The organism is Brevundimonas mediterranea (assembly GCF_014196125.1).
Classification (GTDB): Bacteria; Pseudomonadota; Alphaproteobacteria; order Caulobacterales; family Caulobacteraceae; genus Brevundimonas; species Brevundimonas mediterranea.
The window spans coordinates 939745-992856 of record NZ_JACIDA010000002.1; the positions used below are offsets into that span (position 1 = coordinate 939745).

At 65.9% G+C, this 53112-nt stretch carries 63 protein-coding genes (2 of these 63 cut by a window edge); 40 read left to right on the forward strand and 23 right to left on the reverse strand.

All coding sequences use genetic code 11. The features are described from left to right. The 3 genes in view from GGR11_RS13320 to GGR11_RS13330 are tightly spaced (at most 13 nt apart) and all read left to right on the forward strand, a layout consistent with a single transcriptional unit that may run on beyond the window. Positions 1-248 carry the 3' portion of an efflux RND transporter permease subunit gene (locus GGR11_RS13320; RefSeq protein WP_035308111.1) on the forward strand. The gene continues 2941 nt to the left of window position 1, outside the view, so the window shows 248 of its 3189 coding nt (coding positions 2942-3189); its start codon lies off the left edge, out of view; its stop codon occupies positions 246-248. Beyond that, the gene (locus GGR11_RS13325; protein ID WP_035308114.1) at positions 245-973 is read left to right on the forward strand and encodes a HupE/UreJ family protein; all 729 of its coding nucleotides are present in this window, start codon (positions 245-247) and stop codon (positions 971-973) included. Before GGR11_RS13320 ends, GGR11_RS13325 begins: the two co-directional genes overlap by 4 nt. Before the next feature lie 13 nt (positions 974-986). Beyond that, a complete protein-coding gene (locus GGR11_RS13330; protein WP_035308115.1) occupies positions 987-1703 on the forward strand; it encodes a hypothetical protein in 717 nt (238 codons plus the stop codon). 31 nt (positions 1704-1734) lie between these two features. Here GGR11_RS13330 and GGR11_RS13335 read toward each other — a convergent pair whose 3' ends face one another. Then, positions 1735-3054 (reverse strand): MFS transporter, encoded by a 1320-nt coding sequence (locus GGR11_RS13335; protein WP_088582497.1) that lies wholly within the window; start codon positions 3052-3054, stop codon positions 1735-1737. Positions 3055-3121: 67 nt separating this feature from the next. Between GGR11_RS13335 and GGR11_RS13340 the strand changes: the two genes are divergently transcribed. From GGR11_RS13340 to GGR11_RS13360, 5 genes are all read left to right on the forward strand, one after another. Then, positions 3122-3397, forward strand: a complete 276-nt coding sequence (locus GGR11_RS13340) for a metal-sensing transcriptional repressor (RefSeq protein ID WP_088582496.1) — start codon at positions 3122-3124, stop codon at positions 3395-3397. Between the two features lie 7 nt (positions 3398-3404). Further along, positions 3405-4517: a nickel/cobalt efflux transporter gene (locus tag GGR11_RS13345; protein ID WP_183197654.1), complete on the forward strand. Its 1113-nt coding sequence runs from the start codon at positions 3405-3407 to the stop codon at positions 4515-4517. A 7-nt stretch (positions 4518-4524) separates the two neighbouring features. After that, on the forward strand, positions 4525-4719 hold the full coding sequence (locus tag GGR11_RS13350; protein ID WP_135194134.1) for a DUF1289 domain-containing protein: 195 nt from the start codon (positions 4525-4527) through the stop codon (positions 4717-4719). A gap of 308 nt (positions 4720-5027) precedes the next feature. Continuing rightward, the gene (locus GGR11_RS13355) at positions 5028-6080 is read left to right on the forward strand and encodes a type III polyketide synthase (RefSeq protein WP_183197656.1); all 1053 of its coding nucleotides are present in this window, start codon (positions 5028-5030) and stop codon (positions 6078-6080) included. Then, positions 6080-6586 (forward strand): isoprenylcysteine carboxyl methyltransferase family protein, encoded by a 507-nt coding sequence (locus GGR11_RS13360; protein WP_221205266.1) that lies wholly within the window; start codon positions 6080-6082, stop codon positions 6584-6586. The genes GGR11_RS13355 and GGR11_RS13360 overlap by 1 nt, the downstream gene beginning before the upstream one ends. Positions 6587-6726: 140 nt before the next feature. On the opposite strand, the gene GGR11_RS13365 is transcribed toward GGR11_RS13360, so the two are convergent. Together GGR11_RS13365 and GGR11_RS13370 are read right to left on the reverse strand one after the other, a co-directional pair. Beyond that, the gene (locus GGR11_RS13365; RefSeq protein ID WP_183197660.1) at positions 6727-7350 is read right to left on the reverse strand and encodes a methyltransferase family protein; all 624 of its coding nucleotides are present in this window, start codon (positions 7348-7350) and stop codon (positions 6727-6729) included. Positions 7351-7697: 347 nt separating this feature from the next. Next, on the reverse strand, positions 7698-8318 hold the full coding sequence (locus tag GGR11_RS13370) for a DedA family protein (protein ID WP_183197662.1): 621 nt from the start codon (positions 8316-8318) through the stop codon (positions 7698-7700). Positions 8319-8665: 347 nt separating this feature from the next. On the opposite strand from GGR11_RS13370, the gene GGR11_RS13375 reads away from it, so the two are divergent. Further along, entirely contained in the window at positions 8666-9343 is a 678-nt protein-coding gene (locus tag GGR11_RS13375; RefSeq protein WP_183197663.1) for a winged helix-turn-helix domain-containing protein, read from the forward strand. Beyond that, entirely contained in the window at positions 9321-10712 is a 1392-nt protein-coding gene (locus GGR11_RS13380; RefSeq protein WP_183197665.1) for a sensor histidine kinase, read from the forward strand. The genes GGR11_RS13375 and GGR11_RS13380 overlap by 23 nt, the downstream gene beginning before the upstream one ends. 136 nt (positions 10713-10848) lie before the next feature. On the opposite strand, the gene GGR11_RS13385 is transcribed toward GGR11_RS13380, so the two are convergent. From GGR11_RS13385 to GGR11_RS13400, 4 genes are all read right to left on the reverse strand, one after another. Continuing rightward, entirely contained in the window at positions 10849-11637 is a 789-nt protein-coding gene (locus GGR11_RS13385; RefSeq protein WP_183197667.1) for a COG4705 family protein, read from the reverse strand. 264 nt (positions 11638-11901) lie between these two features. Further along, positions 11902-12270 carry a PepSY domain-containing protein gene (locus GGR11_RS13390; RefSeq protein ID WP_183197669.1) on the reverse strand — a complete coding sequence of 123 codons (369 nt, stop codon included), beginning with the start codon at positions 12268-12270 and terminating at the stop codon, positions 11902-11904. A gap of 384 nt (positions 12271-12654) precedes the next feature. Next, positions 12655-13674 (reverse strand): SMEK domain-containing protein, encoded by a 1020-nt coding sequence (locus GGR11_RS13395; RefSeq protein ID WP_183197671.1) that lies wholly within the window; start codon positions 13672-13674, stop codon positions 12655-12657. Positions 13675-14065: 391 nt separating this feature from the next. Then, complete coding sequence (locus GGR11_RS13400; protein WP_246331806.1) at positions 14066-14488, reverse strand: nuclease; 423 nt, start codon at positions 14486-14488, stop codon at positions 14066-14068. 107 nt (positions 14489-14595) lie between these two features. Between GGR11_RS13400 and radC the strand changes: the two genes are divergently transcribed. The 5 genes from radC (at position 14596) to GGR11_RS13425 (ending at position 23078) form a co-directional block, all read left to right on the forward strand. Then, the gene (gene radC / locus GGR11_RS13405) at positions 14596-15285 is read left to right on the forward strand and encodes a RadC family protein (protein ID WP_183197673.1); all 690 of its coding nucleotides are present in this window, start codon (positions 14596-14598) and stop codon (positions 15283-15285) included. Positions 15286-15292: 7 nt separating this feature from the next. Next, complete coding sequence (locus GGR11_RS13410) at positions 15293-16198, forward strand: toprim domain-containing protein (protein ID WP_183197674.1); 906 nt, start codon at positions 15293-15295, stop codon at positions 16196-16198. Between the two features lie 51 nt (positions 16199-16249). Continuing rightward, positions 16250-18355: a ParB/RepB/Spo0J family partition protein gene (locus GGR11_RS13415; protein ID WP_183197676.1), complete on the forward strand. Its 2106-nt coding sequence runs from the start codon at positions 16250-16252 to the stop codon at positions 18353-18355. Positions 18356-18522: 167 nt separating this feature from the next. Then, complete coding sequence (locus GGR11_RS13420; protein ID WP_183197677.1) at positions 18523-22785, forward strand: bifunctional class I SAM-dependent methyltransferase/DEAD/DEAH box helicase; 4263 nt, start codon at positions 18523-18525, stop codon at positions 22783-22785. 68 nt (positions 22786-22853) lie between these two features. Beyond that, positions 22854-23078 (forward strand): hypothetical protein, encoded by a 225-nt coding sequence (locus GGR11_RS13425; protein WP_183197679.1) that lies wholly within the window; start codon positions 22854-22856, stop codon positions 23076-23078. 7 nt (positions 23079-23085) lie between these two features. Here the strand turns inward: GGR11_RS13425 and GGR11_RS13430 are convergent, their stop codons facing one another. Further along, the gene (locus GGR11_RS13430; RefSeq protein WP_183197681.1) at positions 23086-23466 is read right to left on the reverse strand and encodes a hypothetical protein; all 381 of its coding nucleotides are present in this window, start codon (positions 23464-23466) and stop codon (positions 23086-23088) included. Between the two features lie 201 nt (positions 23467-23667). Here GGR11_RS13430 and GGR11_RS13435 point away from each other — a divergent pair, with 201 nt between their 5' ends. From GGR11_RS13435 to GGR11_RS13450, 4 genes are all read left to right on the forward strand, one after another. Next, on the forward strand, positions 23668-24024 hold the full coding sequence (locus GGR11_RS13435) for a single-stranded DNA-binding protein (RefSeq protein WP_183197683.1): 357 nt from the start codon (positions 23668-23670) through the stop codon (positions 24022-24024). A gap of 33 nt (positions 24025-24057) precedes the next feature. Then, positions 24058-24486 carry a single-stranded DNA-binding protein gene (locus tag GGR11_RS13440; RefSeq protein ID WP_183197685.1) on the forward strand — a complete coding sequence of 143 codons (429 nt, stop codon included), beginning with the start codon at positions 24058-24060 and terminating at the stop codon, positions 24484-24486. 119 nt (positions 24487-24605) lie between these two features. Beyond that, the gene (locus GGR11_RS13445) at positions 24606-25070 is read left to right on the forward strand and encodes a GcrA family cell cycle regulator (protein ID WP_183197687.1); all 465 of its coding nucleotides are present in this window, start codon (positions 24606-24608) and stop codon (positions 25068-25070) included. A gap of 198 nt (positions 25071-25268) precedes the next feature. Next, a complete protein-coding gene (locus tag GGR11_RS13450) occupies positions 25269-25412 on the forward strand; it encodes a hypothetical protein (protein ID WP_183197688.1) in 144 nt (47 codons plus the stop codon). A gap of 174 nt (positions 25413-25586) precedes the next feature. Here the strand turns inward: GGR11_RS13450 and GGR11_RS13455 are convergent, their stop codons facing one another. Further along, positions 25587-25961 carry a YkvA family protein gene (locus tag GGR11_RS13455; protein WP_183197690.1) on the reverse strand — a complete coding sequence of 125 codons (375 nt, stop codon included), beginning with the start codon at positions 25959-25961 and terminating at the stop codon, positions 25587-25589. A 500-nt stretch (positions 25962-26461) separates the two neighbouring features. Between GGR11_RS13455 and GGR11_RS13460 the strand changes: the two genes are divergently transcribed. The 4 genes from GGR11_RS13460 to GGR11_RS13475 all read left to right on the forward strand — a co-directional run bounded on the left by GGR11_RS13460 (position 26462) and on the right by GGR11_RS13475 (position 29303). Continuing rightward, complete coding sequence (locus GGR11_RS13460) at positions 26462-27202, forward strand: type IV secretory system conjugative DNA transfer family protein (RefSeq protein ID WP_246331808.1); 741 nt, start codon at positions 26462-26464, stop codon at positions 27200-27202. Next, positions 27195-27632 carry a hypothetical protein gene (locus GGR11_RS13465; protein WP_183197694.1) on the forward strand — a complete coding sequence of 146 codons (438 nt, stop codon included), beginning with the start codon at positions 27195-27197 and terminating at the stop codon, positions 27630-27632. The genes GGR11_RS13460 and GGR11_RS13465 overlap by 8 nt, the downstream gene beginning before the upstream one ends. Next, a complete protein-coding gene (gene trbB / locus GGR11_RS13470) occupies positions 27632-28588 on the forward strand; it encodes a P-type conjugative transfer ATPase TrbB (protein WP_183197696.1) in 957 nt (318 codons plus the stop codon). Before GGR11_RS13465 ends, trbB begins: the two co-directional genes overlap by 1 nt. Before the next feature lie 139 nt (positions 28589-28727). Continuing rightward, positions 28728-29303 carry a hypothetical protein gene (locus GGR11_RS13475; RefSeq protein ID WP_183197698.1) on the forward strand — a complete coding sequence of 192 codons (576 nt, stop codon included), beginning with the start codon at positions 28728-28730 and terminating at the stop codon, positions 29301-29303. A 2-nt stretch (positions 29304-29305) separates the two neighbouring features. Here the strand turns inward: GGR11_RS13475 and GGR11_RS13480 are convergent, their stop codons facing one another. From GGR11_RS13480 to GGR11_RS13540, 13 genes are all read right to left on the reverse strand, one after another. Beyond that, positions 29306-29740, reverse strand: a complete 435-nt coding sequence (locus GGR11_RS13480) for a hypothetical protein (RefSeq protein ID WP_183197699.1) — start codon at positions 29738-29740, stop codon at positions 29306-29308. Further along, a complete protein-coding gene (locus tag GGR11_RS13485; protein WP_183197700.1) occupies positions 29737-30135 on the reverse strand; it encodes a hypothetical protein in 399 nt (132 codons plus the stop codon). Before GGR11_RS13485 ends, GGR11_RS13480 begins: the two co-directional genes overlap by 4 nt. Next, the gene (locus tag GGR11_RS13490; RefSeq protein WP_183197701.1) at positions 30132-31028 is read right to left on the reverse strand and encodes a hypothetical protein; all 897 of its coding nucleotides are present in this window, start codon (positions 31026-31028) and stop codon (positions 30132-30134) included. The genes GGR11_RS13485 and GGR11_RS13490 overlap by 4 nt, the downstream gene beginning before the upstream one ends. Continuing rightward, positions 31028-31384: a hypothetical protein gene (locus tag GGR11_RS13495; protein WP_183197702.1), complete on the reverse strand. Its 357-nt coding sequence runs from the start codon at positions 31382-31384 to the stop codon at positions 31028-31030. Before GGR11_RS13495 ends, GGR11_RS13490 begins: the two co-directional genes overlap by 1 nt. A 382-nt stretch (positions 31385-31766) precedes the next feature. Then, positions 31767-32180, reverse strand: coding sequence for an OsmC family protein (locus GGR11_RS13500; protein ID WP_077354154.1), 414 nt, complete (start codon positions 32178-32180; stop codon positions 31767-31769). A 58-nt stretch (positions 32181-32238) separates the two neighbouring features. Then, positions 32239-33225, reverse strand: a complete 987-nt coding sequence (locus GGR11_RS13505; RefSeq protein ID WP_183197703.1) for a malate dehydrogenase — start codon at positions 33223-33225, stop codon at positions 32239-32241. An 8-nt stretch (positions 33226-33233) separates the two neighbouring features. Continuing rightward, the gene (locus GGR11_RS13510; protein WP_183197704.1) at positions 33234-33857 is read right to left on the reverse strand and encodes a DsbA family protein; all 624 of its coding nucleotides are present in this window, start codon (positions 33855-33857) and stop codon (positions 33234-33236) included. A 31-nt stretch (positions 33858-33888) separates the two neighbouring features. After that, a complete protein-coding gene (locus GGR11_RS13515) occupies positions 33889-35070 on the reverse strand; it encodes a TDT family transporter (RefSeq protein WP_183197705.1) in 1182 nt (393 codons plus the stop codon). A gap of 31 nt (positions 35071-35101) precedes the next feature. Next, entirely contained in the window at positions 35102-35644 is a 543-nt protein-coding gene (locus GGR11_RS13520; RefSeq protein WP_183197706.1) for a hypothetical protein, read from the reverse strand. Positions 35645-35776: 132 nt separating this feature from the next. Then, the gene (locus GGR11_RS13525) at positions 35777-36274 is read right to left on the reverse strand and encodes a c-type cytochrome (protein WP_183197708.1); all 498 of its coding nucleotides are present in this window, start codon (positions 36272-36274) and stop codon (positions 35777-35779) included. Next, the gene (locus tag GGR11_RS13530; protein ID WP_221205267.1) at positions 36271-37440 is read right to left on the reverse strand and encodes a molybdopterin-dependent oxidoreductase; all 1170 of its coding nucleotides are present in this window, start codon (positions 37438-37440) and stop codon (positions 36271-36273) included. The genes GGR11_RS13525 and GGR11_RS13530 overlap by 4 nt, the downstream gene beginning before the upstream one ends. A gap of 467 nt (positions 37441-37907) precedes the next feature. Beyond that, positions 37908-38336: a nuclear transport factor 2 family protein gene (locus tag GGR11_RS13535; protein ID WP_183197711.1), complete on the reverse strand. Its 429-nt coding sequence runs from the start codon at positions 38334-38336 to the stop codon at positions 37908-37910. 148 nt (positions 38337-38484) lie between these two features. Further along, complete coding sequence (locus GGR11_RS13540; protein ID WP_183197712.1) at positions 38485-39375, reverse strand: LysR family transcriptional regulator; 891 nt, start codon at positions 39373-39375, stop codon at positions 38485-38487. 130 nt (positions 39376-39505) lie between these two features. Between GGR11_RS13540 and copM the strand changes: the two genes are divergently transcribed. From copM to GGR11_RS13620, 16 genes are all read left to right on the forward strand, one after another. Next, positions 39506-39892: a CopM family metallochaperone gene (gene copM, locus GGR11_RS13545; protein ID WP_153921748.1), complete on the forward strand. Its 387-nt coding sequence runs from the start codon at positions 39506-39508 to the stop codon at positions 39890-39892. 3 nt (positions 39893-39895) lie between these two features. After that, entirely contained in the window at positions 39896-41335 is a 1440-nt protein-coding gene (locus GGR11_RS13550) for a YncE family protein (protein ID WP_183197713.1), read from the forward strand. 11 nt (positions 41336-41346) lie between these two features. Further along, positions 41347-42015, forward strand: a complete 669-nt coding sequence (locus GGR11_RS13555) for an MBL fold metallo-hydrolase (protein ID WP_153921737.1) — start codon at positions 41347-41349, stop codon at positions 42013-42015. Positions 42016-42636: 621 nt separating this feature from the next. After that, the gene (locus GGR11_RS13560) at positions 42637-42957 is read left to right on the forward strand and encodes a TrbC/VirB2 family type IV secretion system protein (RefSeq protein ID WP_164952685.1); all 321 of its coding nucleotides are present in this window, start codon (positions 42637-42639) and stop codon (positions 42955-42957) included. Further along, positions 42954-43235 (forward strand): VirB3 family type IV secretion system protein, encoded by a 282-nt coding sequence (locus tag GGR11_RS13565; RefSeq protein WP_373258761.1) that lies wholly within the window; start codon positions 42954-42956, stop codon positions 43233-43235. Before GGR11_RS13560 ends, GGR11_RS13565 begins: the two co-directional genes overlap by 4 nt. 7 nt (positions 43236-43242) lie before the next feature. Next, the gene (gene trbE / locus GGR11_RS13570) at positions 43243-45666 is read left to right on the forward strand and encodes a conjugal transfer protein TrbE (protein ID WP_183197714.1); all 2424 of its coding nucleotides are present in this window, start codon (positions 43243-43245) and stop codon (positions 45664-45666) included. After that, positions 45617-46366, forward strand: coding sequence for a TrbJ/VirB5 family protein (locus GGR11_RS13575; protein ID WP_183197715.1), 750 nt, complete (start codon positions 45617-45619; stop codon positions 46364-46366). Before trbE ends, GGR11_RS13575 begins: the two co-directional genes overlap by 50 nt. An 11-nt stretch (positions 46367-46377) precedes the next feature. Continuing rightward, complete coding sequence (gene trbL, locus GGR11_RS13580; protein WP_183197716.1) at positions 46378-47787, forward strand: P-type conjugative transfer protein TrbL; 1410 nt, start codon at positions 46378-46380, stop codon at positions 47785-47787. 2 nt (positions 47788-47789) lie between these two features. Further along, the gene (gene trbF, locus GGR11_RS13585) at positions 47790-48473 is read left to right on the forward strand and encodes a conjugal transfer protein TrbF (protein WP_183197717.1); all 684 of its coding nucleotides are present in this window, start codon (positions 47790-47792) and stop codon (positions 48471-48473) included. After that, complete coding sequence (locus GGR11_RS13590) at positions 48452-49480, forward strand: TrbG/VirB9 family P-type conjugative transfer protein (RefSeq protein WP_246331810.1); 1029 nt, start codon at positions 48452-48454, stop codon at positions 49478-49480. The genes trbF and GGR11_RS13590 overlap by 22 nt, the downstream gene beginning before the upstream one ends. Further along, positions 49477-50694 carry a TraB/TrbI/VirB10 family type IV secretion system protein gene (locus GGR11_RS13595; RefSeq protein ID WP_183197718.1) on the forward strand — a complete coding sequence of 406 codons (1218 nt, stop codon included), beginning with the start codon at positions 49477-49479 and terminating at the stop codon, positions 50692-50694. Before GGR11_RS13590 ends, GGR11_RS13595 begins: the two co-directional genes overlap by 4 nt. After that, positions 50691-51206: a S26 family signal peptidase gene (locus GGR11_RS13600; protein ID WP_183197720.1), complete on the forward strand. Its 516-nt coding sequence runs from the start codon at positions 50691-50693 to the stop codon at positions 51204-51206. Before GGR11_RS13595 ends, GGR11_RS13600 begins: the two co-directional genes overlap by 4 nt. Beyond that, the gene (locus GGR11_RS13605) at positions 51200-51805 is read left to right on the forward strand and encodes a lytic transglycosylase domain-containing protein (RefSeq protein ID WP_183197722.1); all 606 of its coding nucleotides are present in this window, start codon (positions 51200-51202) and stop codon (positions 51803-51805) included. Before GGR11_RS13600 ends, GGR11_RS13605 begins: the two co-directional genes overlap by 7 nt. Then, positions 51802-52083: a hypothetical protein gene (locus tag GGR11_RS13610; protein ID WP_183197724.1), complete on the forward strand. Its 282-nt coding sequence runs from the start codon at positions 51802-51804 to the stop codon at positions 52081-52083. The genes GGR11_RS13605 and GGR11_RS13610 overlap by 4 nt, the downstream gene beginning before the upstream one ends. Beyond that, on the forward strand, positions 52076-52282 hold the full coding sequence (locus GGR11_RS13615; RefSeq protein ID WP_106489357.1) for a hypothetical protein: 207 nt from the start codon (positions 52076-52078) through the stop codon (positions 52280-52282). Before GGR11_RS13610 ends, GGR11_RS13615 begins: the two co-directional genes overlap by 8 nt. Beyond that, positions 52270-52674: a helix-turn-helix transcriptional regulator gene (locus GGR11_RS13620; protein ID WP_183197726.1), complete on the forward strand. Its 405-nt coding sequence runs from the start codon at positions 52270-52272 to the stop codon at positions 52672-52674. Before GGR11_RS13615 ends, GGR11_RS13620 begins: the two co-directional genes overlap by 13 nt. On the opposite strand, the gene GGR11_RS13625 is transcribed toward GGR11_RS13620, so the two are convergent. After that, on the reverse strand, positions 52671-52937 hold the full coding sequence (locus tag GGR11_RS13625; RefSeq protein WP_183197728.1) for a DUF7662 domain-containing protein: 267 nt from the start codon (positions 52935-52937) through the stop codon (positions 52671-52673). The two genes, GGR11_RS13620 and GGR11_RS13625, sit on opposite strands and share 4 nt — an antisense overlap. Positions 52938-52985: 48 nt before the next feature. On the opposite strand from GGR11_RS13625, the gene GGR11_RS13630 reads away from it, so the two are divergent. Beyond that, positions 52986-53112 carry the beginning of a hypothetical protein gene (locus GGR11_RS13630; RefSeq protein ID WP_183197729.1) on the forward strand. Its footprint extends 254 nt past the window's final position, so only the first 127 of its 381 coding nucleotides appear in the window; it begins with the start codon at positions 52986-52988; its stop codon lies beyond the right edge, outside the window.

Genomic DNA, 53112 nt, shown 5'->3' on the forward strand with positions numbered 1-53112 from the left:
TGCTGATGACGGCGCTCGTCGCCAGCCTCGGCTTCGTGCCCATGGCCTTGAACGTCGGAGCCGGCGCCGAGGTCCAGCGCCCGCTGGCCACGGTCGTCATCGGCGGGATCATCTCCTCGACCCTGCTGACCCTGCTCGTGCTCCCCGCCCTCTACAGCCTCGTCCACGGCCGCCCGTCTTCGCCGAACGGCGTCAGACGGTCGTGGCGTGAGCGGCTTCCCTTCGCATACTCCCGGAGGACTTCATGAACCCGCGTCTCCAGCGCGCGACCGCCTGGTTGCGAACGCCCATCGGCCTGCTGAGCGCAGGCCTGTTGGTGCTCTTCCTCAACGGCCTGTTCACCGCCACCCTGGCGCACGGGGTGGCGGCAGGGGACAAGGGCTACATCCAGGAGACGTCCGGCATCGTCTTCTGGCCCTTCGTCTATCTGGGGGCCAAGCACATGGTCACCGGTTACGACCATCTGCTGTTCCTGTTCGGGGTGATCTTCTACCTCTACCGCCTCAAGGATATCAGCCTCTACGTCACCATGTTCGCCGTCGGGCATTCGACGACCCTGCTGCTGGGCGTGATGCTGAACGTCAACGTCTCCAGTTATCTGATCGACGCCATCATCGGCCTGTCCGTCGTCTACAAGGCGCTCGACAACATGGGGGCCTACCGACGCTGGTTCGGTGTCCAGCCGGACGCCAGGGCCGCGACCCTGGCGTTCGGTCTGTTCCACGGCCTGGGTCTGGCGACCAAACTGCAGGACTTCCAGCTGTCTTCAGACGGCCTCTTGGTCAACCTGATCGCCTTCAACATCGGCGTGGAGATCGGCCAGCTTCTGGCGCTCGGAGCCATCCTGATCGCCATGGGATTCTGGCGCCGGACCGCCAGCTTCGGGCGCCACGCCTATCTGGCCAACGTCATCCTCATGATCCTCGGTTTCATCCTGACGGGCTATCAGCTCGTCGGCTTCTTCGTCGCCTGACGGGAGACCTTCCATGCAAAATCTCAATCAACCCGATCCCGCCGAACTGCCGTCGACGGCCAAGCTGCTCAAGTCTACCGGCGTCGCCGTCGTCATCGCCTCGGCCCTGCTGGTCACCGTGGTCCTTCCAGCCGAGTACGGCGTCGATCCTACCCGCATCGGCTCGGTCTTCGGGCTGACCGAGATGGGCCGGATCAAGCGCCAACTCGCCGTTGAAGCTGCGGCTGAAGCGGCCTCAACGGCGGCGGTCATTACATCCACGAGGACCGCGCCTGCCTTGCCGGCAGCCGCACCAGTGGGCTCACCAGACACCGCAACTCAGGAGCCGGCCAGGTCTGCCAAGACCGAAGCCGTCCCGCCAGCGGTCACGACCCAGACGGCAGCCGCAGCTACGACAACCAATGGCGCATCGGCGGGTCGCAGCCATCGCACGTCCCTGACCCTTGAGCCTGACGAGGGGGCCGAGATCAAAATGGCCATGGGGGACGGCGCGAAGGCGAACTTCACCTGGTCCACCAGTGGCCCGGCGGTGAACTATGACACCCATGGTGACGGCCAAGGGATCACCTATCACGGCTATAGCAAGGGAACCTCCGCCCGCGAGACGGGGGTGCTAACGGCCGCTTTCGCGGGTCATCACGGCTGGTTCTGGCGTAACCGCAGCGGCGAGCGTGTCACCATCACGCTTCAAACCTCGGGCGACTACGAGAGCGTCGATTTCGTCGACTGAGGCTTACGGTCGGATGTCTCCCGCCTTGGGCTCACTCCTTCGTCGTCGGCCATCGCGGGTGGCGCTCGTCGATGACGAAGGGATGGCTGTGCAACGCCTCTCCGGATTGACCGTCCAGATGCGGATCGTCTTCGGCCGGTGCGTCATGCCGATGCGGCAGGTCCGTCGGGTCGTTCGCAGGCCAGACTACAAATCCTAGGACCGTTCCGAACGCGCACAGGGCGGCCAGCACCAGAAAGGCCGCGCTGGGGTCCGCAGCCGCGCTGACCAGACCGGCGACCGGATAGGCGATCAGCCAGGCGGCGTGGGACAGGGCGAACTGCGCCGCGAACAGGGCCGGACGATCCTGTGCGTTGGAAGACCGACGCAAGGCGCGACCCGCCGGTGTGAGGGTCAGCGAATAGCCGACGCCCATGACGGCCCAGAGGATGAGCAGGGCGACATAGGTGGTCGCCAGCACCGATCCCCCAAGCAGCACCAGGGTCATGATCGCGGCGCCCCACAACATGGCGGTCCGGTCTGCGACCCGGTCCAGCAGGCGAGGCAGGGCGATCGCCGCCGCCATCGACCCCGCCCCGAAAGCCGCTAGCGCCCAGGCGGCGGCTTGGCCGGACATGGCGAAGCGGGACTGCACCAGGACGACCGTGTTGACGAACACCATGGCCCCGCCGGCGGCCTCGGCGATGCTGATGGCGATCAGACCGCGCAGACGTGGCGTCAAAGCGAACAGGCGAACCCCGCCCGTGAGCCGCTGGATGAAGGGTTTCTGAGCCGTCTGCGTCAGTACCGGCAGTGCAGCCGTGACGACGAAAAGGGCCGAGATAACGAAGCCGAGGGACGTCCCGGCGAACAGATTGTTGTAGCTCATGAAGGCGAGGAGCACGGCCGCCAGCACGGGACTGGCCACGCTCTCGAGATCGGCCGCGAGGCGCGAGAGCGACAGGGCCTTGGTGTATTCCGCCTCGTCAGGCAGCAGGTCGGGGATCATCGCCTGGAACGCCGGGGTGAAGGCCGCCGAGGCGACGTACAGCACCGTCATCAGGGCATAGACCTCCCAGGCCTCGCCAACGAACGGCAAGGCGCCGGCGACACAGGCCCGGACGACATCCAGCGAGACCAGCAGGGCCTTGCGGGGAAGCCTGGCCGCCAGGGCGCTCGCGAAGGGCGCGACGCCGATATAGGCGATCATCTTGATGGCCAGGGCCATCCCCAAGACTTCGCCGGCATTGGCCCCGGCCAGATCATGCGCCAGCAGACCCAGCGCCACCGTCGCCATGCCCGTGCCGAGCAGGGCCGCGACCTGAGCCGTAAACAGGTGCCGATAACCGGCATGTCGGAGCGGGGAAAACATCGAAGATCATCCTGCGGGTCGAGCCAGGGGGCTAGCCTTATCCCCTCCGGGGGGATAGCATCTTGCTATGGCCCACGTCGTCCATAAATCCCATCCCGAGATCGTCAATCGGCTCAAACGCGCCGAGGGACATCTGCGGAAAACCATCGCCATGATCGAGGGCGGCCGCACCTGCCTCGACCTCGCCCAGCAGCTTCACGCAATCGAGAAGGCCGTGGCGGCGGCCAAGAAGGCCCTGATCCACGATCACATCGACCATTGCCTCGCCCATGCGGCGGAGGGCGATCCGGCTGAGGCGCGGCAGGCCATGGCCGAGTTCAAAGACATCACCAAATACCTGTGAGACGCCGATGACTCCGTTTGCGGACCTGCTCGCGCAGGGCTCGGCCCATGCCTGGCTGTTCATTCCCTCGGCCCTCCTTCTCGGGGCGCTTCACGGTCTTGAGCCGGGGCATTCCAAGACCATGATGGCGGCCTTCATCGTCGCCGTGCGCGGGACGGTCTGGCAGGCGGTATTGCTCGGGCTTTCGGCGACCTTGTCGCACACGGCCATCGTCTGGGCGATCGCCCTGACCGGTCTTTACTTCGGTCAGTTCTTCGACATCGAAGCCTCGGAGGGCTGGTTCCAACTGGCCTCGGCCGTGATCATCCTCGGTGTCGCCGCATGGATGCTGTTGGCCACATGGCGCGAGCAGAACGCCGTCCATAACGAGCATGATCATGACCACACCCACGACGAGACGCGCTGGATCGACACGGGCCATGGCGTCGTCAGCCTGAGTATCTTCGAGGACGGTATTCCGCCGCGCTTCCGGTTTGCCCCCGATCACGGTCCTGTCCCGAGGGCCGGCGACATCAAGGTCGCCACCACGCGCGCGGACGGCTCCGTCCAGACATTCCACTTCGAGACACGCGACGGCTATCTCGAATCGGCTGACGTCATTCCCGAACCCCACGCCTTCACGGCGCGGCTGGTTCTGGGCCACGGCGATCACACCCATGACTTCGACGTCGAGTTCGCCGAACACGATCACGAGCATGGTCATGACCACGGCGGCCTGGATGTCTCAAACCCCGGCCACCAGGACGCCCATGAACGCGCCCACGCCAACGACATCAAGAAACGGTTCGCCAACCGCAAGGTGACCACCTGGCAGATCATGCTCTTCGGCCTGACAGGCGGCCTGATCCCGTGCCCGGCCTCGATCACCGTCCTGCTGCTCTGCCTGCAGCTGAAGCAGGTGGCCTTGGGTGCGACCCTCGTCCTGTGCTTTTCGATCGGATTGGCGGCGACCATGGTCACCGTCGGTGTCGCAGCGGCGATCGGGATGCGGCATGCGGAGAAGCGCTGGTCGGGAGGTTTCGCGGCTTTTGCGCGGAAAGCGCCCTATTTTTCAGGCGGGCTGATCGCCATCGTCGGCCTGGTTCTCACCTGGCAGGCCGTCGTGGCCCTGGCCGGGTAGTTCCTTCATGACCGGCACGCCCTGTATCGATATCTGCACCTTCGACGGCCGCTCGGGTCAGTGCGAAGGATGTGGTCGGACGCGGCCGGAGATAGCGGGCTGGCGCAAGCTTAGTCCCTATCAGAAGAGAACCATCGAACGGGATCTGCCACGTCGTCTCGCCAGGCTTTCAGCCAACCTCACACCGAAACCGACGGTGTGAAAAGAGACGTGAGGCCGTGGCCATCGCTCCGGTCCACCTTGCGGGTTACGGCGTTTGAGACCCGACGACGTCTCATTCTGACCGGCGCTGGCGAGATAGCGGTCGAGAATGAACCGGTCGAGAGGCAGGCCAACCGCCCATCTTGGGGGCTGTTTCGTGCCTCATCCTCGAAGGATATGCTTCCGCTTCTGGCTGGGCTGCGAGTGATACCGGTTCTTATCTAGCTGTTTTATAAGCCTTTTCGGAACTATAGAGCGTTCGCGCGATTAGGGTTCGGGTCGCAGCCGATGCCGACCGGAGCGAACCTGATGCCTGCTTCCGCCAAAATTCTCTCCATCGCGACCGCAGACGCGCCGAATGTCATGACCCAGACGGACGTCGTCCGGGTCGCTCAGGCGCTGTTTAGAGACCGGTTTCCCGGAATCGACCGGATGCTGCCCGTGTTCGACACGGCGGGGATCAGGACGCGCCAATCGGCCATGCCCCTGGATTGGTATCTCACTCCACGGGGTTGGCCGGAACGGACCCAGGCCTATCTCGACATCGCGGTCGGCATGTTCGCCCGCGCCGCCGAAGCGGCTCTCGATCAAGCAGGCCTGAAGGGGTGCGATGTTGACGTGATCATCACGGTCTCGTCGACGGGCATCGCCACGCCCAGCCTTGAGGCCCGCGCCATGGCCCGGATGGGATTTCGCTCCGATGCAGCGCGGGTCCCGGTCTTCGGCCTCGGCTGCGCCGGCGGAGCGACGGGCCTCGCCCTTGCGGGAAGGCTGGCCCAGGCCTCGCCGGGGGCCGTGATCCTTGTGGTCGTGGTCGAGCTCTGCACCCTTTCATTCCGGATGGAGGATCTGACCAAGGCGGACATCGTTGCGACGGCGCTGTTCGGCGACGGGTCGGCCGCTTGTGTGGTTCGCTGCGGCGAGGCGGGCTTCGCCTCGATCGAGGCGGCGGGCGAACACACCTGGCCTGGAAGTCTGGACGTCATGGGCTGGCGCGTCGGCCCGACCGGTCTGGGCGTGATCTTCGACCGCGCCATTCCTCCGTTCGCCCGCGAAAACCTTCGACCGGCGATGGTCGGGATGCTCGAACGCCAGGGCCTGGAGCTTGAGGATGTTGATCGTTTCATCTGTCACCCGGGCGGAATGAAGGTCATCGACGCCCTGGAGAGATCCCTGTCCCTCGATCAGGGCAGTCTGGATCACGAACGGGAGGTTTTGGCCGACCACGGCAACATGTCCGCGCCCACTGTCCTCTATGTCCTCGACCGCGCGAGACGGCAGGGTCTGCCGAACCGGTCGGTCGTGACCGCCCTGGGGCCAGGTTTCACCCTGAGCACCGTGACCCTGAGGGCGGCGGCGTGATGTTGTCCATCGTCGTCCTCGCCCTGGTGACCGCGCAGCGGCTCGGGGAACTGGTTCTGGCCGAGTATAACACTCACCGTCTGCGCGCCCAGGGCGCCGTCGAGACGGGCGCGGACCACTACGTCTTCATCGTCCTCCTGCACGGGGCCTGGCTTCTGGGACTGTGGGCGTTCGCGTGGGACAGGCCGGTCAACCTTGCCCTGCTCGCCGTCTTCGTTCTGCTCCAGGCAGGCCGGGTCTGGGTGATCGCCACCCTCGGGTCCCGCTGGACGACCCGGATCATCACCTTGCCAGGCGCGCCGCTGGTCACTCGGGGGCCTTATCGCTTCGTCTCCCATCCCAACTATGTCGTGGTCGCCCTCGAGATCGCGGTCCTGCCGGTGGCCTTCGGACTGGTCGGCTATGCGATCGTGTTCAGCCTTCTCAACGCAGCGATGATGTGGGTGCGCATACGCAGCGAAGCCCGCGCTCTTTCGGCGGCAACCGCCGGAGCGCAGCCGGGATAGGAGACCGCTCGGGGCCTTCCTGTCGTGTCAGCAGGCGCGGGTCCTGCTCGGTGAGCTCGGCAACTCTGGTGCGACGCCCCCGTCCACCAGCCAAGCGGCTTTTTGGTTCTAGGCGGTCCAGCGAGTTCGCGGCGCCTGGCTCAGGGCAGTGTGAACACCGTCTGGATCCAGCCGCTCGTCTGGGCGTGTTCGATCAGCTCGAAGATCGGGATCGCTAACAGAAAGACCAGGCCATCCCTGAGGGTGACCAGAAAAAAGATGGGGCGGACTTCGAGGGTCTCGGCGTCCCGCCACTTCGAGACGTCTGGCCAGAAACGAGGCGTGCGATCGAGGTAGGCCGCATAGGGCGCTCCGAAGGCGTCGAGCAGCCAGGCCTCCTCGCTCTTCACGGTCGCCCAGAAGACCGCGACGGCGATCAGCAGAAACAGAACGGCCAAAACGATGCTGCCCGTCTGGGCGCCGATCCCGAAGGCGCCGACGAAACTGAAGACATAGAGGGGATTTCGGGTGATGGAATAGGGTCCACGATCCACGATCTCGGCCTTCTTGCGCCCTCCGATATAGAGAGAGCACCAGCCCCGCCCGACGATGGCGACGCCGATCAGGATCAGGCCGACAGTCTCCAGGCCCTCGTGAAACGGCGTCTCACCCCTCAGGGTCCGGCTGAAGGCAGCCAGGATGACCACGGCGATGATCAGAACGAAAAGCACGACCTTGCGGATCAACTGCATGCGCTGAATGGCGGCGTTCTTGTCTTCCGACATGGTCAGATTCCGGGCAGTCGGCGCACATCAATCAGACGCCGGATAGTGGTGAAAGGGCGAGTCAATGGCGTCGGCATGTTTGCAAGGGCTTCGTGGGTCGGCCTGCCGCCTCGGGAAGAGACAGTCCAGCGAGGCTTTCGTTGAGATTGCGTTTGAAGGACGCCGTCGGTGTCGACCTGTCACCGTGGTGGGGGCGGCTCCTGCACCCACCGCCACAACGCGCCACGACGCGGTCGAAAAGGGGATGAGGCCGAGGTGCACCCCCGTCTCTCTCCGTGGCCGGCGATCCGGACGGACGACCACCAATCGGTTCAGCTCGCACCCTACCCTCGCAGAAAGAGGAGAGCTCAACCATCGTGCACCCCTGCGCCAGGGCGCGGCCTAAAGGTCACAAGCCGATAGAGATAGCCCAGGACAGCGAAGGCCAGAACCCCAGTGGTCAAAGGGTTCAACCAAGCCTCCACGCGATCGTAGTGGGCTTCAAGCCTATAACCCGCATACGCAAGGGTGAAGGTGAAGAGGGCGGTGCCGGCCGAGGTCCAGACCAGAAAGTCGGCAAGCGGCATCCGGGTCACGCCCGCCGGTATCGAGATGAATGTGCGAACCGTGGGCAGGAGGCGGCCGAGGAACACCGTCAGAGCCCCAAACCGCGTGAACAGACCGGCCATCCGATCGACCTCGTCCGGCGCCAGCGTCAACCAACGGCCGTGCGACGCAGACCAGCGTCGCAGCCGTTCCAGGCCGACCCGACGCCCGATCTCGTACCAAACCCAGGCGCCGAGAACCGCTCCGGCGGTCCCGGCGATGACCAGAAAAACGAAGTCGATGTCGCCTCGCGCGGCGGCGAACCCGGCGAGCGGCATGATCACCTCGGACGGCAACGGAGGGAAGATGTTCTCCGCGAACATCAGGACGGCGACGCCCAAAACACCGGTGGCGGCGATGATGCCGACGATCAGATCGAACATCTGGCTGCATCTATCACGAGTTTTGGGGGTGGAATCCTGTACCGACAGAGCCAGACCCAGGACAGAACCCGTCTGACCCAAGCGGGCGCGAATCCATGGATCTGCGCCGATGTGGATGCGTCGCCGATCGACGGATCGTCGCGCCTGCAAACAAGCACGGCGTTGGGGGCAATCGTAGTGGCGCCGAAGGGCAAGCGGCATTCTCTCGTGGTCTGCCACCGTTCTAGGTCGCGCAGTTTACGCTTAGTCTGACGGGCGGGTTAATTCGGGACGGCAATAGCGGCGTCGGACTGGCGACCGACCCTGCATCGTGATCATGTGGCCGACATGAACCCTGGCGTCGTGTCATGAAGGTGCTGGTCGTTGAGGACGACGAACGCACGGCGGGCTTCATCGCCCGGGGCCTGGCCGAGACCGGCCACACGGTCGACGTCGCCCGCTCGGGCAATGAGGGCGTCCAGATGGGCATGGCCGGGGCCTACGATGTTCTCGTCATGGATCGGATGTTGCCGGGGTTGAACGGGCTCGACGCCATTGCCCTTTTGCGCAGCGAAGGGGTCGCTGCCCCGGTCCTCGTCCTGACCGCTCTCGGCTCGGTCGAGGACCGTGTCGCAGGTCTCGAAGGCGGGGCCGACGACTATCTGGTCAAACCGTTCGCCTTCAGCGAGTTGCTCGCGCGCCTGAATGCCCTGGTGCGTCGGCCACCGTTGTCCGGGCTGAGCGAGACGATCGCCCTCGCAGATCTGGTCATCGACACCCGTCGCCGCCGGGTGATCCGCGCTGGCAAACGGATCGAACTTACCCCGCAGGAATACAAGTTGCTGGAGTTCCTAGCGCGGCGCATCGGCGAGACCGTCACCCGGACCATGCTGCTGGAGAGCCTGTGGGGATTCCATTTTGATCCCCGAACCAATATCGTCGATGCCCATGTCAGCCGCTTGCGCTCCAAGGTCGATCGAGGCTTCGACGTGGAGTTGATCCGGACGTTGCGCGGCGTTGGCTATGTCCTTGACGAACCGGAGTAGGGGCCCGGCCGGTCTGTGGCAGACCACCAGCGTTCGTCTGGCCCTTCTCTTCGCGCTTGTTTTCGGTCTCGGGACCGGACTGCTGTTGTTGGTGCTCGATATCGCTGTCGGTCGCTTCGCCGAGGAGACAGCCCGCGATGCGCTGCGCGACCAGGTCTCTGTGCTGATCGCGGATGCCAATGCCGAGGGCGGCGCAGCCCTCGTGGCGTCGCTTCGCGAACATGTCTCGGGCGGCCAGCCCGAACGGTTCAGCTATCTGGTCGTCACCCCCGGCGGCGATCGGCTGAGCGCCGGACTTCCGGACGCGGTCGAACGCATCAAAGGCGTAGCGAGCATCCATCTGCCTGTGGACGCCAAGGAAGACGACGTCGAAAGTGACCGGATCGAAGTCATCGTGCTGACCGCGCGCGCGCGGGACGGCACCTTCATCGCCGTGGGACGCGATACCTACGCCCTGGCCGAACTGCGCCAGTGGCTGCATCGCCTGGCGCTCTGGGGCGGGGTCGCTCTCGTGCTTCTGGCCTTGTTGTGCGGCATCGCCGCCGGCGCCGTGCTCTTGCGGCGCTTGAAGAGCGTCACAGAAGCCGCCGAACGGGTGATGAGCGGCGACCTCTCCGAGCGTCTGCCGTCACTGGGCATCGGGCTCGAGTTCGACGATCTCGCCGACACCTTGAACGCGATGCTCGAACGGCTCGAGGCCGCCATGGAAGCGTTGAGGCAGGTTTCCTCGGATGTCGCCCACGATCTGCGCACCCCGCTGACCAGGCTGCGCAACACGCTCGAGGACGCCCAAAGCGCGGAGGAAACAGAGCGCGACGAACTGATTACAGAGGCGGTTCTGGAGACCGACCGATTGCTTGAGATCTTCGGAGCCCTGCTGAGACTGGCCCAAATCGAGGGCGGCGCTAGTCGGCGGTTCACCGACGTCGATCTTGCCGCCGTGGCCGCCGATGTGGTCGACGCCTACCTTCCGGCGGCGGATCAGGCGGGCTGGAGCCTGACCCTGATCGTCAGTCAAGACGTCCGCGTGAATGGCGATCCGACCATGCTCGCCCAGGTGATCGCCAGTCTCGTCGACAACGCGCTGACCCATGGCGCGCCGGGACAGACGCTACGGGTCCTGGTCGCACGGGCAGGTGCTGACGCCGAGCTCTCGGTCGAAGACGATGGCCCGGGTGCACCAGCCGAAGAGTTGAAGCACCTGACCCGACGCTTTTACAGGCTTGACCGCAGCCGCCATACCGATGGATCTGGCCTGGGGCTGTCCATGGTCGCCGCCATCGCATCCTTGCATGGCGGTACGCTGTCCATCACCAACCGCCTCCCCGGCCTTGCCGTCGCCTTGCGGATTCCTCTCTCGCCGTCGTGAGACGAGCACTAGGGCCGCGGTCGATTTTCTGACGGCCATCGTACCAGTCGCCGCCGCTCCGCGACCGTCGCACGAGGACATGCTTAGTGACAGCGAACGCCGACCGGGACGTTCGTCAGCAACGAAGCGAGCGCATTTATGCGCGGGGCGATGGCCCCTGATCGCTCCCAGGATGTCGACCAGCCTTTTGAGGGAGGAGGAGGATGAGGGCGAGGATGGCGACGGTCAGAACCGCTGACGCCAACGGGCGGCTGAATGCCAATCCACCGTGATCCAGAGGCTTGTCTAGAAAATCTCCGACCACCGCGCCGAGCGGCCGGGTGAGGATAAAGGCGGCCCAGAAGAGCAGGACGCGATTGACGCGGGTCCACAAGGCCAGCCCAGCGACCAGTACCAGCAGGGCGCCGAAAACACCCGCCGCCCCGACATAGCCGAGGCCGCCCGTATCGGCTGTCCAGTCGCCGAGCGCCGTGCCCAACGTCTGGGACAGGGTGATCGTGATCCAGTAGAAGAGCTCGGCCTTGGGGGTCGCGATGTGATCAGACGAAATCGAACCCAACGAAAGCCGCCAGAGCGCCAGCGAAGTCAGGACAGCGGCCAGTAACAGGGCCGAACCGCCCGTGTAGCCGATCCCCAGCGACCGTGTGGCGAAGTCCGCCAGGGTCGTCCCTGCCGTCGTGGAGGCGATGATCGTCGCCCAGTAGAGGAACGGGTGGAAGCGTTTGGCTCTGACCTGAGCCCAGACCAGGGCGACCAGCACCGTGAGAAAAATCCCGGTGCCGGCAAGATATCCAAGCTTCATGGACATGCTGACGGTGTCGCCGCCGGTCTCGCCCAGGGTCGTGGCCAGGATTTTGATCAGCCAGAACCCGACCGTGACGGCTGGGACCTTGCTGATCGCTGATTTGCTGTCGAAATTCTGCATTATCGGCCTTCATGAGTGGCTTGGTCGGCAGGGCGTTTAGACCCGGCATCCGCCGCCCCCCGGTGCTCTCGATCAAAGCCCTAGGCGGCTTTTAACGCTCCGCTTGGACCGCTGCCGGCAGGGCTAGACCGGGTGGAAACACCTCGCCTCAGCTTACGCTTCAGGCGGGGTCGGGGTCCAATGACTGGATCGACCGGTTGGCGTCTCGGAGGAGACGCCAACCGCTATTGAGACCGCGACGAGACATTGCGACACGCAGCTGTATCAGTCCGGATTGGGTCCTTCTTCCGCGTTCTCGAGGACTGCGCCCGTCTCGGCGTCGACACCGACCTCGAAGGTTTTGCCGCCGCTCAGGATGTCGAAAGAATAGCGAAGGCCGCTGCCGCCACGTTCGGCCTCCAACTCATGGTCTTTCACCTCTCCCGCGCGAGCCCGCAGAGCAATGTCCTGGGCTTGGACGAGCGTGAGCTTCGCGCGAGCTGCAAGGGCCGCATTGTCTTCGGCTTCGTCGGCCTCATCGCCTTCCTCCGCTTCAGCCCGGGCTTGGTGATGGGCCGGTGCGCGGGTCTGGGCGACGGCGATGCCGCCGATCGCGAGGGAGGCGACGGCGATCGTCAGGATGATCCGTTTCATAGAAGCTCCGATGCGAGGCGGTATGCCTCACAGCCACCGTGACAGGCCCAACATTCGGGGAAGATGACTGCTTCATTGTATTTGTCGGCGCCGCCGACGTGGAAGATGGCCTCGGCGAGTTGGATCAGCAGCCGCTCGAAACAAGTCGGCTTGGAAGGCGAGCCGCATGCTAGCCAGTCCATGAACTGAAAATCGATTGTATCGCGAGTATCTCGGCGGGTCTCTTTGGCGAGAGCGCTTTCCGACCTCGGTCATCGACTTCGGCTATCCCGCGCTATCCTCACCAAGCTCAAGGGTCGCGCCGTTGCGCCGCCCGCATCTGTCGCTCCAAGCCCTAGGCGCGACGCCTGGGAAGGTGTCCGGCTCCACCACGCGACAGGGATTTTAGAAATCGGAGAAGTCGAGCGTGATGAACGGCTTTCGCAGATCGATACCGAGATCCGTTAGATAGTCCACGATGAGGTCGTGGTACCCGTGGGTCCGGCCAGGGAAGCGGATGCTCCAATAATAGGCTTCACCGTGATTGTCGGGATCGTTCAGGTCGATCAAACGCGCCTCGGACAATAGCGCCAGATCGCCGTCGAGATCGTCCCCCCGGTAGATGCGTCGAAGCTTGGGATCGCTCATCCTGAAGTCGTCGTGGAAGCCAGCCTTACTCGCATCGCGTCGCTCCACCAGGAATTTGAAGACCTCGCGGGTCAGACGGGGCAAGACGGCAAGCCTCTTGCTCAGTTCCGCGATGACGGCTTCCGCCTCCTCCCGCTCGATCGGCGTGTCCTTGGCCTCGTAGTAGGCTACGAATTTGGCGGCGTCTGACAGCCGGGGCGTCGGCAAAGCCTCCACCAGGTTGTCGATCCCTGTCGGGAAACGCCCGTCTTCATCAGGGATTTCCAGTTCGATCCGGACCCTTCGGGTCTCCTTCGAGACGTAGCTCTGCAGATCGACGAGGGTGTCGATCGGCAGTGACATCAAGCGCCCGCAGACGTCGTTGAAGTCCCAGACCATGTCGGCGGTGAAGCCTGCGCTTGCGAAGGGCTCGCCGGTGAATTCGTAGGAGCCCTGCTTCTCGCCGATGACGAGGATCCGGACGTTGGGGTATTTGAGCCGCTGTAGTGCGTCCATCTTCTCCAGTGTCGCCTTGACCTTGGCGGTGGTTTTATCCGCAGTCACCTGGAATGCCCACTTGCCGGCCGGGTCCCCCAGATCGAGACCCGGGTTGTTGGAGCGCTCGGCGTTGAGGTTTGTCAGGTGCAGACCGAGAACCCGGTTGAGGACTTCCTTGGCGAAGTCCTCAACGTGGATGTGAAGGTCGAAAAGATGCAGGCGGCCCCGCTGCCTCGCCTGGGCGGCGATGCCGGCCAGATCGTCGACGATTTGACCGATCAGGTAGCCACGCGTCAGCATTCGTTTTCTCCGGGCCGCCATCGACCGGGTTGCTCCGGCAATTCGATTTGTAGGCAGCGATCAAGCTGTCGCCAATCCCCACCAAATTTCGCGGGTCCGCTATGACCTGTTCTTCGAGTCCCAAGCTCAAGCGTGGCGCCGACGTGCATGCGCCGGGGCTGATGGTGACGGCGATGACGGGACCGATCGCGCCTGATGGCCTGATCTCGGCGAGCGCCCCCGGATGCGGGACGCCCGGCGCTGCGTCTGACCGTTCGACGATCGACGCCATCGTCCGATGCGTCATCGGCAGCCCGGCTTGCCCAGGGGAGAGAGCGCCACACCACGTCTTCCGCGCCCGCTCGTCTCGCGCAAGCGGAGCGGATCCGCTTGTCGTACTGCCTTCCGGGACTTAGTTGCCGCCTTCGCGGCCGCCGGCCTGTCGCAAAAGATCTCCAACGCGGCGGCCATTCAGCCGGCACGCGCCTATCACCCGATCGTAGACGACGACCCTACCATTGCGGCCCCGCACGGCCACACAATCCAGATTGCGTCCACGAACGAGGTTGGAGAGCCGGTCGCGATCGACCGTGCCGGTGGGGCTGTGAAGCTCGGAAGCGTCGAAGTCCGAGAGCCGGACCTCGATCCAGGTCGCGGGGTCATTGGTTGCGCCAAGGCAAAGGCTGTCGCCGTCTCCGACGTAGCGGACCACGCCCGCGAAAGGCTCACCGGCGCGGGCCGGCAATCGCCCTTCACAAGGATCGGCAAGGGCGACAGCCGGAGCGAGGACCAGGCCGACAAGGAGCAGGCCGGCGAGCATGAAGGGCCATTTCATGAGCCCAACCTGAAGCCCGCGCCGTACCTCGACAACAGTGAATCGGAGAAAAAGGAAGGGCGGAGGCGGCCGCCCCGAGCGGGGGTGGAACAGTCCAGGAGCCCGTGATGCGACGCTTGCCCTCATCGACGCCCCAGCCTTACGATCGTCTCTCGGCGTCGCTTGAGCTGCCGACAGACCTTCAGCCGGAGCTGGACGACGCGTCCCTACTCTCCCTGCTGATGACACGCACCTTGCCACAGCGTGACATTCCCCGGACCGTTGAGACTTTGCTGGAGGTCTTCGGCTCGGTCGCAGCCGTTGTCGCTGCCGACCCGCCGGAACTCGCCCGGGCCGCTTCACTAAATGCGACCACGATCACCGACCTCAAATTATTGCAGCGGTTGAGTGTTCGCCTGGCCCGGTCGGAGGCTTGCCGACGTCCCGTCGTGTCGTCCTGGTCATCCCTTCTGGACTATGTCCGCTCAGCGTTGGCCCACGCGCCCCGGGAGCAGTTCCGCGCCCTTTACCTGGATCGAAAGAACGTCCTCCTTCGGGACGAATTCCTCGCAGAAGGGACCGTTGACCACGCGCCGGTCTACCCCAGGGAAGTCATCCGGCGCGCGCTCGAGGTCTCGGCCTCCGCGCTCATTCTGGTCCACAACCATCCGTCCGGCGATCCGACGCCCTCGCGCGCCGACATCGAAATGACCCGGCAGATCGTCGAGGCGGCACGCGTCTTCGGCCTGCAGGTTCACGACCATCTCGTCATCGGCCGCCAAGGCACCACGAGCTTCAAACAGCTCGGGCTGATCTGAGGTAGCCATGACCCTTCACGCCATCGTCGCCGCCCTGGGCGGCGACCTTTACGCCGGGGGCTCCCGCGCCAGCATCCCCGCGCCCGGCCATAGCGCGGCGGACCGATCGGTTTCGCTGATGCTGGCCGATGATCGGGTCATCGTCCACGGGTTTGGCGGCGCCGACTGGCGAGCCGCCCGGGATGACCTTCGCGTTCGAGGCTTCATCGACGACGCCGGCCGGCTCACCGGCGGCGGGCGTGGGCGGTCCTCTGCGCCCAGGCCGGATCGTCGCCTTCGTATCGAGACTGCATCGCGTCTGTGGACCGCGACGACAGAGCGACCCCCCCATGGTCCGGCGGGTCTCTATCTGCGGCGCCGCGTGGTCTCGGCCGGAGCCGCCGCTTCCAATCTCCGCCTACATTCCTCCGCGCCACTGTCGGTCTATCGGACCGGCGGACGCATGCGTCCGGCTCTGATCGCCCGGATCAGCGACGCCGACGATCGTCTGACGGCCGTCGAACTGACCTATCTCGAGACCAATGGGCTGCTCGCTGCCGGCTTGCGCCTGGCTCGTAAGACCGTGGGTCAGGTGCCCCCCGGCGCAGCCGTTCGCCTCTCGCCTGCCGCCGAATACATGCTGGTCGGCGAAGGCGTGGTCACGACCCTATCGGCCATGGACCGGTTCGGTCTTCCCGGCTGGGCCCTCATGGCCGCCAACAACCTCGCCGTCTGGTGCCCGCCCGCCTGCGTGCGCAGGGTCCTGATCGCCGCCGACCGGGGGGAGGCCGGTGAGGCTGCGGCGGCCCGGCTGCGCCGCCGCCTGGTCCATGACGGTCTTGAGGTAGAGGTGTCATGGCCCGAGCCGCCGTTCGGCGACTGGAACGAGGTCGCGGTCGCGGCGGCATCGCAAAGGAAGGAGCGAGGGGGCTGAGGGGCGCCGGAGCGGCGGGGATGGACTCCGTCGCCCGGCAGGAGAGACCTCATGACCGCCCTCGTTCCCGCCATCACCCCCACAACCCCGGCTCCAGAAACCACGACCCCGGCCGTCATCTTCACGCCCGTGGAGCGCATCGTCCGTCTCGGCGATCTCGGCATCGCGCGAGAGAACCTGCGCTATGGCGAACCGCCGGACGAGGACATTCCGACCCTGGCCGCCACCCTGAAGGCGGCCGGACAGCTTCAGCCCGTCACCGTTCGCCCGGGCCGCGGCAAGAAGGAGCAGGCCTTCATGGCCCTCGACGGCCGCCGGCGCCGCCTGGCCCTGGCGATCCTGCTCGAGGCCGGCGACATCGACGAGGACTATCCGGTCCGCACGTATGTCGAGACCGATCCGGCTCGCCAGGCGGCGGCGGTGCTGCTGACCAACACCGCCGTTCCGGTCCACGTGGCCGATGTCATCGCGGCCATCGGCCGGATGCTGAAGTCGAAGCTGACGATCACGGCCATGGCGCGGGCACTCGGTTACGACGAGATCGAGATCAAGCGATTGGCGGTCCTGTCCGGCGTCGCGCCCGCCGCTCTGGTGGCGCTGAAGGCGGGCCGCATCACCCTTCGCCAGACCCGGTTGCTGGCACGGCTGCCGGATCGCCAAGAGCAGGAGGATCTCGCCCAGATGACCTTGGACGGCCATGGGTTCCAGGAATGGCGGGTCAGCGAACGTCTCGACGACAGCCGGGTCACCACGCGCGATCGCCGCTGCGCCCTGGTCGATCCTCGGGCCTATGCCGACGCCGGAGGCCGCACCGAGACCGACCTGTTCGGCGAACTGCCGCCTGTTCTGCTCGACCCGGACATTCTGACCGCCGTGTGGACCCGTCGCGCACGCGGGATCGCGGCCGTGTTCGAGGCCGAAGGGATCTCGGTTCACGTGACCGCTGGCCCGGAGCCAGAGCTTCCCGATGATCTTGAGGCGCTCGGTTATGTGTATGGCGGTTCACTCCCCGCCGAAGAGATGGCGCGCTACCGGGCGCAGCGGGAGGTGTTCAACGATCGGACAGAGAAGGCGCGAATCGCCCTGGCGGACGTCGAGCACCCCGACGTCGCCGATCTGGCGATCGTCGATATGATCCACGCCAAGATCGCATCAGACCAGACTGGATGCGGGGGCCGGGTCGTGACGACGCTGGTCCTGTGGCCGGCCGCGGAGGCAGGCGTCGAAGTCCGCTGCTACACGCTCGAGGAACCCGAGATCGACGAAGAGGATGAGGACGCCGCGCCGGAGGCCGCGCGTCGGACCTCGGCGCCACTGGCCTATGTCCCGCCGGAAGTCGAGGCTCCGGAGCCGGAGACCGATGGCGTCAACCACGCCCTTCACGCCGTGCGGACCGATGTAGCGACGCGCGGCCTGATCCGCGCCTTGGCCGACGATCCCGGGGCGGCGCTGACGGCCTTGATCGCCCGGCTGTTCACCGTCCTCGTCCGGCGCGCCCACATCGGGCGCGTGGACTCAGCCCTGGCCATCACGGCCTGTGGGTTCAATCCGGCCAATGGCCGGGTCATTGAGACCCTCGACGGGGACGTGCGTCGCCGGCTCGAAGATCGCCGTACGGCCTGGGAAGCGTCCGGCAAGACGGTGATCAGCTGGGTGCATGGGCTTGCTCACGGCGAGAAGATGGGACTGCTGGCGGAACTGACCGCCATCAGCCTCGATGTTCGCGAGGAAAAGACCTTCTCGATCCGGCGCAGCGCCCGGGCCGAGGCGGCGGAACTGGCGGCGCTGTGCCACGCGGACATCACCCTGCACTGGACGCCCGACGCCCCCTTCCTGCAGCCCCATTCCAAGGGCCTGCTGACGGGGATGCTCGAGACCATGGGGGCCGAGGACGAGCGGGCGAAGACGCTCCGCAAGACCGAGCTGGTCGACTGGGTCGCCGAACAGGCCGCGAACCGGACATGGGCCCCGGCCGCCCTGTCCTGGGCCGCTCCGGTCGATGCCGATAGCGACCCGGACGGCCCGGACATCGCGGACGAGGACGTCGTCCCCGCATCCGGCGAAGATGGGGGTGAGGTCGATGAGGACGACGAAGGGGCTGGCGCCTTCGCCGTCACACCGGCGGGCGAGGCGGCTCTGGACTCTGCCGCCGCCTGATCGTGCGTCTACGCAAACACCGCTCCGGCGATCTGCCGGGGCGGTGTTTTTCTGTTGTCGCCATCAGCGCGGGTCCAACTGCCGGGAGACGGAGGAAGGGCGAGGCGAAGCGAGCCTGGAGGACCGAGAGGGAGGAGCCCTCCGCTCCAGGCGCTCGGAGCCTTCCCATGTCCAAGACCCGCAACCTGTCCCTGTTCGCCGACGCCACGATCGGGGACGCCACGGCCAACATCCTGGCGGCCGCCCGCGCCCTGGCCATCCACCTCGCCCGTTCCCGCCCGCTGGATCGACGCCTCGTGGCCGACGTCATGACCACCGCCTTCGGGGCGTCGGACGCCGAGGGCGGCTGGACCTGGCGCGACGCCTATGACGCCATCGAGGCGGCGACCGTGCTTCAGATCCGCCGTCTCGCGCCCCAGATTGCGCGGCTCGAGGATGCGCCAGCCGAGATCGCCGCGCTGCTCGCCGGAGTCTCCGCGCTCGGCCTGACCCACAGCCGGCGCAGCGAGGAACAGGTGGCGTTGGACCAGTTCTCCACCCCACCCCAGCTCGCAGCGCTCGCGGTGCTGGCGGCGCAGGTTCGGCCGGCCGACCTCGTGCTGGAGCCCTCGGCCGGGACCGGATTGCTGGCTGTAGTCGCGGAAGCGTGCGGAGGGAGCCTGACGCTGAATGAGTTTGCGCCCACGCGCGCCTCGCTGCTCGACGGGCTGTTCCCCAATGCGACGCGCCGGCGGCACGACGGCCGCCATTTGCCCGATCTCCTGACGGACGCCGGATCGTTCGACGTCGTGGTCTGCAATCCGCCCTTCTCGGATCTTCAGGCTCATCTCATCTCGTCGCTGAAGGTCTTGGCCGATGGCGGACGGATGGCGGCGATCGTGCCGCTCACCGCCCTCGCCGACACCGATCTGAGACGGGCTCTGGAACGGCACGGCGCTATGGTCGCCGCCGTGGCCTTTCCGGCGCGGGCCTTCGCCAAGCACGGTACGTCGGTGGAAACCGGCCTTCTGGTCATGGATCGGGGGGGGACAGGGATCTGGGACGGCCTTCTTCATCAGCCCGAAGATCTGGAGGCGACCGCCCGGGTCCTGGCGCGCCTCCCGGATCGCGCCACCGCCCGTCCGCGAGCACGGTTGACGCTGGACGCCGCAGCCTTCCTGGCCCCGCGCGAGCGAGGTCTCGCGCTTCCCGCAGGCCGACTGGCGTTCCTCGCCAGCTCAACGCCCTTGGCCTACGAGGTGCGGCCCTGGGCAGGGGAAGGCCGCGACGTTGGCCTTTATCAGGCCCATGCTCTGGCGCGGATGGTCCTTCCTGATCCCCGGCCCCATCCTTCGCCCCTGGTCGAGTCAGGCCCAATGGCTTCCGTCGCTCCACCTGCGCCGACGTATCGGCCGGTGTTGCCGCCCAGCTTGCGCGACGCGGGCCGGATTTCCGACGCCCAGACGGAGACGGTGATCTACGCCGGCGAGGCCCACGCGGCCTTCCTGCCCGGCCGGTTCCGTCTCGGCGAGGCCGCCCATGAGGTCATCCTCGTTCGCGACGATCAGGAGGACGTGATCCAACTTAGGCGCGGCTTCTTCCTCGGCGACGGCACCGGCTGCGGCAAGGGCCGCCAGATCGCGGCGATCGTCGCCGACAACATGAGCCAGGGTCGGGTGAGGGCGCTCTGGCTGTCGCGCAACGACGCCCTACTGGAGGACGCCCGCCGCGACTGGGGCGCGATCGGCGGCGGCGCCCACGACGTCGTGCCGCTGTCGAGCTGGAAGCAGGGCGACGGCGTCCGGCTGGATCGCGGGATCCTGTTCACGACCTATGCGACCATGCGCCAGCCGGCGCGTGGCGGGCGGCAGTCCCGTCTCGACCAGATCGTCACCTGGCTCGGGGAGGACTTCGACGGCGTCATCGCCTTCGACGAGGCCCACGCCATGGCCAATGCGGCCGGGGGCGGCAAGGGCGCGCGGGGAACGAAGAAGGCCTCGCTTCAGGGCATGGCCGGGCTGGCCCTGCAGAACCGGCTGCCGAATGCCCGGATCCTCTATGTCTCGGCGACCGGCGCGACCACGGCGGAGAACCTCGCCTATGCCGCCCGGCTGGGTCTATGGGGCGGGCCGGAAGCGCCCTTCATGTCCCGCGCCGACTTCCTCGACGCCATGGACCGGGGCGGGGTCGCGGCCATGGAACTGGTCGCGCGCGAGCTCAAGGCGCTCGGGCTCTATGTGGCGCGGAGCCTGTCGTTCGAGGGCGTCGAATACGACCCGCTGGTTCATCCGCTGACGCCGGACGACATCGGCATCTGGGACGCCTGGGCCGACGCTTTCCAGTTGATCCACGCCAACCTGGCCGAGGCGCTCAAGGCGACCGGCCTCAATGACGATGATGGCAAGGCGAAGAGCGGCCAGGCGGCTTCTGCGGTCCACTCCGCATTCGAGGGCGCCAAGCTGCGGTTCTTCGGTCACCTCTTGGCCGGGCTGAAGGCGCCCAGCCTGATTGCGTCCATCCGCGACGACCTCGCCTCGGACCGATCGGCCGTGGTCCAGATCGTCTCGACCAATGAGGCGGTGATGGAGCGGAGGCTGTCGTCCATCCCGCCCGAGGAGTGGAACAATCTCTCGATCGACCTGACACCGCGCGAATACGTCCTCGACTACCTCCGTGAGGCCTTCCCCATCCACCTGATGGAGGCGATCGAGGATGACGACGGCATTGTCACCATGGTCCCGGTCATGGACGAAGGACGGCCCGCCGTCAGTCAGGAGGCGCTCGTCTTGCGCGAAGCCTTGATCGGGAAGATGGCTTGTCTGCCCGCAGTTCCCGGAGTCCTCGACGCCCTTCTTGAGGCCTTTGGCACGGACGCCGTCGCCGAGATCACCGGCCGGTCGCGCCGGGTGGTGGTGCGCGACGGTCGTCGCGTCGTCGAGCGGCGCGGCGCTTCGGCGGCGCGGGCCGAGACCGACGCCTTCATGTCGGGGCGCAAACGGGTGCTGATCTTTTCCGACGCCGGTGGAACGGGGCGCAGTTATCATTCGGACCTCTCGGTTCCGAACCGGCAGCGGCGGGTCCACTATCTGGTCGAGCCGGGTTGGCGCGCCGACGCCGCCATCCAGGGTCTGGGCCGTAGCCACCGCACCCACCAGGCCTCCGCGCCCCTGTTCCGGCCGGTGACCACCGACATCCAGGGCGAGAAGCGGTTCACCTCGACGATCGCCCGTCGGCTGGACTCACTCGGCGCCCTGACCAGAGGCGAGCGCCGAACCGCCGGGGCCGGGCTGTTCCGGGCCGAGGACAATCTGGAGAGCCCCTGGGCGCGCCGGGCTCTGCTGGTCTTCTACGGCGCGCTGGCCTTCGACGAATTGTCGTCGATGACGCTGGAGACCTTCATGGCCAGGACGAGCCTGAAGCTGCTCGATGACGACGGCGGCCTGAAACCCTCCGACAACCTGCCGCCCATCCACACCTTCCTCAACCGGTTGCTGGCGCTGCGCATCGCCGACCAGAACGCTCTGTTCGCGGACTTCGACCGGATCCTGTCCGGCATCCTCGAGCGCGCCGCAGCTTCTGGTGATCTGGATCGCGGTCTGGAAGACATCGAGGCCGAGGAACTGGAGGTGACGGATCAGGAGGTCATCCGGACCGATGTCTCCACCGGCGCCGAGACGGCTCTGATGACCTTTTCGCTCAAGGTCCGACGAGAGCTCCTTGTCTCGGACGATGCCCTGACCTGGGCGGAGGACGTCGCCCACCGGCTGGTTATAAACGAGAAGTCGGGCCGCGCCGCGATCGCTGAACTGGGCCTGACCACCTCGACGGACGAGAACCGGCTGATCACCGCCGTGCGGCTGGTTCGTCCCGACGACCGCCAGACGATGGCCGAGAAGACGTTCGAGGAGTCCGCGTGGAAGCCTGCGGAACGCTCGGCCTGGCGTCGGGTCTGGGACGAGGAGGTCGCCGGAACCGATCCATGGCGAACGCGCGAACTCACCCTCGCGACCGGGTTGTTGCTGCCGATCTGGGGCCGGTTGCCGGCGCGAGGCTGCTCGGTCCGCCGCGTGCGGGCGCCCGACGGGCGCCGTTGGCTCGGTCGGGTGCTGGACGCCGTCCAGGCCCGCGCCCTCAAGACGAGCCTGGGCCTGACCGATGTCGCCGAAGTCTGGGCGGATGGCGCCAGAACAGCCGCGACGATCCTGGACCGCAACGTCCAGCTGTCGCTGGAGGGCGGGCTGTGGCTGAAGCGGTCCCGGGTCATGGATCGCTGGCGCATCGAGGTGGTCGGGGGTCGGACGGATCGTGACGCTCTGGTCGCCCTGGGCTGTTTCGTGGAGATCATCGCCTTCACCCCTCGGGTGTTCGCACCGGTCGACCAGCCGAAAGTCATCGAGGCGGTGTTGCGTCGCCATCCCGTCGGCGCGGTCCTCGACGGCGCCGCAGCCTGACAGGTTCATGTGGAGACCCGGCGCTGTCGGATCGACAGCGCCGCCGAACAGTCGTCCTGGCCTTGGCGATGAACAGACTGACGCCGATGGAATGGGCTCGCGCCAAGGAACCGATCTCGCAGCTGAGTCTGGCGAGCCGGGGCGCGGGCGATCCTCAGCGGATGGTCGCCTGGCTCGAGGCCAGGGCCGGCCCCGGCTGGTTCTACGGCAGTGGCGACAACTACCATTTCGGGTCTGCGGCCGACGCTACCGCCTTCCGGCAATGGCTCGCCTCCGTTCCGGCGGGGATCTAGGTCGGGCCTACGCCTCTTCGGCGCGCTGGGCCTGTCGGCGACGCACGGTCTTCATCAGGTTTTCATCCAGCTTGGGTCGGTCCCACGTGCGCCCACCCGGGATCGCGGCGAGCGCCTCGGAGTAGCGCATGTAGGTGAAGACGCGATCGACGACCTCGATCATGAGCGCCTTCATTTCGGGATCGGAAATCCGGCTGAGTTCGGTCCAGGGGATGTCGCCGTCCGGCGTCCGCACGGTGACGTCGCTGAAGTCGCCGGTGTGTGACACCGGGAACCGTCCCGCGTGCAGGTCCTCCAGACCCGTATTGCGCACGCAGATCTCGACGATGGATTTGGTCATCCGTTCGAGATCGCGTGTGTCCTTCGCCGACAGAGTCTGCTCGTCCATGTCGTCTTTCCCTGGATCGTCCGCGATGAAGCGGCGACCAGTCTAACACGGCGTCTCCATGCTCAGACATCCGTCGGTCCTCGACAGCCCCGGCCGGGCGGAGGCCCGGTCGGAGGAGGGGGCGGGAGGAAGGGAGTTTCCGGGCGAAGCGGGATTGGGGAGATCGGCTCCCTAGGCGGCTTCGGTATCAAGGAGACTGACATGCAAAACGTGATGTTCACCGGCCGACTGGCGGCCGACCCCCAGATCACCGACGACTTCGGCAAGGCGGTGTTTCGCCTGCTTGAGAGCCGCGGCGTCGACGCCGCCGGCAAGGACCGGCTGGTCGGCGTCAACTGCGTGAGCTGGTCGAAGGGTCTGAACGAAAAGGTCATCGCCCGGGGCCTCGCGCAGGGATGTGAGGCCGTCGTCATCGGCGCCTTCATCGACACCGCCTACGCGGCCAAAAATGGGACCGAGCGGACGGCCAAGGAATTGGTCGTCAACCGGCTCACCGTCCTCGACTGGGCCGAAGACCGCGACACCCAGGACACCAGCGCCGACCGCGCCGCTGCCTGATCCATCTCAACATTCAATTCTCAGGAGACTGACATGCAAACCGTGATCATCGAAGGCTATCTGACCGCCAACCCTTCCGTCCTCGCCGCGCAAGGCACGGGCAAGAAGCGGGCGAGCTTCCGAGTGCTCGAGACAACCCGCTTCCGCAAGGCCGACGGGACGCCTGGAGAGCGCACTACCGGCTTCAACTGCATCTGCTTCAACGAGGCGACGGCCGAGAAATACATCGGCCCGTTCGCCAGAAAGGGCAGCCGCGTAGTGATCCAGGGTCACGTTGAAAACGACACCTGGACCGGCAAGGACGGTGTCGAACACTACGACATGCGAGTGATCGTCGGGGATATCCGCCTGAAGAACCGGCGCGAAGCTTCCGAGCCCGCCGTCGAGGACGAGGGCGCCTCAGGCCGCCAGGTCCACGAGCCGGCCAGCGGCTACGACCTGAACGACGATATCCCGTTCTAGGGGCGGGAAATGAGGGCGGTCCGATGCGCGAGCGTCGGGCCGCTTTCCTTTTGTGGCGGGAGGAAAAGGCAGGGCGGCGCAAGGCGAGCCGATCGGGCTCGTCAGCCTCGGAGCTTCCCATGACCGCCTCTGCCTGGACCGATGAACGCATCGGTCGTCTGAAGACACTCTGGCTCGCGGGCCAGACCGCCGAACAGATCGCCCTCGATCTCGCCAATGGCATCACGCGCAGCGCCGTGCTCGGCAAGGTCCATCGCATGGGTCTGTCGGCGGGCCGTCCCGGCCGCCCACCCAAACGCCCTGGCACCGGTCCGAAGCCGCCACGCCTCGCACCAACCGGGTCCCTGGCGGCCCGGCCGATCGACGCTCGCCCCGTAGCCGCGACTGAGCATGGCCTGGTCACAGTCCTCTCGGTGCGTCGCTGCCAGTGCCGTTGGCCTTTCGGTGAGCCCGGAGCCGCTGACTTCAGTCTGTGCGGTCAGCCGGTCACGCGCGGAGCCTTTTGTGCCTTGCATGCCGCCATCGCCTATCGGCCGGCGGCGGACACTCCCCGCACCATCGATCGGCTGGCGCGGCTGAACTGAGACCCGCCACCTCCTTGCTGCAGTCTTGAGACATGACGATCTGAACGGCGGCCTCCGCAAGGTCGCCGTTTCTCTTTTCTCCGGGCCGCCAAGATCGAGCCGCCCGCTGTTCGGCCTCTGGCAGCACGAGGTCTCGATGGATGCTCCGGCCGCTGAGTTGAAAGTCGCCGTCAAATTCTGGGCTGGGATCCGCTGACCATGGCGCGCGCGCTTCGGCTGGGCGGCACGCCGAACAAGCTTGAGGCCCGCATGGCCGAAATGAAGGCCGGCAATCGCGACATCAGCAGTCCCGTTCAGGTCGCCATGGAGGCGTTTCTGAGTGGCTGGCGGCTGACTGGCTGAAGTGAACCAGTAATAGGCTAAATCTTCTTGTCACCACCCGTGTCGGCATCTCTTCGCCCTAGGTTCTGGCGCAGGTGGTTAGGGAGATCAGATTTTTGGGCTCTGCAAGCGATCGTGATCAGCGTTGTTTCGACGGATCCGTAAGTGGACATTCTTGAAGTCGCCAAGGAGTGTTTAGCGCAACTTGCTCCAGCACCAAGCCGCAGCGGTTAGACACGCGACGATCCACAGGACGACTATCGCCATAGCCATGGGCCGGTTGATCGGCTTTGCCAGTGCAACCGCTTCCGCCCGAAACTCGACCATCAAGGCGGCGGGTATCAATCGAACCGCGAGCGCAATCCCCAACGGCACAATCAAAAGGTCGTCGAGATAACCGAGCACCGGGATAAAGTCAGGGATCAGGTCAATAGGGCTCAAAGCGTAGGCAGCGACCGCGCCGGCCACCAGCTTCGCAGCCATCGGCGTGCGCGGACTTCGCGCAGCGATCCAGAGAGCAACAACATCGCGCTTCAAGTCTCTGGCCCATGACTTGATCCGCGTCAGCATGCCTTGGGTTGTGCCGGGACTATCGGATGCATGCAACGGGTCGAAGTCGGTCGTTGGCTCATGCGCCAGGAGCAGAGCTCGTTATTGCGTTGGGCAGACGTCGCCTTGATCTCCGACCTTGCGCATGAGCGTTGGGCAATAAAGCTGGCCCTTGGGAGCTCAGTTTGACCTACTGCCTGCGGCGCCCGCAGGCATCCGTGAGCGGGACGGCGCCGTCGGCCCGCCGACGTCGACGGACAGGAAGATCGATGTCCGTTCGTCCGAATCGGCGCGGCGGCGCCGAATGGTGTCGTCGTCGCGAAGGGGCGACGACGACTTGCCCCCACACAACGCCCTCCGATTTTGTCACAGCACCCCGGAAGTCAACGGCTTCGCCTTATCCCCTCCGCGGAGGGGAAGCGGCCCTCCGCTCCGGTGACTGCCGGGGACCCCGCTGTGGCGAAAACCGGGGTCGTTGCGCATGGGGCGCTCGACATTTCTTCATCTCAAGGAATGATCAAATGACCCACTTCAACACTGCCTCCTCCGCCTTGGCCAACCTGTCCGCCTCTCTGGATGAGAGCGGTTCGCTTCCGACGGAAGACGCCCTGGTACAGCTCGGGCGCGCACTCATGACCGAGCTGATCGACGTCATCTCCGACACGGCGCTGGAGGATTTCCAGAACGATATCGTCGAGACCTACGGCGCCAACAACACCATTCTCGACAACCTGCATATCTATACCGCCTTCAGCGCGCTCGATCCTCTGACGCAGGACAAGGTGTCGAAGCTGACGGGGTCCGTGCTGGAGACCCGGACCAGCCGCAGTTCACCGGCGGCGCTGGCAGCTGGGCGCAGCTCGGTGTCCCGGTCCCAGATCGAGCGGCCGCTGCTGGAGCCGGGCGAGATCCGCGCCCTTCCGGACGACATCCAGTTGGTGTTCGCCGCCGGCGCCCGACCGCTGCGGACGACCAAGCTCCTCTATGACGTCCGCGAACCGTTTCGGACGCGGGCGCGCGACCACGCGCCTGACCAGGAAGAGCGGCTGGATGCGCCGCCCGGAGCTCCGCACCCGTGGGCCGGTCGCCGCAGTCTGGGCGAGGACGCAGAGGCGTCTCTGCCGCTGTTCAAGGAAGTGGCCGCAGCGATGGACGACAAGAAGGTCGCCGCGCGTGTGGCCGATATCTACGGGCGGGTGGCGCAGGAGATGGCCGCGCAGGATGCGGCGCTCGATCATTTGCGAGGTCTAGGCGATGGCTAGGAAAGAAGCGGCGAGCGCCCGCGTGCAGGTTTATCTGACCGATCCCAAGGTCGTGTCCGGTCTCAATCGGGAGGCGCGCAGCGGCAAGATGCCGCTCAGTCAGGCGGCGGGCCGGGCCATCGCCCGTGGCCTGCAGAAGAGTCCCCAGGCTGATCCCGAGGATCGCCTGCTGCAGCTTGAACGGTCCCTTCGCGACCATATGCGATCCACGGCCCGCGACATGCAGATCGTGCAGGAGCTGTTGATCGAGGTGGCCAGAGCCTTCTTCGTCCGGCTCCCCGACGCGATCGTCGATGAAGACCCCACAGTCCAGGCGGCCGTCGATCGGCGGATCGAACGCCTGTTGGACGCTACGGCCGCCCGCATTGTCGCCGGCCGGAGGGAACGTCCTGTGCCTGATGAGGAGCGGTCGTTCGGCCAGACCAACTGATGGCGATCCATCCGATCATCGCCGAACGCAAGCTCGAGGCGCTGCGCCATGCATTGGGCGACACCATTCTGGCGGCCCTGGTCGAGCCGGCGGTCGTCGAGATCCTCGCTAATCCCGATGGCCGTCTGATCCTCGACCGCAGCGGCGAGGGGCGGATGGATACGGGCGCGATCCTGTCGGCCGAGTCGCGGGAGCGGGTGATCCGGTTGATCGCCGACTATGTCGGCGAGACCGTCACACGCGATGACCCCCGGCTCTCTGGTGTCCTGCCCGGCACAGGTGAGCGGTTTCAAGGAATGCTGCCTCCCGTCACCAGCGCACCTGCGTTCTCGATCCGCAAACGGCCCTCGGTGATCTGGAGTCTGGAGGACTATGTCCGCGACGGAGCCATGACCCACCAACAGGCAGCCGTGTTGCGTGGCGCTGCGGAGCAGCGACTCAACATCCTCATCTCGGGAGGCACCGGATCGGGCAAGACCACCCTTGCCAACGCCGTTCTTGCGGAACCGGCCTTCGCCCAGGATCGGGTCTTCCTCGTTGAGGATACGCCAGAGCTTCAGTGTTCAGCTTGGGACACCGTGTCGGTCCTGACGCGCCGCCAGCCGATCCCGATCGGTGTGGTCGATCTGGTTCGTGACGCGCTGCGGATGCGACCCGATCGGATCGTCGTCGGCGAAATGCGCGACGGGGCGGCGGCCTTGGAGACGCTCAAGAGCTGGAACACGGGCCATCCCGGAGGACTTTCGACCCTCCACGCCAACTCGGCCGACGATGTCTTGCGTCGCATGGAGGATCTGATCGCCGAGGTTTCGTCGCGAACGCCGCGTCGGGCGATCGCTCAGGCCGTCGATCGCATTGTCCACATTCGGCGGACTGCCGCCGGACGGCAGGTCCAAGCTGTGCTCGGTGTCGAGCCGTCGGGCGACGATGGCTATGCGATCACGTCGCTCGCCTGATGTGATCTGAACCAGAGAAGACCGAGTTTGACTCAAAGCGGCGGTTCGAAATGTCGCCTTGGTACTGTCATTCTAGGTTCGTGTCCTAGTTCCTGAGGCCACGGCTGGACTAAGGACCGACTCAAGGCTCAGATCGGGGATGGCCTCGACTCTCAACACGCTCACCGACATTTTCCGCCATCGCAAAACAACGGCTATCCGTGACGGCAAGATCGACATCAACCGCGTAAGAGGCGAGATCGCCTCGGGCGGTTATGTGGACCGCGACTTCATCCAGATTTGCGCCGCTATCGAGAAGACGGGCGACGCGATGGTTGATGACTGGCTGATAGCTTGCGGAGAGGCGACCGATCAGAAATTCAGCAAGCTCAACCTCAGGAAATCGGCGCACGATCTCATCGAAGGCTTCATCGTAGATGCGAAGACGTGGCGGCGCATTCCCCCCGCATTTCATGGCCATCGCACGACCAACCGCTACATGGATGAGGAGTTGGACAAAGTCAGGGAACGGCTCGAAGCCCGTTTCGATGACGGTCAAAACCGCCTTGCGCTCAAGCCTCAGAAAAAGTGGCATGAGCTAAACCCGATGACCTGGGTGATCCTCTCAGGTGCCATCCTCGCCTTGATCGTGGCTGCGCTGGCTTATCTGAATTTCGCCGCTCAGACGGTCACGAAACCCCTTATCGAAGGCCCGGCCAAAACCGCATCGCGGTAGGATTAAGGCTTACACCGCCCAGCCCGACCTTCGACGACCTTCATCAGAGCAAACTCCAACCAGGATCGGCGAGCCGCCGCCGCAGCCTCATCCCCGACCTTGAACCGCTCATCCAGCGGGGTCCCCTGAGGTTCGCCCTGGAAGGCTTGGGCTCGACGATAGCTGACCGCCCGCTCGACCGCGCTCTCACAAGCCTGGACGACGGCGCGAGCGACGATGTCGGCCTCATCGGTCGTAGTGTGGAGCCGATAGGCGTTCCGGTGAAGACACCGCTCAGCGTTCCCCATCGACCATTCGAGCGTGTCGCGTTGAGCCACGCCCGCGACAGGATCGCTAGGCGGTGTCGGTTCGATGATGGGGGTGCAAACGCTGGAGTCCGGCCCTTGGGTGCATGACGCGAGGGTGAGCCCCATTGCGGCGATGATGGCGATCCTCATTGCGGCTCCTCCGTCAGGCGTTTCATATCCGCAAACCAACTGTCGGCGATCCGCTGACAATGCGCCGACGTGATCGGTTCGGTCACCGCTGCCTCAAGACCTTCGGTGTAGTTTGTCGATCCGACTTCCAGGAGGCGACGTCCCATGACCGATTGCTCCAGCGGGGTATTCTTCCACCATTCTCGCCAGAACGTGACGTCATCCTGGTCGAGATACCGGCGGCAAAGGCCAAGGTGATATTGGCCTTCGGTCCAGGTGTAAGCCTGAGCCGCCATGCGACGGGTGATCCCTTCCGCTTCCATGGCTGACCCATACTCATTCCAGATGTCCGTGAAACCTGGGTCTTCCCGAGGCGCGGCCTGGATCAACAGGGCGGCTGCGATGATAGCGATCATTGCTCTTTCCTTTTGCCGCCTCGACCACCCGCGCGCGGGGCGGGGTCGATCACGCCTGGACCTTCGCTGACCAGCGTCTGGACCGAAACATTGGGAATGGTGTGAGCAAGACTGGCCATCGTCACGCCCTCCCGTTTGGCTCGCTCAAAGAGGTTGTAGATGTCGTCACCCGACATGGTCGTCCCATCATCGGCGATCATGATGGTGTCCATCTTGAACGGCGCGCCTGACTGATCGCCGCTCCGATCGACCGGAAGGTTGACGACCCATTCGGGCTCCACCGCCGCCATGAGGTCGTCGAAGCTCTCACCGTGGATGAACTTCGACTTCACCCCGCTCGCCGCGATGGCCTTGAGGATCGTCAATTCGTCGTCGTGGATGCGGAAATGGAAGTCGCTGTAGCTGATGAAAGGCCGATCCTTGATCGACATCTGGACATGGTAGTGGGGGAAGCTGCTGTTTTTTCCGGAATGACCGGCGAAGTCCGAATTCCCGCATGAGATCGACCACGCGTAATCGCCATAGCGGGCGGTGACCTGGACCACGTGATCGTCATCAGCGGTGTCAGCGATGTTCTTCGCCCAGCCGCCCTCATTTGCCACCCATCGCATCCAACTTTGGATCGACATCATCCCGAAAGCCTGGGCGACTGCCGGATAGTGCTTTTTCTTCACGCCCGCCGGTCTAAGAAACCAATGGAGACAGGGTGTCTTCTCATCGAAGACGTCGAGGCCGTCGCCACAGACTGAGCAACGACCCTCAGCGAAAGCGGCGGTGAATGCCGCGTGTTGGCGTTCGGATTCCGCGATCTGACCCTCATTGAGCGCGATCCGCTCCTCCTCGGTCAGGGCCTTGAGACGGTCAGCCATCCGCTGAGCGAGAGCATCTGTCATCAGACTTCGATCGGCTGACATGTCCCATGCTGGATCGAAGTCCTCTCGCCGTGATCCTGGAGGAAGATTTTCTTCACGCCGTTCGTCGAGCGGTCGATGGTCACCACGACGGCCACCTGATCGAGCCGGAAGCCCGCGTTGAGCATGGCGTTATACTGGGACCGCGCGAACGTCAGGTGATCCGGATTGTCTTCGAGTATCTCATAGCCGTAGGCCATCAGGCCGGTCTCGATGACGCGATCATTGCTGACCACGTAGGTAGACTGATAGCCCTCACCGTCACCGTCACCATTAAGCGTGCAAAACCACGTCTCTGACGGAGCCGCCAACGCGGCCAGAAGTCCGATTAACACCACTCAGAAATCCTCCCCTTACCCAGCTTTATCACAACCGCCGGAAGGTCAGGAGCCCTGGATAACTAACTCCTGAGAGCATCAATAACTCAGGAGTCCAATAGCATTACAACTCAGCGTCGCCGCCCGTAACGCGCGCCTCGACAGCATCGAATCCGTCTGCGGAGCCTCCGCTAAACTTCAAATCCGTTCGGGCGCGCAACCGGCCAAAGCCGCAACCGCGGCATCGGGAAGGGGAATAAACAAGGCAACGTCTGGTTTCGGATCGAGGGCCAACTTCCGCTCATGGCGCTTCTCAGACATCCGCTATCAACCGCAGCTTTTGACTCTTAGCGGCGGTTTGGAATGTCTGCTTGGCGGCGGCGGGCGACACAATTCGCTAAGATCAACCGACCTCGGTTTCAATCGAGACGGCCCCAACGAGCATGCGGTGGATCGGGCATCGGTCGGCGATTTCAAGAAGTCGGTCGCGCTGCTCCTGTGGGAGGTCTGCCGGCAGGCTGATGGTCCGCACGAAGTGGTCGGAGGGCGTCGCTTCCGGCTGTCGGACCAGAACAACCTCGACGGACAAGGGGCCGATCGCCCAGCCCTTGCGGTTCGCGTAGAGGCGCAGGGTCTGGGCGGTGCAGGAGGCTAGAGCGGCCTGCACCAGTTCATGCGGGGTCGGCCCGAGATCCAGCCCACCCAGTTCGACAGGCTCATCGACGACGAAGCTGGCAGGGCCGGCGCGGACCACGAGTTGCAGGCCGCCGTGGCCCGCATCGTCGGCGAAGGAAGATCGGGGTGTGGAAGCCGTCATGGGGCGCCTTGCTGAATGAGTAGGGGTTGTTCGGTGATTGTCGCGCGATCGACGCGCCTCAGGTGGAGACGATCGAAAGCGCAGCGTCGCGTTCGCCGATGAGTTCCTGAACCGACGCCGCCAGACCGGCGCGGGCGAAGGCGTCGAGGTCCAGACTGTTCACAGGCGCATAGCGCCCATCGCGGCAGACCGCCGGTACGCCGCAGACCAAGCCTGCGGGAATACCGTATTCTCCTGTGGCGGGGATGCCCATCGACACCCAGCGACCGTCCGAGCCCTGGACCCAGTCACGCATGTGATCGACGGCAGCATTGGCGGCGGAAGCGGCGGACGATGCGCCGCGGGCCTCCAGGACCGCCGTACCGCGCCGCGCCACCTCCGGGATCAGGGTGTCGCGATACCAGCCGTCATCGCCGATGCGCGCGGCCAGTCGTTCGCCGCTCACCGAGGCGTGGCTCCAATCGGTGAACATGGTGGGCGAGTGATTGCCCCAGACCGCGAGGTGATCGATCGCATCGACCGACACGCCTGCCTTTCGCGCCAGTTGCGCGGCGGCGCGATTGTGATCCAGCCGGATCATGGAGGTGATGGCGCCCTCGGGCAGGTTCGGCGCGGACTGGATCGCCACCCAGGCGTTCGTGTTGGCGGGATTGCCCACCACGAGGACCTTCACGCTCCGCTTGGCGACGGCGTCGAGCGCGGCGCCTTGGGTCTTGAAGATGGCGGCATTGGCGGCCAGCAGGTCACGGCGCTCCATGCCCTTGGATCGGGGACGCGAGCCAACCAGGAAGGCGGCGTCGATGTCGTCGAACGCGACCCTCGGATCGTCCGTCGTCCGGATCGTGGTCAGGAGCGGGAAGGCGCAGTCGTCCAACTCCATCGTCACGCCCTTGAGGGCCGACAGAGCTTGGGGAAGATCGAGCAGGCGAAGGTCGATCGGCGTCTCGGGGCCGAAGACGTCGCCTTGCGCTAGACGGAACAGCAGGGCGTAGGCGATCTGGCCGGCCGCACCGGACACGGCGACCTTGATGGGAGTATTGGGCATTGTGGACCTCAGGGCTTGGAAGATTGGGAAAGAGCTGTGTCGATAGCGATGACCACGCTGTCGAGAGTCAGCGGGCCATCCACCCGGCGGCCCTGAACGAATAGAGTCGGCGTGCCGGTGACGCCCGCATCCTGCGCCCGGCGAACACGCCGTTCCAACGCGGCCATGGCGTCAGGGTCGGCGATGCAGGCTTTCAGTCGGGCCTCGTCGATCCCGAAACGACCCGCGACCCGCACCAGATGAGCCCGCGGGCTCTGTCCACCGGTCCATTCAGACTGGCCGTGCATCAGGGCGTCAATCACCTCGAAATACCGCTGAGACCCCGCACAGCGCGCCAGAAGAACGCCGGCGGCGGAAAGATTCGCAGGGCCGGTAATGAACTCCCGATAGATCAGCTTGACCTGGCCGGTATCCATATAGCGACGGCGCAGTTCGGGCAGCACCTCGATCGCGAACCGGGCGCAGGGGCCGCAGGTGCTCGAAGCGTATTCGATCAGGGTTACCGGGGCGTCCTGACGGCCCAGAACCATGTCATCGGCTTCCGCCGCTTGGGGCGCGCATGCCGTGATCAGGGCGCCGGCTCCCACAGCGATGATCGAGCGACGAGTGGGAACAAAGATATTGGGGTTCATGAGGCCTCCGGGCAGGAAACTGACGAGCGACTCAGCGCGCGCAGGGAATGTCGCGCTTGGCCGCGTCCGTAAGGCAGGGGGCGACGAACAGGTCTCCGCGCCAAGCGCCGCGGATCGTGCGGGCGCCGACGATGAGCCAGAGGATTGCAAGGCCGGCGATCAGGGCCACGCCGAAGATGTTGAAGGCTGGGATCGGCAGCAAGGTCCCCAGCTTCAGGGTCGCGACCGAGAAGACGCCGATCGGGAAGGTGTAGCCCCACCAGCCGAGGTTGAAGGGCAGGCCCTGACGAAGGTAACGCAGAGTGATCAATGCAGCCATGGCTGCCCACCAAAGGCCATAGGCCCACAGCAAAAGGCCGCCGATCAGTCCGATGCCTCCTGCCGCGTCACCGTATTGACCCAGCCCGGAGGCGGTGAAGATCGCCGGCGCGGCCTGACCCAGCACCAGCATCCCCAGAGCGCCGGTCCCGATCGGACCCAGCGACAGCCAGCTGGACGCCGCCATGCCGGCGTGCGGCAGTTTGTGGATCGCCATGCGCAGAACCAGGATGACGAGGATGCTTAGCGCCAGAGGCACCGACAGCGCCCAAAGAGAGTAGCTGACCACCAGCACGGACAAGGCCGCGTTCGGGTCGGTCAGGTGGGGCGCGATCAGCCCGCCGGTGACGGCCGCGACCTCCGCGGCCACGACGGGCAACAGCCAGACCGCCGTCATCTGGTCGATGGAATGCTCCTGGCGTGTGAACATCATAAAGGGGATGCCGACGCCGCAGGCGACCGCCATCGCCACGTCGATCCACCACAGTGTCTCGGCGAGAGGGACGATGCCGTCGCCCCACCGCGCCAGGCCGAAGGCCATCAGGCCGTTGATGATCGTCGCCAGTCCCATCGGTATGCAGCCGAAGAACATCGAGACGACCGAATGGCCGAAGATGCGGCGCGCGCCGTCGAAGAAGAAGATCCACCGCGCGGCGTAGAGGACGGTGAACAGGGCGAAGAGGCCGATGTTGAAAACCCACAGACCTTCGGCGACCAGCTTCACGCCAGGGATGTCGATCGGAATCTGGTTCAGGGCGATGGCCAGGATGCCTGTGCCCATGGTGGCGGCGAACCAGTTCGGGGTGAACTGGCGAACGACCTCGCTGGGCCGCTGGAGTTTGGCCAGAGGCCGCAGGCCGAAGGCGACGTCGCGAAGGTGAAGGTCATGCGCCATCTGAAGTGTCCTGAACAATGCTGGAATGAAACTAATGGGCGTTGAGGCGACAGATCACGCCCAGCACGACGGCGGTCACGACCAGAAGTGCCGGCAGGGTAAGGATTTGAAGTGTGGCCTCGCGTCCCGTGATCCAGCCGGTGTAGGTCACGACGCGACCATTCAGGAACTGGCTGAAGCTGCGTACACCATTACCCGCGTCTGGCGTATCCGACACCAGGGTGCCACCGGTCAGCAGGCCGAAATACATCGCACCGAGCAGGCTGATAAAGCCGAGTGCGAGGGTGGCCTCACCCCGCCCGAAAGTGATCCAGAACACCAGGACCATGCTGGCATAAAGGCCGGCGACGGCCTTGATAATGATCGGGTGGATACCGGTCTGACCGACATCAAGCTGGATGCGGTGAAGCGTCTTGCCGTCGCCGACATCGGGGATGTGGGCCGTCTCGGATTCGACGGCGGTCACCATAGTGGGCGGTAGAGGTTTTACCGGCACCCGCAGGTCACGAACGGCTCGACGGGGTTGTGGCTGGACGATGCGTGCCGGTGTATCGAACGTGCAGGCGGGGGTCATGATCGGTCTCCTTTAATGGAGTGGAGGCAGACAGTCGGCGCGCTCCTCGACGCCGATATTGATCGCGAGGATTCGTTCCATCCAACGCAATGATGCGAACTATTTAATCGATTGAGGCGAATGAAATGCTGATCAGCCCGTCGCGCCGTCGCCCTCGTTCACAGCCAGTCCCGCAGCAGCGCCCGCAGGTGTCGCCTGGCTCGGCATGGCCCTGAGATAATCGACGATGGCGTCGATGTCGCCGACCGCGATCGGGGCACCATAGGTTTCCCGCATCTTGACGACGGTAGAATGCCACTGGGCCTCAGTCAGCCGGGGCTGGGTCAGGGCCATGCTAGCCGAATGACAGGATGTGCAGTTGGCATTGACGACATCGGCGCCAGGGCCGTCGGGGAATGACGAGGCCTCGTCCGGCAGTTCGATACTGGCCGAGGTCAGGGTGAAGCCGCTTGCCGACACGAATGACGGCGGCGGCGCGACCGGGGCCGCAGGGACCACAGGAGGTACGACCATCTTCCGTCCCCGGGGCGCATTGCCGCCCGCGATGGCTCCGATCAGGATCACGCTCGTAAGCCCGCCGGCCAGCAGGATCGACATCCCGGTCGACAACGGTGTTCTGGACTTGCTCATCCGAAAGTCACCGTGGTGGTCTCGACACATCCACGCATGAAGCCGCCCGGATTCCAGTTCGGCGTCATCGGCTGAACGACGCCCGCAGTGCTGGTGCAGCGCGTCATTAGGGGAATGGCCCCTCGGCCACGGATCGGCACCACCCCGTCGAAGCGTCGAAAACTGTAGGGGCCCTGGTCCGGTCCCAGCTGCGCGGGTCGCCAGGTTCGCCCGCCGTCGGACGACAGGTCCACCCTCGACACTCCGGTGTCCCCGCCCATGGCGATGCCGCCGATCGGCAGGGTGGGCTGCCAGGCCACGGGGTGATCGCCCGCGATGCTCGTGATCCACGACCGAGGGACCATCCGGTTGATCGGCACGGTGGGATAGTCCTTGTCGGTCGGGGAGACATTGGCCATCGGGGTGTCGGGAATCTTGTAGGCCTTTGCCATCCAGTACCCGTCGTCGGGTTTGTCCAGCACCTCGATATCGTTCAACATCTTGACCCAGTAGGTCGAGAACCAGCCCGGCACGATCAACCTGACGGGAAATCCATTCAGCAGAGGCAGTTGTTCGCCGTTCATGGCGAAGGCCACCATCACCTCGCCGTCGCGCGCATGATCCAGGGCCAGCGACTTTGAGAAGTCCGGCGCACCCGCCACGACGGGCTGGTCCAGCGCGCCGAAGCGGACGGCCAGGGCTCCGGGTCTGACCCCTGCGACATCCAGAAGGTGCCTCAGACTGACGCCCATCCACATGGCATTGCCCATCGCCCCATGCGCCCATTGCGCGCCCGGCACGCGGGGCTGGAACAGGCCGCGCGAGTTTCCGGAACACTGGTTCACCGCTGCCATCTGCACGCGCGGCATGGCCAGAAGCTCGGTCAGCGACACCGACAACGGGCGCACCACATGGCCGTGCACATTGATCCGGAAGGTCGTGGCATCGACCGAGGTCGGGATATCGGCCCAGTGCCAGCGCACGAAGAACTGGTCGTTGGGTGTGAAGACGCTCTGGTCGAACACCGACATCGGCGTCTCAAGCAGCGGCGGTCGGCTGCGTTGCAGGATCATCGATCCCTTGCCCGGAAAGCTGGAGGTCAGTGGGCGCGACGAGGGTCCACCCGGTAGAGCCAGGTCCACCGCCTGTTGCCCCCAGGCGGGGGCCGACCAGGCGGCTGCCGCCACACCCCCTCCAATAACGAAGCGGCGTCCAACGGCGTGAGATATGGGGTCGTTGGCTGAAGCCATGTCGATATCCTTAACCGTCGCACACATCAGGCGATGTTTCAGCTCTATTGGCAAGCGGGTTGTCCCGAGGATCGCAGTTCCGGGGTGCCAGTCTCCTGGTGTTGATCTCCGCCCAATGCACGGCTGTCGGAGATCACGCGCCGTGCGGTTCGGATTTTCCGGCGAGCCCGAAGGGACCTGAACGGGTCCAGGTCCAGGCTTCTCCAAAAGGATCAGAGCCTCCGTCCTTTCCCCATCGTTCAGAGGATTGAAACGGCGTTGCTGCATACGCGGTTTTGACCGCGCGGACCAATGCAACTCCCTCCCTGAACAGCGGCGAACGGATGTCAGAAGCAGGCCGGGCGCGACTGACTCCGACGGCCAGATCCGAAAGAGAACCTGGGCCGCCGCGACCATATTGCCTATCAGTGGGCATGAGGCGGATTGACCTGCCAGATTTCATCAACCAGCAGACCCGCCCGATACAAGAGGACATAGCGGACCGGGATCGCTTGCTTGCCCTCGAAGGTCACATCGACGGTGACGGTCGCGCCGGCCGGGTTTTCGGCGATCGTCATGGCGGCGATGTTGGCGCTGAGCGGACCCAGGCCGGCGAATCGTGACCAGACGTCGCGCAGTTCGACCGGGTCGTCATAATGCCCGTCTAGCGGTCCGCCGACCCACTGCAAGTCGGCGTCTGGTGCATAGGCCGACAGAACCGTATTGACCGACCCTGCGGCGATCGCTGCGATCCGGGTTCGGGCCAGAGCCTCGTGGGACTGGGCGAAGGCGGGAGCCCCCGTCATCAGCACGGCTGACGTCAGGACGAAGGCCGAAAGAGCATGAAGTCGCATCGCGATATCCTTGAAAGATCAATCCGGGCTGGATCGTTGCTCATCTTCAAGGATCGACGCCCAGAAGGTCCAATGCGATGTATCGAACTGATCATTCGGTTGAACCGATCATCCGAGCAGATGTCCGTCTTCGTTGATGGTTTTTCCGTCAAGCCATCGGAGACCTTGACGCAAGCAGGCTGACAAATGCGTCCCCAGCCTTTGACCGATATCGCTGTTTGTGAAGCAGCAGCCAGAACGGTCGGGCCGGAAGGTCGAATGGCAGGGTCGTAAGGATACCGGCCTTCAGACGCGCGGCGACGACGTTTCGCGAGACGACGGCGGCCCCAGCCCCCGCCTCGACCGCACCCGCCACCGCCTCATTGCCCGGCAGGCTCATCGCCACATCCAGATCGTTGACGCTCAGACTGTGTGCCGCCAGCGCGGCCTCGAAGGCTGAGCGCGTGCCGGAGCCGGGCTCGCGCAAGACCCAGGTCATGGCCTTCAGGTCCGGTCGGGCCGCCCCGTCCTGGGCCTGCGGATGTCCTGCAGCGACGACCAGCACCAATTCGTCGTGATCCAGCACCGTGCGGCTGAGGACGGGCTCGTCCAATTCGCCCTCGACCAGACCCACTTCGGCCTCGCCCTCGATCACAGCTCGGGCCACGTCTCGGGTGTTGCCGATGGTGACATCGATCTGGATGCCAGCGTGGCAGGCATGAAACGCCGCCAGACGAGACGGTAGCCACCATCCTGCGATCGTCTGGCTGGCTTGGATCGACAACCTGCCGCGCTTCAGGTCACCGAGGTCATTGAGTGCCTCCTGTGCCGCCGCCGCGCGAGCCAGGACGGCGCGGGCCTCGATCAGGAACACCTGTCCAGCCGCATTCAGCACGATGCTTCGCCCCACACGATCGAACAGCGCAACACCGTGACGTGCCTCCAGCGTGGTGACCGCAGAACTGACGGCAGACTGGGTCAGGTTCAGGGCCTCGGCAGCACGTGTGACGTGCTCACGCTCGGCGACGGCGACGAAGATGCGGAGTTGATCCAGGGTCATGGGCGCAACCTAGCCCGCTCGCGCCGGAAAAACAGATGGATCGTTCGGCGGTCGCGAACGTTCTCAGCAACAATCTCCGTTGGATGGTCGATTGTCCAACCGTCAGGATGGCGATGAACCGAAAGTCCCGATGATGACCTCCTCCTTGAAACTGACCGGCCTGTTGGCTGTCGCCGCCCTCTTTGGCGCAGGACTTATGGCCTTCGCCCAGACGCCACGCTCCCCCTTCGATACGGAAATGGCCGAGGCCATGTCGCGCATGCACACCGCCATGACGATCGCGCCGACCGGCGATCCTGACCGCGACTTCGCCGCCATGATGATCCCTCACCATCAGGGCGCGGTCGACATGGCGCGGATCGAACTCGCCTACGGCAAGGACGAGCCGATGCGCCGTCTGGCCCAGGGGATCATCGTCGAACAGACCCAGGAGATCGCCTTGATGCAAGCCTTCCTCGACCGCTCGGCCACCCGCCCGACGTCCAACGCGCCCGCCGCACCTCATACCGGACACTGACCCATGACTTTCGTTTCGAAGACGCCCTTCGTCCTGGCGCTTGCCCTGATGGCATCCCCGGTCTTGGCCGATCAGGTTCCCGGCGCGGCGGCGGCGCCCGCCATCCCGATCAGCGGCCAGGATCGGTTCTATTCGGCCGACCAGTTCTCCAACACCGTCTCGGTGGTCGATCCCTCGACCAACAGCCTTCTGGGCGTGATCTCCCTCGGCGAGCCGACCCCGGCCAACCTCAGCCCGCTCTACAGGGGTCAGCTGCTGGTCCACGGCATCGGCGCGGCGCCGGACGGCAAGACGATCGCCGTGGTCTCGATCGGGTCGAACTCGGTCAGCTTCATCGACACGGCCACCAACGTCGTCAAACACACCACCTATGTCGGACGCTCTCCGCACGAGGCCTTCTTCACGCCTGACGGCAAAGAGGTCTGGGTCACGGTGCGGGGCGAGGCCTATATTTCGGTGCTGGACGCCGCGACCTATCAGGAAACCGCCCGGGTCGAGACGCCCAACGGGCCAGGCATGACCATCTTCTCGCCGGACGGCCGTTACGCCTACATCTGCTCCAGCTTCAGCCCCGAGACAGTCGTGGTCGAGACCGCGACCCGTCAGATCGTCGGTCGGGTGGCCCAGGCCAGTCCGTTCTGCCCAGACATCGCCGCCACGCCCGATGGGAACCAGGTCTGGATGACGCTGAAGGACGTGGGCAAGACGATGGTGTTCGACGCCCGTCCGCCGTTCGCCGTGCTTCAGACGCTCGACACCGGCCCGCTGACCAATCACGTCAACATCGTGCGAAATCGGGATGGTCAGTTCGCCTATGTCACGGTGGGGACCGAGAACGTTGTCAAGGTTTTCCGCACCGACACCTTCGACCCCGTGACCGCGATCGCGGTGGGGTCCCTGCCGCACGGTCTGTGGCCCTCCGGCGACGGCTCGCGGATCTACGTCGGACTGGAGAATGGCGACGGCGTGGCGGTCATCGACACCCTGGCCAATCGCGTGATCGCCACCGTGCCGGTAGGTCAGGGACCGCAGGGCGTCACCTATGTGCCGCGTGCGGTCACCGAGGGTGACGGCAGGGCCAACCTCATGCCCCTGGGCACCGCTCGCGCCTCGCATCAACTCGTTCTGACAGGCGAGGACGACGCCCGGTCGCAGGCGACCCTGTTCGAGCAGGGGCAGGTGCAGATGCTGCAGATCGCCGCCGCAGGCCTCGAACCCCGCAAGCCCTATGTCCTCGCCTTCGCCGAGACGGCGGACGGATCGGGGACGCTGCAGCCTCTGGCGAAGTTTATGACCAATCCGGCCGGGTCCGCGGTCGTCAATGCCGTGGGCCCGATCCGTCAGGTGGTCGCCGCCGACGCCGGCGCACCCCGCCGTTGGCTGGTCATCGCCTCGGGAACGCCCGAGGCGATCGGCCCGGTCGTCCAGAGACAGTCGGAATAGGACCGGCCGCCATGCGTATCGACAAGTTCGTGCATAGCTGCCTGCGCCTGACGATCGGCCAGGAGCGACTGCTCTTCGATCCGGGCAAGTTCTCGTTCGTCGACGGACGGGTCGATCCCGCTGTCTTTTCGGACGTCTCGACGATCGTCCTGACGCACGGCCATCCGGATCACATCGACCCTGATGCGTTGGGCAGGATCGTGCATGCGAGTGGCGCAACGCTCGTCGGCAACGGCGAGGTCGCCAACAAGCTCAGCGAGAAGGGCCTGTCGGTCACGGTCTTCGAAGAGGGTGAACGGATCTTCGGCGCGTTCCGACTGCAGGCTCAGGCGGTCGCGCATGAGCCCATCCTGTCGGACGAGAGCACGCAACTGACCGCCTTCCTTGTCAACGACGTTTTCCTCAACCCGGGCGACAGTTTCGACAGCCGTCTGGATCGATTCGTCGGCGTGGAGGTGCTGGCCCTTCCGGTGATGGCGCCCTTTCTGACCGAGCTCACCGCCCATGCCTTCGCCAAGCGGATGAAGCCGAAATCTGTCGTGCCGGTCCATGACGGCTACGCGCGCGACTATTTCCTCAAGCAGCGTTACGACGTCTACGAGCCCTATCTGGACAAAGTCGGGATTAAGCTGCACCGGCCGATGACGCCCGGAGACGGGTTTGAGGTCGCCGACCAATGACGATTGACGCAGCCTGAGTCTCCATCGGCTTCGCCTGACCACGCAGATTTATCTTGGTCAGTTGCACATGGGATGTCGCCTTCCTGGCGCGAGTTCAACTTCCGCTTCTGGCGCATTTCAGACCCAAGGCGCGCCTCAGAACTCAATATGTAGGCTCCCGCTATCTCACCTTGAAAGGGTAGTTGGGGGAGCCAGTCGTCCAATGTTTTCACCTGGATACCTCGCCGCACGATCATCCAGGCATCGATTGGATGTCCAAATCTGGCGGACCGCCACCGGATGGAAGGTCCAGGCTGTGCTCTGTGTCGAGCCGTTGGGCGACGACGGCTACACGATAAGCATCCCGGCCTAAGGCCAATCTTTCACCTGAAACTAAGGCGGCGTCGTTTGGCAACGAGCGCTGTCGGGCACGAAACCCAAGTCGTGGGAAGTCGCCATCGAAGTCGGGGCGACTTTCGGACTGCAAGTCATCACAAGTCGTATTTTGAGTCTTTGCGAGTTGTCTGACAGTCGTTTGCAAGTCGCGTAAAATAATCAATCCACATAGTTGACAACCTGTGGATATATTTGCTTGCAATGTGGTGCATCGCGCTGAGACGCGCTGAACACAGGAAGCAAGACATGCGTGGAAGACTTGGGCGCCGCCTGTTCGGCGCGATGATGACGTGCGGCCTGATGATGGCCGGGCCGGCCTTGGCCGGAGGTTCAGGGATGCCTTGGGAAGGGCCGCTCCAGCAGGTGGTCCAGTCCATCACCGGGCCCGTGGTCCAGGCCGCAGCGGTCGTTGCGGTGGTCGTTTTCGGCGCCGGGATCGCGATGAGCGAGAACGGATCCTCGATGCGGCGCGGTCTGGGCATCATGTTCGGCCTTTGCATTGCCTTCGCGGCCTCGACCTTCTTCCTCGACTTCTTCGGCTTCGCCGGCGGTGCGGAGATCGGATGATGGCCGGCTCCCTCCAAGACGGCCGACCGGAGGGCTGGGATCTTCCGGTCGCCCAGGCCCTGACCGAGCCTGTCCTCATGGCCGGGATGCCTCGGGACTACGCCATCGCCATGGGCACGATCGCGGTGGTGCTTGGCCTGGCTCTGCGGATCTGGTGGCTCGGCCTTCTGTGGTGGGCCGTTGCCCACGCGATCGGCTTGTGGGCAGCCAGAGCGGACCGCCGGTTCTTCGATGTGCTTCGGCGCCACCTCGCCCTGCCTGGCCATCTGGACGCGTGAGGGTGGGATGCGCTTTCTCGAAGAACATCGCAGACGCCCGGCGGCTCTGGCCGACCATCTGCCCTGGGCCGCCCTGGTCGCCCAAGGCGTGGTCCTCAACAAGGACGGCTCCTTCACGACCGGCTTCAGGTTCCGGGGGCCAGACCTGGAATCCTCGACCGAGGACGAGCTGATGGCCGTCCGGGCGCGTCTGAACAATGCGCTGAAGCGTCTCGGAACAGGCTGGTGCCTGCATATGGAGGCGCGCCGCCGTGAGGCCGCCCCCTATCCGGAGAGCGCGTTCGACCTGGATGTCGCCTGGCTTCTCGACGAGGAACGTCGGAGCCGCTTCGAGGCTGGCGACCCGGCCTTCGAGACGGATTTTCGCCTGGCCCTGACCTGGCTGCCGCCGGCCGACGAGACGCGGAGAATGGAGCGCTGGCTGTTCGACGGCCTGGCCAAGGGCGGCGCGGACTGGCGCCAGGCCCTGGCGGTCTTCACCCGGGAGGCGGCGACGACGCTCGACCTCCTGTCGGACGCCCTGCCCGAGATCGCTCCGCTCGACGACACCGACCTGCTGACCTGGTTGCACGACTGCGTTTCGCCGAGGAGCTTCCCGGTCGCCGCGCCTGAGTCTCCGATGTATCTGGACGCCTGGCTGGCGGACGCCGACCTCTCGGGCGGGATCGCCCCACGCCTCGGCGACCGCTGGCTTAAGGTCGTGTCGGTGCGCGGCCTGCCGTCGGTGACCCGGCCCGGGCTGCTCGACGCGCTGGGCGCCCTTCCTTTTCCCTACCGCTGGGCGGCGCGCTGGATCGGTCTCGACAAGCCGGAGGCCGAGCGCGAGATCGTCAAGCTGAGGAAGCGCTGGTTCGCCAAACGCAAGGGTGTCGGTGTTCTCCTGCGTGAAGCCATCACCAAGGAGGAGGTGCCGCTCCTCGATACCGACGCGGCCTCCAAGACCGAGGAGTGCGATGGGGCGCTGGCCGCCCTCGGTGCCGAGGCCTGCGCCTTCGGCTATCTGACCCTGACGGTGACCGTGCTTGACGCGACGGAGGCCGGCGCCGCCGCCAAGGCGCGGGCCATCGAGGCCGCGTTGAACGCTCAGGGGCTGCTGGCCCGGATCGAGGACCTCAATGCCGTGGAGGCCTGGCTTGGCTCCCTGCCGGGCGAGCCCTATGCCGACGTCCGCCGACCGCTCGTCTCGACCCTGAATCTGGCCGATCTGCTGCCGGTTTCGGCGGTCTGGGCCGGCCCGTCCGTGGACCTCAATCTGGACGGCCCACCGCTGGCGACGGCCCGGACGACGGGGTCCACACCTTTCCGGCTGGTGCTCCACGTCGGCGATGTCGGCCATGCCATGGTGGTCGGACCAACGGGCTCGGGCAAGAGCGCGCTACTCTCGTTTTTGGCCCTGCAGTGGTTCCGCTACCCGGACGCCCGCGTGGTCTTCTTCGACAAGGGTCGATCGGCGCGGGCGGCGACCCTGGCGGCCGGCGGTTGCTGGCGTGCGCTGGAGCCCGGCGCGCGGTTCTCACTGCAGCCTCTGGCGCGCATCAACCAGGAGATCGAAAGGGCCTGGGCGTCGGAATGGATCGCAGAGACCGTCCGGCTCGCGGGGCTGGAGCCTGTGCCAAGGATCCGTGAAGAGATCTGGGCGGCGCTCGCGGCTCTGGCCGACGCCCCCGTGGCGCAGCGCACCCTGACGGTCTTCTGCGCCCTGGTGCAGGACAAGGCGGTCGCCGCCGCGCTGGAGCCCCTGACACTCAAAGGTCCGCACGGCGCCCTGCTCGACGGAGAGGGCGAGGTGCTGGTTCCGAGTCGGTTCGACACCTTCGAGCTGGAAAGCCTGATGGCCACGCCCTCGGCCGTGGCGCCGGTCCTCTCGGCGCTCTTCCATCATCTCGAAGGCAGCTTCGACGGTCGACCCACACTGCTGGTGCTCGACGAGGCTTGGCTCTTCCTCGGCGAGACCGCCTTTGCCGCCAAGATCAGGGAATGGCTCAAGACGCTGCGCAAGAAGCGGGTCGCCGTCGTGTTCGCGACCCAGAGCCTGGACGACGTCGCCGCCTCGCCGATCGCGACCAGTCTCATCGAGAGCTGCCCGACTCAGGTCTTCCTCCCCAACCCCCGCGCGCTCGAACCGTCTTCGGCGCGCCTCTATCAGGGGTTCGGCCTGAACCGCCGCCAGCTCGAGTTGATCGCCTTCGCCACGCCCAAACGGGCCTACTACTGGCGCCAGCCGCGCGGCCGACGCCTGTTCGATCTGCGCCTGACCGGCGTGGCCCTCGCCCTGTGCGGGGCCAGCGCGCCGGAAGACCAGACCCTGATCGACGACATCCTCGCAGCCTCCGGAGAGGCCGGATTCGCGCGGGAATTTCTCACAGCCAAGGGAGTGCACAATGTTGATGCTGTTTTCGACGCCTTCGCCCGACCGCTCGCGGCCGAATAGGCCGGTCCAGATCGTGGCCGCTGGCCTCGTCGCCGTCAGCCTACTGGCGACTGCGACGCCCGTCCCTGCACAACAGGTCGTCTTCGACCCTCGAAACCATATCGAAAACGCCCTGCAGGCCGCGCGGCAACTGGAGAGCCTGGCCAATGAGGCCAAGAGCCTTGCGGCCTCGCCCTACAGCCACCTGACCGGCAACAGCCAGTCGTTGCGCGACATGGCCGAACTGGCCCGCACGGCGCGCGGGATCGCCAGTTCGGTCAGCGGCCTGGAACAGCAGTTCCAGAGCCTCTATCCCGATGACCTGTCCGGCTCAGACATGCTGCGGCTTCTGGAACAGGGTCAGGCCCGGACCGCCAACGCCCGGCGCACGGCCGAGGATGTGGCCCGCACGGCGGCCGAGCTCGAACGTCTTGGACAGGGCCGCAATCAGCGGCTGACGGGCGCCCTCTCGGCTAGCGAAGCCGCTTCAGGCCAGACCGCCGCGATCCAGTCCTCCAACCAGATGCTGGCTGTCCTCGCCGAGGATCTGGCGGCGTTGCGCACCATCATGCTGGCCCAGTCCCGGCTTCTGGCCGAGGCGACGGCGCGCGACGCCGCAACCCAGGCCTCGGGGGACGAGGCCCGTCGCCGTCGCTGGGCGGGCTCGGCCGGAACGCCCGCCGCACCGACTTTCGATCCCCTGTCGCACGCGCGGGACTGAGGAGCGGAGCGATGTCGGTCGGAGTGGAAACCCCCAATGAGCTGATGGTGGTGTTCTCCAACACCATCTCGGCCGGGTTCGACGCCCTGCAGGGCGCGGTCAACGGCGTCTTCGGGCTCCTGATCGTCCTGGTTGTCGCCCTGACCGGGATCCAGTGGGCGATGTCGTCCAATCGCGAAGTCCTGGCCTCCGGCTTTGGAAAGGTGCTGCTGATCGGGGCCTTCGCCTGGCTGATCAACGACTGGCAACAGCTGTCCGAGACGATCTACGCCGGCTTCATTGAACTGGGGCTGACGGCCGGCGGCGGATCGCTCAGCCGCGCCGACTTCCTCAATCCCGGAGCCATCCTGGCTCAGGGCTGGGAGATCGTGAAGGCGCTGGGCGAGACCCCCGCGCCCGTCAACAATCCGCTCGACGTGGTCGGCAACATGGCAGACGCCCTGATCCTGGGCCTGGCCATGATCGGCATCATGCTGGCCTTCGCCGTGCTGGCGCTGCAGATCATCGTGGCCCTGCTCGAGTTCAAGATCGTCACCCTGGGCGGATTCATCCTTTTGCCCTTCGGCATCTGGAACAAGTCCGCTTTCCTGGCGGAGCGGCCCTTGGGATACGTCGTGTCGTCGGGCCTCAAGGTGCTCGCCCTGGCCATCGTCATCTCCGGGGCCAGGACCGTCTTCGACCAGCTCCAGCCCTCGGCCAATCCCGACATCTACGAGGCGTTGAGCATCCTCGTCGCCTCGATCCTTCTGGCCATGCTGGCGATGTTCATCCCCAATCTGGCCTCGGCCCTGGTGACGGGCGGGCCGGCCCTCGGCGCCGGGGCCGCCATCACGGCCGGAATCGCCGTCGGCGGCAGCGCCGCCCTGGCCGGAGCCGGGATCGCGGGTGCGGGCACAGCGGTCGCAGGCGGCGCGGCGAAGATGTCTGGCCCGGCACGGGCCGCGGCCGGGGCAGGGGCGGGCCGGTCTCCGACCCCGCCGATGTCGCCTCCGCCATCGACGCCTCCCAAACCCTCCAATGACAATCCGTCGCCGTCCGGTCCGCGCCGACCGTCCGGCGGGGCGATGTCTGCCGCGCCCTCGTCTTCCCCTGGCGGCGTGTCTGAGCCCGCCGTGGCTTGGCAGCCTCGCAAGGCATCGGGTTCGGCTTCGGGCGAAGCCACAGGATCCGGCGGCGCGGCCAACGATGGCGGCGGGGCGCGTCCGGGCCGGCCGGCGGAAAAGATCGCGGCGGAGGCCCAGGCCGCCCGGTCCGATTTCCATCGGGCGGCCGCAGGATCGACCGGGTCCGGCGGATCGAGACGGCCTGCGCGCGCCCAGGCCCTGCAAGCCTTCTTCGTCGCCAACGCCGGGCGCGGCCTCATGCCCGCCGGTGAGACCAGCGGCGTCCTGTCTCCCAATCTGAGAACCGAGGAGTCCTGACCATGCACCCCTTCTTTCGTCCCAAACGCGCCCTCGCCTCGGCGCCCGAGACGACCCCCTATCAGCGCGCCGGCCAGATCTGGGACGACCGGATGGGGCTGTCCCTGGCCCATGCCCGGAACTGGCGCCGTATCGCGGTGGCCAATCTCGTCCTCGCCGGTTTCCTCGGCGCGGGCTGGTGGGTGCAGGCCGACCGGGCCATCGTCAAACCCTTCGTGGTCGAGGTCTCCGATCTCGGACAGACCCAGAGGATCACGGCGATCGGCGGCCGCTACGAACCGACCGAGGCCCAGATCGGCCACGCGCTGGCCGGCTGGGTGCGCGATGTCCGCTCCAAGTCGATCGACCCGATCGTGATCCGGCAGAACTGGCTCCGGGCCTACGATCTGATGACGCCCAAGGCGGCGAGCTTCCTCAACGCCTGGGCCCAGACGCACGACCCCTTCGCCGAGGTCGGGCGCGAGGCCGTCAACGTCGAGGTGCTCAACGTCGTGCGGCGCACCGAGCGTACCTACGATCTGCAATGGCGCGAGACTCGCTTCGTCAACGGCCAGCAGGCCGGCGTCGAGCGCTGGCGCGCCCTGATCACCACAACGACCCAGCCGCCCCGCACCGAGGCCGAGCTGATGAAGAATCCCCTTGGACTGAAAATCGAGGACGTATCATGGACCCCCGACGCTTCCTGATCCTGGCCGGCCTGGGCCTCACCCTGTCCGGCTGCGCCGTATTCGGCCGAACGGCCATGCCGCCGACGGTTGCGCCCCTGCCTGTCGTCACGGCCGAGGCTGCCGTCATCGCCGAAGCCAGGGCCTTGCCGCAATCGACGGTGCCGGTCGATGACGGGCTGGTCGCCGACGCGACCCCGGCGCCCGCCGTTCCCGTCGGCACGCCTTATGAAGCGCAGCCGTCGGCCGTGGCGCCAGCGATGGGGATGACCGGCCGACGGGCTATCGTCGCCGCCAATCTGGACGCCCGGGCCGCCTCGCGCTCTGACGCGTTTGTCGGCGGAGTCCAGATGTTCGCCTGGTCTCCGGGTCGGGTGTTCGAAATCTGGACGGCGCCTCTGCGGGTCACCATCCTGACCCTGGGGGCCGGCGAGACCCTCATCTCCAAGGCGGCGGGGGACACCATCCGTTGGCAGATCGGGGAGACCTCGTCCGGGGAGGGCGCAGGTCAGCGAACCCACGTCCTGCTCAAGCCGCTGCAACGAGGACTTGAGACCAACCTGGTCCTGACCACCAACCGGCGGGTCTATTTCATCGACCTGAAGAGCGGTGACGCCTCAGGGTTCAATGCCGCGATCGCGTGGGACACCGAGGCGATGGATCCCCCGACCAGGGCGCCGATCGTCGAGGCCGCAGAGATCCGCGTGTCGGACCCGGTGGCGATGCCGGAGGGGCCGATCGACGCCCGTTACCGGATAGAGCCGCAGGGGCGCCGTGCACGGTGGACACCGGCCTCGGTCTTCAACGACGGGCAGCGCACCTTCATCGCCTTCGACCCCGATCTTCAGATCGACGAGGCGCCGGCCCTCTTCGTGATCGCCGCCGACGGCGAGAGCCAGATGGTCAACTACCGCCAGGCCGGAGGTCTGTTCATCGTCGATCGCGTCTTCGATCGCGCCGAGCTCAGGCTCGGTGATCGACGCCCCCAGATCGTTCGTATCCGCCGTCTCCAGGGAGCCGCCCGATGACCTCGGTCCAGGATACCCCCCACGATTCCGACGACATCGCTTCTTCGGCAGGGTCCGGCGTCGGCCCTGAGGTCAGACCCGAGCTGGCCAGCGCGGCCAAGGCGCCGCCGCCTGGCCTGTCAATGCGGGCTCCGCGTCCGCCGGTCACCCGGCTGCGCAAGTCGGTCGTCCAGACGATCGTGATCGGCGGCGTGATCCTCGTCTCCGGCTCCCTGGCCTGGGCCTTCGTCGTCCAGCCGGAACTGCGCGACAGCGCCCGGCTCCGCGCCGTCGAGGGCCGGGAAGAGCAGGCCCGGGGCTCCGTTCGACCCTCCGAAGCGGTCACCGACCAGCCCGCGACCTATGACCGGCTGCCCGAGCCGCGCAATGCGGTCGCGCCCGAGACGGCTGAGCCTGGTGTCCCACCGCCGCCGCCCGTGCCGGCCCGGTATAGCGCCGGTTATGCGCCATCGCGGACGACCCGCGCGACCGGGCCAAGTCCGGGCGAACAGGCGGCACGATCGGGCTTGTTCTTCGAGGGGTCGTCAACCGGGGCTGGTCCTGCCGCGCATGCCGGGGCGGGTCCAGCGACGGCCGGCGCTCGTGCGGACGCTGCGGACGTCGGCGCCACCTATAATGGCCACACCCTGACGGCGCCGCTGTCGCCCTATGAGCTGAAGGCGGGCGCGATCATTCCTGCGGTTCTGTTGACCGGGGTGGATACCGCGCGCGCCGGGCCGGTCGTCGCGACGGTCTCGCAGAACGTCTACGACACCGTCAGCGGCCGCCATCTCGTCCTGCCCCAGGGGACCCGGCTTATCGGCCGTCATGAGGGCGAAAGCGCCTACGGCGACCGACGCGCCTTCCTGACCTGGGACCGGCTGATCCTGCCCAACGGCAAGAGCCTGGTGCTCACCGGCGAGCCCGGCGTTGACGCGCAAGGCGCGGTCGGGGTTCGGGGCCAGGTCGACCGGCGGCTATTCCCCCTCCTGATCGGAACCCTGTTCGCTGGCGCGATCACCACCCTCGGTCAGATCGCGCGCGACGGCGATGACGAGGGTTCAGGCGGCCTGCTCGGCGATGCCGGTGACGCTGCCGCCATCGAGGGCTCCCAGGTCGGGGGGCGGCTCGTGGACCGGGAGCTGGACGTCCGGCCGTCGATCCGTCTGCGTGCCGGCGCTCCGGTCCGCGTGATGATCACCCGCGACCTGATCCTGGAGCCTTACCAGCCATGACCTGGACCCCTCTCGATACCGGAAACCGCTGGGCCGTGCTCGGCGTCACTGTCTTCTTCCTCACCCTGGGCTCCCTGATCGCCGACCACACGCCAGCCCTGGCTTTGGTCAACGAGAGCCCCAGCGTCCCGCGTGGCCTCTATCTGCGACAGCCTGGCGGCGCGGTGGACAGGGGCGCGATGGTCGCTCTGCCCCAGCCGCCGATGGCCCGGCGCTATCTGGGCGCGCTCGGGATGCCGGGGGAAGTGCTTCTGATCAAACGGGTCGCCGCCGTCGGCGGCGATCCCGTCTGCCGGCAGGGAGCTGCGGTTCGAATGCCTGGCCGCATGGCCCCGGTTCTGGATCGTGATCGTCGTGGCACGGCTCTGCCCGCCTGGACTGGGTGCCGCCGGCTCGCGCCGGACGAGCTCTTCCTGCTCGGCGACACGCCGGGAAGTTTCGACAGTCGTTATTTTGGACCCGTCCGGACCCAAGACCTGGAGGGGGTGTTTCGGGAGACCCTGACATGGTGAGACCCTTTTTGGCCACTCTGGCCTTGGCGCTTGCAGCGGGCAACGCATCCGCCCAAACGGTCGACTGGCGCGACGCCGGCGGCGATCTGTTCGGCCGTCCCGCCGCGCAGCCTGTGTCGGACGTGGCCGGCGTCGATGACCTCACGCCCCGACTTCCGCCCCTTTCCCAGCCGTTCATGGACGCGATCGCGGTAGCCGCCGAGCGCCACGGCATCGACCCCAAGATGCTTCATGCCCTGGTGATCGTGGAATCCGCATACCGGGTCGATGCCGTGTCTCCGGTCGGGGCCGGCGGCCTGACGCAGTTGATGCCGGGAACGGCGGCGGATCTCGCGGTCAGAGACCGTTTCGATCCGGTCGAGAACCTCAACGGCGGGGCGGACTATCTGGCCCGGCAGCTGCTCCGCTTCGGCGACGTCCGGCTGGCGTTCGCGGCATATAACTCGGGGCCGGATCGTGTCGCCCGGCTCGGGCGCATACCGAACATAGCGGAGACGCAAGCCTATGTCGCCGCGGCCGTTGACTGCTACCTGGCTCTTTCGGCCGGGAGGGGCGCCCGCAATTCCCGGGAGTGCCGGGCGCCGGAGACTGATCGATGATCCCCGCGACGGAACCGGTGGTGGGGGTGACTGACGCCGCCGATGAGGATCTGCTGACCCGCAAGGAAGCGTCCGCCTTCCTTGTCCAGTTCGGCATCCGCATGAAGCCCGAGACCCTCGCCCGGCTGTGGTCCACCGGAGGCAACGGCCCTCCCTGTCTCCACGTTCGGCACAGGCCCTACTATCCGCGCGGCGTGCTGCGCGCCTGGGCCTTGAACCAGGTCAGCGACCTTCGCGCGTCTGCCCCGCCCGCGGCCAGGGGGCGGCGTCATGGCTGAGGCGGGATTGGAAGGGTTCAGAACGGAGTGGGCGCCCAGCGTGGCGGACCTGCTGATCGACCCGGCGGTCAGCTTCGCCCTGAAGGACGTTCTTCGCACCTGGGAGGTTCGAGATCCGGTCGATGCGGCGCGGGACGCTCGCTTGCTCGCCGAGGTTCTGGAGCGCCGGGCGGACGAGGCGGTGTCATGGACAGTGTGAGCGAGCCGCCTTCGTTCGACGATTTGGAAGACCGGATTCTCCCCTGGTCGCAGGTGAAGGTGATCTGCGGTCTGAGCCGGACAACGGTCTGGCGCATGCAGAAGACCGGAGATTTCCCGGCCTGCGTCCAGGTCTCGCAAAACCGGGTCGGATGGTGGCAGAGCGAGCTTCTGGCGTGGCGACGGGCGAGGACACCGAGGCGTCTGCCGGAGCCCCGGGCCATAGTGGCAGCGCCTGAGCCGGTTAAACAGCCAGTCAGGAGAACCCTGGAAGAGCCTCGTCAATCACCGGCGCCTGAGGCTGCGACAGGCTCGGATCAGCCCGTCAGGAGCCGTCGGAAACGGAAATCTGGTGTTCCGGAGAACCAGGCTGCGTTCGACTTCGGAGGCTAGCGGGCGGACCGGGTCGATTGGACCCGCTTGAAACGGACGCGGTCGGCGCCGGCGATCAGGAAGGCGTCGAAGCCGGCGTCGCCCCAGGCCTTGCGTTGAACGTGGGTTGTTGCCGGGTCGGTCGTGTTCGCCCACCACTGCGGCAGGCTCGCGCTCTTGGGCAGCATATAACCGATCTTGCGCTCCATTTCGGCGAAGGAGAGCTCGAGTTCATCGGTCTTCTGCTTGCGAAGATAGTCCCGAAGCGGATCATACTTGCCCATCGACCCACAAAACCGGACAGCGGCGTCATTGCCAAGGGACAGACGCGAATGAAAACCTACGCGGAGGCCCTGGAGCCTGACGCCCGATACCGGATCGTGATGACGGACGACCCGGTCGACGGCCTGCGCCCGTTGAGCTTCCGCGACCACTACGACATGGTCGCCGATCTGGAGC

Excerpts from the sequence above, each read along its gene's own strand:
- GGR11_RS13325 (WP_035308114.1), top strand. The coding sequence starts at position 245 with ATGAACCCGCGTCTCCAGCGCGCGACCGCCTGGTTGCGAACGCCCATC.
- GGR11_RS13330 (WP_035308115.1), top strand. The coding sequence starts at position 987 with ATGCAAAATCTCAATCAACCCGATCCCGCCGAACTGCCGTCGACGGCC.
- GGR11_RS13335 (WP_088582497.1), bottom strand. The coding sequence starts at position 3,054 with ATGTTTTCCCCGCTCCGACATGCCGGTTATCGGCACCTGTTTACGGCT.
- GGR11_RS13340 (WP_088582496.1), top strand. The coding sequence starts at position 3,122 with ATGGCCCACGTCGTCCATAAATCCCATCCCGAGATCGTCAATCGGCTC.
- GGR11_RS13345 (WP_183197654.1), top strand. The coding sequence starts at position 3,405 with ATGACTCCGTTTGCGGACCTGCTCGCGCAGGGCTCGGCCCATGCCTGG.
- GGR11_RS13350 (WP_135194134.1), top strand. The coding sequence starts at position 4,525 with ATGACCGGCACGCCCTGTATCGATATCTGCACCTTCGACGGCCGCTCG.
- GGR11_RS13355 (WP_183197656.1), top strand. The coding sequence starts at position 5,028 with ATGCCTGCTTCCGCCAAAATTCTCTCCATCGCGACCGCAGACGCGCCG.
- GGR11_RS13360 (WP_221205266.1), top strand. The coding sequence starts at position 6,080 with ATGTTGTCCATCGTCGTCCTCGCCCTGGTGACCGCGCAGCGGCTCGGG.
- GGR11_RS13365 (WP_183197660.1), bottom strand. The coding sequence starts at position 7,350 with ATGTCGGAAGACAAGAACGCCGCCATTCAGCGCATGCAGTTGATCCGC.
- GGR11_RS13370 (WP_183197662.1), bottom strand. The coding sequence starts at position 8,318 with ATGTTCGATCTGATCGTCGGCATCATCGCCGCCACCGGTGTTTTGGGC.
- GGR11_RS13375 (WP_183197663.1), top strand. The coding sequence starts at position 8,666 with ATGAAGGTGCTGGTCGTTGAGGACGACGAACGCACGGCGGGCTTCATC.
- GGR11_RS13380 (WP_183197665.1), top strand. The coding sequence starts at position 9,321 with ATGTCCTTGACGAACCGGAGTAGGGGCCCGGCCGGTCTGTGGCAGACC.
- GGR11_RS13385 (WP_183197667.1), bottom strand. The coding sequence starts at position 11,637 with ATGCAGAATTTCGACAGCAAATCAGCGATCAGCAAGGTCCCAGCCGTC.
- GGR11_RS13390 (WP_183197669.1), bottom strand. The coding sequence starts at position 12,270 with ATGAAACGGATCATCCTGACGATCGCCGTCGCCTCCCTCGCGATCGGC.
- GGR11_RS13395 (WP_183197671.1), bottom strand. The coding sequence starts at position 13,674 with ATGCTGACGCGTGGCTACCTGATCGGTCAAATCGTCGACGATCTGGCC.
- GGR11_RS13400 (WP_246331806.1), bottom strand. The coding sequence starts at position 14,488 with ATGAAATGGCCCTTCATGCTCGCCGGCCTGCTCCTTGTCGGCCTGGTC.
- radC (WP_183197673.1), top strand. The coding sequence starts at position 14,596 with ATGCGACGCTTGCCCTCATCGACGCCCCAGCCTTACGATCGTCTCTCG.
- GGR11_RS13410 (WP_183197674.1), top strand. The coding sequence starts at position 15,293 with ATGACCCTTCACGCCATCGTCGCCGCCCTGGGCGGCGACCTTTACGCC.
- GGR11_RS13415 (WP_183197676.1), top strand. The coding sequence starts at position 16,250 with ATGACCGCCCTCGTTCCCGCCATCACCCCCACAACCCCGGCTCCAGAA.
- GGR11_RS13420 (WP_183197677.1), top strand. The coding sequence starts at position 18,523 with ATGTCCAAGACCCGCAACCTGTCCCTGTTCGCCGACGCCACGATCGGG.
- GGR11_RS13425 (WP_183197679.1), top strand. The coding sequence starts at position 22,854 with ATGAACAGACTGACGCCGATGGAATGGGCTCGCGCCAAGGAACCGATC.
- GGR11_RS13430 (WP_183197681.1), bottom strand. The coding sequence starts at position 23,466 with ATGGACGAGCAGACTCTGTCGGCGAAGGACACACGCGATCTCGAACGG.
- GGR11_RS13435 (WP_183197683.1), top strand. The coding sequence starts at position 23,668 with ATGCAAAACGTGATGTTCACCGGCCGACTGGCGGCCGACCCCCAGATC.
- GGR11_RS13440 (WP_183197685.1), top strand. The coding sequence starts at position 24,058 with ATGCAAACCGTGATCATCGAAGGCTATCTGACCGCCAACCCTTCCGTC.
- GGR11_RS13445 (WP_183197687.1), top strand. The coding sequence starts at position 24,606 with ATGACCGCCTCTGCCTGGACCGATGAACGCATCGGTCGTCTGAAGACA.
- GGR11_RS13450 (WP_183197688.1), top strand. The coding sequence starts at position 25,269 with ATGGCGCGCGCGCTTCGGCTGGGCGGCACGCCGAACAAGCTTGAGGCC.
- GGR11_RS13455 (WP_183197690.1), bottom strand. The coding sequence starts at position 25,961 with ATGCTGACGCGGATCAAGTCATGGGCCAGAGACTTGAAGCGCGATGTT.
- GGR11_RS13460 (WP_246331808.1), top strand. The coding sequence starts at position 26,462 with ATGACCCACTTCAACACTGCCTCCTCCGCCTTGGCCAACCTGTCCGCC.
- GGR11_RS13465 (WP_183197694.1), top strand. The coding sequence starts at position 27,195 with ATGGCTAGGAAAGAAGCGGCGAGCGCCCGCGTGCAGGTTTATCTGACC.
- trbB (WP_183197696.1), top strand. The coding sequence starts at position 27,632 with ATGGCGATCCATCCGATCATCGCCGAACGCAAGCTCGAGGCGCTGCGC.
- GGR11_RS13475 (WP_183197698.1), top strand. The coding sequence starts at position 28,728 with ATGGCCTCGACTCTCAACACGCTCACCGACATTTTCCGCCATCGCAAA.
- GGR11_RS13480 (WP_183197699.1), bottom strand. The coding sequence starts at position 29,740 with ATGAGGATCGCCATCATCGCCGCAATGGGGCTCACCCTCGCGTCATGC.
- GGR11_RS13485 (WP_183197700.1), bottom strand. The coding sequence starts at position 30,135 with ATGATCGCTATCATCGCAGCCGCCCTGTTGATCCAGGCCGCGCCTCGG.
- GGR11_RS13490 (WP_183197701.1), bottom strand. The coding sequence starts at position 31,028 with ATGACAGATGCTCTCGCTCAGCGGATGGCTGACCGTCTCAAGGCCCTG.
- GGR11_RS13500 (WP_077354154.1), bottom strand. The coding sequence starts at position 32,180 with ATGACGGCTTCCACACCCCGATCTTCCTTCGCCGACGATGCGGGCCAC.
- GGR11_RS13505 (WP_183197703.1), bottom strand. The coding sequence starts at position 33,225 with ATGCCCAATACTCCCATCAAGGTCGCCGTGTCCGGTGCGGCCGGCCAG.
- GGR11_RS13510 (WP_183197704.1), bottom strand. The coding sequence starts at position 33,857 with ATGAACCCCAATATCTTTGTTCCCACTCGTCGCTCGATCATCGCTGTG.
- GGR11_RS13515 (WP_183197705.1), bottom strand. The coding sequence starts at position 35,070 with ATGGCGCATGACCTTCACCTTCGCGACGTCGCCTTCGGCCTGCGGCCT.
- GGR11_RS13520 (WP_183197706.1), bottom strand. The coding sequence starts at position 35,644 with ATGACCCCCGCCTGCACGTTCGATACACCGGCACGCATCGTCCAGCCA.
- GGR11_RS13525 (WP_183197708.1), bottom strand. The coding sequence starts at position 36,274 with ATGAGCAAGTCCAGAACACCGTTGTCGACCGGGATGTCGATCCTGCTG.
- GGR11_RS13535 (WP_183197711.1), bottom strand. The coding sequence starts at position 38,336 with ATGCGACTTCATGCTCTTTCGGCCTTCGTCCTGACGTCAGCCGTGCTG.
- GGR11_RS13540 (WP_183197712.1), bottom strand. The coding sequence starts at position 39,375 with ATGACCCTGGATCAACTCCGCATCTTCGTCGCCGTCGCCGAGCGTGAG.
- copM (WP_153921748.1), top strand. The coding sequence starts at position 39,506 with ATGATGACCTCCTCCTTGAAACTGACCGGCCTGTTGGCTGTCGCCGCC.
- GGR11_RS13550 (WP_183197713.1), top strand. The coding sequence starts at position 39,896 with ATGACTTTCGTTTCGAAGACGCCCTTCGTCCTGGCGCTTGCCCTGATG.
- GGR11_RS13555 (WP_153921737.1), top strand. The coding sequence starts at position 41,347 with ATGCGTATCGACAAGTTCGTGCATAGCTGCCTGCGCCTGACGATCGGC.
- GGR11_RS13560 (WP_164952685.1), top strand. The coding sequence starts at position 42,637 with ATGCGTGGAAGACTTGGGCGCCGCCTGTTCGGCGCGATGATGACGTGC.
- GGR11_RS13565 (WP_373258761.1), top strand. The coding sequence starts at position 42,954 with ATGATGGCCGGCTCCCTCCAAGACGGCCGACCGGAGGGCTGGGATCTT.
- trbE (WP_183197714.1), top strand. The coding sequence starts at position 43,243 with ATGCGCTTTCTCGAAGAACATCGCAGACGCCCGGCGGCTCTGGCCGAC.
- GGR11_RS13575 (WP_183197715.1), top strand. The coding sequence starts at position 45,617 with ATGTTGATGCTGTTTTCGACGCCTTCGCCCGACCGCTCGCGGCCGAAT.
- trbL (WP_183197716.1), top strand. The coding sequence starts at position 46,378 with ATGTCGGTCGGAGTGGAAACCCCCAATGAGCTGATGGTGGTGTTCTCC.
- trbF (WP_183197717.1), top strand. The coding sequence starts at position 47,790 with ATGCACCCCTTCTTTCGTCCCAAACGCGCCCTCGCCTCGGCGCCCGAG.
- GGR11_RS13590 (WP_246331810.1), top strand. The coding sequence starts at position 48,452 with ATGGACCCCCGACGCTTCCTGATCCTGGCCGGCCTGGGCCTCACCCTG.
- GGR11_RS13595 (WP_183197718.1), top strand. The coding sequence starts at position 49,477 with ATGACCTCGGTCCAGGATACCCCCCACGATTCCGACGACATCGCTTCT.
- GGR11_RS13600 (WP_183197720.1), top strand. The coding sequence starts at position 50,691 with ATGACCTGGACCCCTCTCGATACCGGAAACCGCTGGGCCGTGCTCGGC.
- GGR11_RS13605 (WP_183197722.1), top strand. The coding sequence starts at position 51,200 with ATGGTGAGACCCTTTTTGGCCACTCTGGCCTTGGCGCTTGCAGCGGGC.
- GGR11_RS13610 (WP_183197724.1), top strand. The coding sequence starts at position 51,802 with ATGATCCCCGCGACGGAACCGGTGGTGGGGGTGACTGACGCCGCCGAT.
- GGR11_RS13615 (WP_106489357.1), top strand. The coding sequence starts at position 52,076 with ATGGCTGAGGCGGGATTGGAAGGGTTCAGAACGGAGTGGGCGCCCAGC.
- GGR11_RS13620 (WP_183197726.1), top strand. The coding sequence starts at position 52,270 with ATGGACAGTGTGAGCGAGCCGCCTTCGTTCGACGATTTGGAAGACCGG.
- GGR11_RS13625 (WP_183197728.1), bottom strand. The coding sequence starts at position 52,937 with ATGGGCAAGTATGATCCGCTTCGGGACTATCTTCGCAAGCAGAAGACC.